This is a genomic window from Chryseobacterium sp. JJR-5R (genome assembly GCF_034047335.1).
Lineage (GTDB): Bacteria > Bacteroidota > Bacteroidia > Flavobacteriales > Weeksellaceae > Chryseobacterium.
Window position 1 is genome coordinate 3,690,126 of the sequence record NZ_CP139137.1, and the last position, 57,671, is coordinate 3,747,796.

Annotated in this window: 52 protein-coding genes (2 of these 52 cut by a window edge); 26 read left to right on the plus strand and 26 right to left on the minus strand. The window is 39.7% G+C overall.

Features of this window, described 5'->3' with window-relative positions; all coding sequences use genetic code 11:
- Positions 1-68, plus strand: partial view of a hypothetical protein gene (locus SD427_RS16285; protein WP_320558837.1) — the 3' end only. 433 nt of this gene lie to the left of the window's left edge; only the last 68 of its 501 coding nucleotides appear in the window; the start codon falls outside the window, past its left edge; its stop codon occupies positions 66-68.
- Between the two features lie 285 nt (positions 69-353).
- Here the strand turns inward: SD427_RS16285 and SD427_RS16290 are convergent, their stop codons facing one another.
- From SD427_RS16290 to SD427_RS16300, 4 genes are all read right to left on the minus strand, one after another.
- The gene (locus SD427_RS16290; RefSeq protein ID WP_320558838.1) at positions 354-641 is read right to left on the minus strand and encodes a hypothetical protein; all 288 of its coding nucleotides are present in this window, start codon (positions 639-641) and stop codon (positions 354-356) included.
- A 187-nt stretch (positions 642-828) separates the two neighbouring features.
- Positions 829-1,275: a YcxB family protein gene (locus SD427_RS19115; protein WP_414017694.1), complete on the minus strand. Its 447-nt coding sequence runs from the start codon at positions 1,273-1,275 to the stop codon at positions 829-831.
- Between the two features lie 690 nt (positions 1,276-1,965).
- Positions 1,966-2,742, minus strand: coding sequence for a GLPGLI family protein (locus tag SD427_RS16295; RefSeq protein WP_320558839.1), 777 nt, complete (start codon positions 2,740-2,742; stop codon positions 1,966-1,968).
- A 49-nt stretch (positions 2,743-2,791) separates the two neighbouring features.
- Positions 2,792-2,998, minus strand: a complete 207-nt coding sequence (locus SD427_RS16300) for a bacteriocin-like protein (RefSeq protein WP_320558840.1) — start codon at positions 2,996-2,998, stop codon at positions 2,792-2,794.
- Positions 2,999-3,323: 325 nt separating this feature from the next.
- On the opposite strand from SD427_RS16300, the gene SD427_RS16305 reads away from it, so the two are divergent.
- The 4 genes from SD427_RS16305 to SD427_RS16320 all read left to right on the plus strand — a co-directional run bounded on the left by SD427_RS16305 (position 3,324) and on the right by SD427_RS16320 (position 7,205).
- A complete protein-coding gene (locus SD427_RS16305; RefSeq protein ID WP_320558841.1) occupies positions 3,324-4,442 on the plus strand; it encodes a hypothetical protein in 1,119 nt (372 codons plus the stop codon).
- 234 nt (positions 4,443-4,676) lie between these two features.
- Positions 4,677-5,630: a manganese catalase family protein gene (locus tag SD427_RS16310; protein WP_320558842.1), complete on the plus strand. Its 954-nt coding sequence runs from the start codon at positions 4,677-4,679 to the stop codon at positions 5,628-5,630.
- Between the two features lie 480 nt (positions 5,631-6,110).
- Positions 6,111-6,545 (plus strand): hypothetical protein, encoded by a 435-nt coding sequence (locus tag SD427_RS16315; protein WP_320558843.1) that lies wholly within the window; start codon positions 6,111-6,113, stop codon positions 6,543-6,545.
- Positions 6,546-6,905: 360 nt separating this feature from the next.
- On the plus strand, positions 6,906-7,205 hold the full coding sequence (locus tag SD427_RS16320) for a helix-turn-helix domain-containing protein (protein ID WP_320558844.1): 300 nt from the start codon (positions 6,906-6,908) through the stop codon (positions 7,203-7,205).
- A gap of 368 nt (positions 7,206-7,573) precedes the next feature.
- On the opposite strand, the gene SD427_RS16325 is transcribed toward SD427_RS16320, so the two are convergent.
- On the minus strand, positions 7,574-8,092 hold the full coding sequence (locus SD427_RS16325) for a thermonuclease family protein (RefSeq protein WP_320558845.1): 519 nt from the start codon (positions 8,090-8,092) through the stop codon (positions 7,574-7,576).
- Between the two features lie 383 nt (positions 8,093-8,475).
- On the opposite strand from SD427_RS16325, the gene SD427_RS16330 reads away from it, so the two are divergent.
- The 5 genes from SD427_RS16330 to pyk are packed head-to-tail and all read left to right on the plus strand — an operon-like array spanning position 8,476 to position 12,653.
- A complete protein-coding gene (locus SD427_RS16330; protein WP_002976354.1) occupies positions 8,476-8,715 on the plus strand; it encodes an acyl carrier protein in 240 nt (79 codons plus the stop codon).
- Between the two features lie 33 nt (positions 8,716-8,748).
- Complete coding sequence (gene fabF, locus SD427_RS16335; RefSeq protein WP_320558846.1) at positions 8,749-9,993, plus strand: beta-ketoacyl-ACP synthase II; 1,245 nt, start codon at positions 8,749-8,751, stop codon at positions 9,991-9,993.
- A 9-nt stretch (positions 9,994-10,002) separates the two neighbouring features.
- A complete protein-coding gene (gene rnc, locus SD427_RS16340) occupies positions 10,003-10,764 on the plus strand; it encodes a ribonuclease III (protein WP_320558847.1) in 762 nt (253 codons plus the stop codon).
- Positions 10,742-11,215 carry an IPExxxVDY family protein gene (locus SD427_RS16345; RefSeq protein WP_320558848.1) on the plus strand — a complete coding sequence of 158 codons (474 nt, stop codon included), beginning with the start codon at positions 10,742-10,744 and terminating at the stop codon, positions 11,213-11,215. The genes rnc and SD427_RS16345 overlap by 23 nt, the downstream gene beginning before the upstream one ends.
- The gene (gene pyk, locus SD427_RS16350) at positions 11,208-12,653 is read left to right on the plus strand and encodes a pyruvate kinase (protein ID WP_056221094.1); all 1,446 of its coding nucleotides are present in this window, start codon (positions 11,208-11,210) and stop codon (positions 12,651-12,653) included. The genes SD427_RS16345 and pyk overlap by 8 nt, the downstream gene beginning before the upstream one ends.
- Before the next feature lie 55 nt (positions 12,654-12,708).
- Here pyk and SD427_RS16355 read toward each other — a convergent pair whose 3' ends face one another.
- From SD427_RS16355 to hutI, 6 genes are all read right to left on the minus strand, one after another.
- Positions 12,709-13,299: a WG repeat-containing protein gene (locus SD427_RS16355; protein WP_320558849.1), complete on the minus strand. Its 591-nt coding sequence runs from the start codon at positions 13,297-13,299 to the stop codon at positions 12,709-12,711.
- Positions 13,300-13,312: 13 nt separating this feature from the next.
- Positions 13,313-13,465: a WG repeat-containing protein gene (locus SD427_RS19120; RefSeq protein ID WP_414017729.1), complete on the minus strand. Its 153-nt coding sequence runs from the start codon at positions 13,463-13,465 to the stop codon at positions 13,313-13,315.
- A gap of 173 nt (positions 13,466-13,638) precedes the next feature.
- Positions 13,639-14,100: a WG repeat-containing protein gene (locus tag SD427_RS16360; protein WP_320558850.1), complete on the minus strand. Its 462-nt coding sequence runs from the start codon at positions 14,098-14,100 to the stop codon at positions 13,639-13,641.
- 210 nt (positions 14,101-14,310) lie between these two features.
- On the minus strand, positions 14,311-15,603 hold the full coding sequence (locus SD427_RS16365; RefSeq protein WP_320558851.1) for an NAD-dependent succinate-semialdehyde dehydrogenase: 1,293 nt from the start codon (positions 15,601-15,603) through the stop codon (positions 14,311-14,313).
- A 128-nt stretch (positions 15,604-15,731) separates the two neighbouring features.
- Positions 15,732-16,649: a formimidoylglutamase gene (hutG, locus tag SD427_RS16370; protein WP_320558852.1), complete on the minus strand. Its 918-nt coding sequence runs from the start codon at positions 16,647-16,649 to the stop codon at positions 15,732-15,734.
- Between the two features lie 35 nt (positions 16,650-16,684).
- Positions 16,685-17,908 carry an imidazolonepropionase gene (hutI, locus tag SD427_RS16375; RefSeq protein ID WP_320558854.1) on the minus strand — a complete coding sequence of 408 codons (1,224 nt, stop codon included), beginning with the start codon at positions 17,906-17,908 and terminating at the stop codon, positions 16,685-16,687.
- A 232-nt stretch (positions 17,909-18,140) separates the two neighbouring features.
- On the opposite strand from hutI, the gene ruvB reads away from it, so the two are divergent.
- The 4 genes from ruvB (at position 18,141) to coaE (ending at position 21,389) form a co-directional block, all read left to right on the plus strand.
- Positions 18,141-19,163: a Holliday junction branch migration DNA helicase RuvB gene (gene ruvB / locus SD427_RS16380; RefSeq protein ID WP_320558855.1), complete on the plus strand. Its 1,023-nt coding sequence runs from the start codon at positions 18,141-18,143 to the stop codon at positions 19,161-19,163.
- 78 nt (positions 19,164-19,241) lie between these two features.
- Positions 19,242-19,853, plus strand: coding sequence for an FMN-binding negative transcriptional regulator (locus SD427_RS16385; RefSeq protein ID WP_320558856.1), 612 nt, complete (start codon positions 19,242-19,244; stop codon positions 19,851-19,853).
- A 24-nt stretch (positions 19,854-19,877) separates the two neighbouring features.
- A complete protein-coding gene (locus SD427_RS16390; protein ID WP_320558857.1) occupies positions 19,878-20,744 on the plus strand; it encodes an MBL fold metallo-hydrolase in 867 nt (288 codons plus the stop codon).
- Positions 20,745-20,753: 9 nt separating this feature from the next.
- Positions 20,754-21,389, plus strand: coding sequence for a dephospho-CoA kinase (coaE, locus tag SD427_RS16395; RefSeq protein ID WP_320558858.1), 636 nt, complete (start codon positions 20,754-20,756; stop codon positions 21,387-21,389).
- A 196-nt stretch (positions 21,390-21,585) separates the two neighbouring features.
- Here coaE and SD427_RS16400 read toward each other — a convergent pair whose 3' ends face one another.
- The 4 genes from SD427_RS16400 to SD427_RS16415 all read right to left on the minus strand — a co-directional run bounded on the left by SD427_RS16400 (position 21,586) and on the right by SD427_RS16415 (position 35,880).
- Positions 21,586-28,047, minus strand: a complete 6,462-nt coding sequence (locus SD427_RS16400) for a GEVED domain-containing protein (protein ID WP_320558859.1) — start codon at positions 28,045-28,047, stop codon at positions 21,586-21,588.
- Positions 28,048-28,335: 288 nt separating this feature from the next.
- A complete protein-coding gene (locus SD427_RS16405) occupies positions 28,336-31,323 on the minus strand; it encodes a reprolysin-like metallopeptidase (protein ID WP_320558860.1) in 2,988 nt (995 codons plus the stop codon).
- A 326-nt stretch (positions 31,324-31,649) separates the two neighbouring features.
- Positions 31,650-33,683, minus strand: a complete 2,034-nt coding sequence (locus SD427_RS16410) for a M43 family zinc metalloprotease (protein ID WP_320558861.1) — start codon at positions 33,681-33,683, stop codon at positions 31,650-31,652.
- Between the two features lie 187 nt (positions 33,684-33,870).
- Positions 33,871-35,880, minus strand: a complete 2,010-nt coding sequence (locus SD427_RS16415; RefSeq protein WP_320558862.1) for a M43 family zinc metalloprotease — start codon at positions 35,878-35,880, stop codon at positions 33,871-33,873.
- 100 nt (positions 35,881-35,980) lie between these two features.
- Here SD427_RS16415 and SD427_RS16420 point away from each other — a divergent pair, with 100 nt between their 5' ends.
- The gene (locus tag SD427_RS16420) at positions 35,981-36,466 is read left to right on the plus strand and encodes a hypothetical protein (RefSeq protein WP_320558863.1); all 486 of its coding nucleotides are present in this window, start codon (positions 35,981-35,983) and stop codon (positions 36,464-36,466) included.
- Here SD427_RS16420 and SD427_RS16425 read toward each other — a convergent pair.
- From SD427_RS16425 to lpxB, 10 genes are all read right to left on the minus strand, one after another.
- Entirely contained in the window at positions 36,463-37,131 is a 669-nt protein-coding gene (locus SD427_RS16425) for a DUF6048 family protein (RefSeq protein ID WP_320558864.1), read from the minus strand. The two genes, SD427_RS16420 and SD427_RS16425, sit on opposite strands and share 4 nt — an antisense overlap.
- Positions 37,097-37,579, minus strand: a complete 483-nt coding sequence (locus SD427_RS16430; RefSeq protein WP_320558865.1) for a DUF6452 family protein — start codon at positions 37,577-37,579, stop codon at positions 37,097-37,099. Before SD427_RS16430 ends, SD427_RS16425 begins: the two co-directional genes overlap by 35 nt.
- A 32-nt stretch (positions 37,580-37,611) precedes the next feature.
- The gene (gene rlmD, locus SD427_RS16435; RefSeq protein WP_320558866.1) at positions 37,612-39,018 is read right to left on the minus strand and encodes a 23S rRNA (uracil(1939)-C(5))-methyltransferase RlmD; all 1,407 of its coding nucleotides are present in this window, start codon (positions 39,016-39,018) and stop codon (positions 37,612-37,614) included.
- Between the two features lie 146 nt (positions 39,019-39,164).
- Positions 39,165-40,715 (minus strand): TlpA disulfide reductase family protein, encoded by a 1,551-nt coding sequence (locus tag SD427_RS16440; RefSeq protein WP_320558867.1) that lies wholly within the window; start codon positions 40,713-40,715, stop codon positions 39,165-39,167.
- Positions 40,716-40,849: 134 nt separating this feature from the next.
- Entirely contained in the window at positions 40,850-41,617 is a 768-nt protein-coding gene (locus SD427_RS16445) for a succinate dehydrogenase/fumarate reductase iron-sulfur subunit (protein WP_320558868.1), read from the minus strand.
- Positions 41,618-41,641: 24 nt separating this feature from the next.
- Positions 41,642-42,217 (minus strand): hypothetical protein, encoded by a 576-nt coding sequence (locus SD427_RS16450; protein WP_320558869.1) that lies wholly within the window; start codon positions 42,215-42,217, stop codon positions 41,642-41,644.
- Positions 42,218-42,222: 5 nt separating this feature from the next.
- Positions 42,223-44,235, minus strand: coding sequence for a fumarate reductase/succinate dehydrogenase flavoprotein subunit (locus SD427_RS16455; protein WP_320558870.1), 2,013 nt, complete (start codon positions 44,233-44,235; stop codon positions 42,223-42,225).
- A gap of 16 nt (positions 44,236-44,251) precedes the next feature.
- Positions 44,252-44,914, minus strand: coding sequence for a succinate dehydrogenase cytochrome b subunit (locus tag SD427_RS16460; protein WP_320558871.1), 663 nt, complete (start codon positions 44,912-44,914; stop codon positions 44,252-44,254).
- Positions 44,915-45,056: 142 nt separating this feature from the next.
- Positions 45,057-46,835 (minus strand): ComEC/Rec2 family competence protein, encoded by a 1,779-nt coding sequence (locus SD427_RS16465; RefSeq protein ID WP_320558872.1) that lies wholly within the window; start codon positions 46,833-46,835, stop codon positions 45,057-45,059.
- Positions 46,836-46,976: 141 nt separating this feature from the next.
- Complete coding sequence (lpxB, locus tag SD427_RS16470; protein WP_320558873.1) at positions 46,977-48,080, minus strand: lipid-A-disaccharide synthase; 1,104 nt, start codon at positions 48,078-48,080, stop codon at positions 46,977-46,979.
- 157 nt (positions 48,081-48,237) lie between these two features.
- On the opposite strand from lpxB, the gene SD427_RS16475 reads away from it, so the two are divergent.
- Positions 48,238-48,747 (plus strand): DUF2480 family protein, encoded by a 510-nt coding sequence (locus tag SD427_RS16475; RefSeq protein ID WP_320558874.1) that lies wholly within the window; start codon positions 48,238-48,240, stop codon positions 48,745-48,747.
- A gap of 89 nt (positions 48,748-48,836) precedes the next feature.
- Entirely contained in the window at positions 48,837-49,499 is a 663-nt protein-coding gene (locus tag SD427_RS16480) for a DUF937 domain-containing protein (protein ID WP_320558875.1), read from the plus strand.
- 62 nt (positions 49,500-49,561) lie between these two features.
- Here the strand turns inward: SD427_RS16480 and SD427_RS16485 are convergent, their stop codons facing one another.
- Entirely contained in the window at positions 49,562-49,687 is a 126-nt protein-coding gene (locus SD427_RS16485) for a 30S ribosomal protein THX (protein WP_320558876.1), read from the minus strand.
- 427 nt (positions 49,688-50,114) lie between these two features.
- Between SD427_RS16485 and SD427_RS16490 the strand changes: the two genes are divergently transcribed.
- From SD427_RS16490 to ligD, 9 genes are all read left to right on the plus strand, one after another.
- Positions 50,115-50,453, plus strand: a complete 339-nt coding sequence (locus tag SD427_RS16490; protein WP_320558877.1) for a DUF2975 domain-containing protein — start codon at positions 50,115-50,117, stop codon at positions 50,451-50,453.
- Positions 50,454-50,456: 3 nt separating this feature from the next.
- The gene (locus tag SD427_RS16495; protein WP_320558878.1) at positions 50,457-50,660 is read left to right on the plus strand and encodes a helix-turn-helix transcriptional regulator; all 204 of its coding nucleotides are present in this window, start codon (positions 50,457-50,459) and stop codon (positions 50,658-50,660) included.
- Between the two features lie 19 nt (positions 50,661-50,679).
- Positions 50,680-51,105, plus strand: a complete 426-nt coding sequence (locus SD427_RS16500) for an ankyrin repeat domain-containing protein (protein WP_320558879.1) — start codon at positions 50,680-50,682, stop codon at positions 51,103-51,105.
- A gap of 234 nt (positions 51,106-51,339) precedes the next feature.
- Positions 51,340-53,526 (plus strand): S41 family peptidase, encoded by a 2,187-nt coding sequence (locus SD427_RS16505; RefSeq protein ID WP_320558880.1) that lies wholly within the window; start codon positions 51,340-51,342, stop codon positions 53,524-53,526.
- Between the two features lie 163 nt (positions 53,527-53,689).
- Entirely contained in the window at positions 53,690-55,444 is a 1,755-nt protein-coding gene (gene aspS / locus SD427_RS16510) for an aspartate--tRNA ligase (RefSeq protein ID WP_320558881.1), read from the plus strand.
- 41 nt (positions 55,445-55,485) lie between these two features.
- A complete protein-coding gene (locus SD427_RS16515) occupies positions 55,486-55,713 on the plus strand; it encodes a hypothetical protein (RefSeq protein ID WP_320558882.1) in 228 nt (75 codons plus the stop codon).
- Positions 55,714-55,821: 108 nt separating this feature from the next.
- Positions 55,822-56,607 carry a Ku protein gene (locus tag SD427_RS16520; RefSeq protein ID WP_320558883.1) on the plus strand — a complete coding sequence of 262 codons (786 nt, stop codon included), beginning with the start codon at positions 55,822-55,824 and terminating at the stop codon, positions 56,605-56,607.
- Positions 56,607-57,209 (plus strand): DNA polymerase ligase N-terminal domain-containing protein, encoded by a 603-nt coding sequence (locus SD427_RS16525; protein ID WP_320558884.1) that lies wholly within the window; start codon positions 56,607-56,609, stop codon positions 57,207-57,209. Before SD427_RS16520 ends, SD427_RS16525 begins: the two co-directional genes overlap by 1 nt.
- Before the next feature lie 71 nt (positions 57,210-57,280).
- On the plus strand, positions 57,281-57,671 hold the beginning of the coding sequence (ligD, locus tag SD427_RS16530; protein ID WP_320558885.1) for a DNA ligase D. The gene runs 1,490 nt beyond the window's last position; 391 of the gene's 1,881 nt are visible here — the first part of the coding sequence; the start codon lies at positions 57,281-57,283; its stop codon lies off the right edge, out of view.

Here is a 57,671-nt window from a genome sequence, read left to right on the forward strand (position 1 = left end):
TGCATCCTGATGATTTTGATCTAAGTGAGTTAGAAATAAATAATCTGCTATGGAAATCTGGATTTTAATTTGCATAACAATTGGGTTCTAATAAAAATTAGAGTAGTATGATACGTTATTTTTAGTCATAAATATGATAAGATCCAAAATCATAATATTATAATAAAAGTTGTTATACTGAGAGTTTTAAATAAACCAATCGGTGATAGCATTAGCGGTAGCAAAGTTTAAATTTAAACGTATCCACTGATATCAAAAAGAGAAAACGTTGTGTTTTCTCTTTTTTGTTTTTAGGATTTTTGTTCATTATTTTTATATGCTTTCACTGCTTACAATTTACTCAAATTAGATTATTACTCTTTAATATCTAAATAGCCATGAGGTGTAATAATATATAACAATTCTCCTGTTTCTGCATGAATTAAAACGGCCATACTTCTTTCTTCTATTCCCCAAATTTCTCCATAAGAAATGGCATAGTAATCTATTTTTTGTCCTTCATATTTTCCATGAGAAATAGGGTAATTCATTTCATCTTTTGAAGTAAATGCAATTTCGTTAATAGTATCAATACTTGAATATTTAATATTTCTATCCAAATAGCTTTTAATTTTATTATAGTCTTCTTCTTTTGCAATCATAATTATTAATTTTAAAAATTTCACTTGTCTTAATTTCTTTTCGAACAGTGTGTTTTTATTAATAATAGGAAATAAAGCCTCAACTCACTGAAAAACAATCTGATTTTTTAGCAGCTGTAGTGTACAGATTGTAATTAGCCTTGTTATTTAATCGTTTTTACGGATCTCAAAATTTCCTGAATTTGCTTTATCTGCTCCGGCGATAGATTTTTTTAGGAATCAAAATCGCAGATAAATTGTTTTGATAGATGAGAAACCAATTTTTCTTTTCAACGATCTTATAGATTTTCGGCCAGAGAATTTCCATGTAGAAGGATTCGCCTCTGATTTTTATCTCGTTTTCGGCCAAATCCATATCCAGCGTTTCCCTTAAATGATTGCTTGAGTAATAATTTCTTAGAATGGTAGTAAATATCACGACCGGCTGAATCACCGAAATTAAGAGTAAAGTAATATACTGATAAATTACAGGTTTCGGAAGATTCAAAATATGTAAGTGGTAAAGCGTAATCCAAAGCACCATTAACGATGCGAAACAAATAAGGAATATCATTATGGGCTTTGAATAGGTTAAACTGAATAATATTTTTAAATATTGCCGGATAGTCACTTTTGCTTTTGCCTTTAACTTCATTCTGTCGTTTCCTGAAAAGGGTTAGCTTTAAATATATGAATACTTTTGGTTATATCATTTTTTTAATCAATAATAAATTAATCATTCCTGCTATAAAATACTTCAAATATTTGAAGACTTCACCTCTACTTTAATAATTGATAGTTCTATAGTTAACATTAACCGTTACCATACTTTGATAACTTCCTGCTGATGCAAGCGCAACATTCATGACCCATAAGAAGAACCTGCTTTATTAGTTCTGTTAATTCCCGAGATATAGGAATGCAGGAATAATCTTGTTTTGCTTCATAACGGGATCGAAAACTTAGAAGTTAAGCTGGAAGTTCGATGCCTGCGCTCTGCCTCCAGCCGAAAACCAACAGCAGGATAAGCAGGTAGAAATCTTATGCATGGCGTGTTTGAACGAGGATTCGAATCCCTCCAACCCCAATCACAAAAAGAGAAAAATGTTACATTTTCTCTTTTTTGTTTTTTAGAATTCTTTCAGCTATTATATTCAGCTTATCTGCCGGCGCGAACATTCTGCTAGTGACTGATCAATACGGACCTGCTTCATTAGTTTATTTTTTATTTGTCTTGATGTGCACGAGCGGGACGCTCGCGCCAGCGAGGGCAATTTATAGCTGCAGTAATATAATTGGCAGCGGAACCGGCAGGAGCTCTCTAAACAGTCTATCGTGTAAATATCTAATTTTTTAAATTAATAAAATTGTTATTTTTTTTATTTTTTCTCCTATAATATTCTTTCATTTTATTTTTGAATTCTTCATTACTTAAACCGTCTTCAGTAGAAGTGATTTCTATATTCATCAATTCTTTTTGAGAATTATTTCTATAGTCACTTAATAATTTTCTATACTTTACTTCACTAATAATAATGGACTTTTGTGGAAAAATAATTAATTCCTTTTGAAGAGGCTCTATTGCTATTAAATTAAAAATATGTGTACCGGTTATATCAGATGCTTTTATTATTAAGCCTGGAAGCTTATTAAATTTATACGGCCCATCTTGAAAAGGTAGATCTGTAGTAAACCAAACTTCCCATTTTCGTCCTTCAAAATGACATTCTGCCTGTTGAGCATTGAAATTAAGAATTTTATCCAATCTACTATTTATAGACCATTGAAAATTTGTTCTACCTTCAATTGAATAAATAAATTCAGATAAATTATTATACTCGATTAAAACGTCATCAGATGTATTTTTTAATATCCTGTAATCAAAATCTGAATAAACATAATTGTCTTTTATAAATAGTGTATCATTAGATTTATGTTTAATATTATAAAACAGGGATTTATTATTAATAAAATCTAAAAAATAGGTTTCTTTAATTTTATTCTCAATTTTTGTAGAATCTGGTGAGTACGAATATTCATAAGTAAATCTAAATGCATTTTGTGCATTCAGAAAATTTGCGAAAATCAAGAATATTACTTTGAAAAAATATCGTTGTTTCATAATAGTAAAATAGCTAGAGTTATACTCTAGCTATTATTATTGTTATTATTTATCTTTCACATTTTGGTCCAGTTTGAGTATAACTATAACATCCTCTACCGGTTTTAGGACAAGGTCCATCGCCGACAGACGTAATTACCATATCTTCACCCCAAAGAGTTCCAGTGTAATTCATATGACACTGTTTTGAAGTTTCATCTCCACCTCCATGGATAACTGATAAATCTTTTCTAGAAAGTTTTTGTAAATTTTTCATGATATATAATTTAAAATTAAGTGATAAATATAATAAATTAATTCACATGTATAATGATATATTTAACGAATATTTTTATGTAACATGTTTTTAATTAAAATGATATAAAAAATTCTTTCTCTTTTTTTCTGCAATAGGCTTATAAACGGCAGCTGATCTCCTTGAAAGACCCGCAGCAAGCTCTCCAAATAGTCTGCATTATCTCCTGAGCAGATCTGCACCGATAATAATTAACATTAACCAGAGACGATGACCAGCTGGGCAGATCTGCACTAGCGACAAATACCGTCACTTAATCCCTAGAGGAATCAACAGCGATATAATAATGGCCTATCACCTCTACGCCAGCCTTTTCGAATACTATCTTTTCCATCTGGAGCTCCTCTGCCTGGGCAGGCATTTCCTTAAAGAAACGCTGAACGAGCGATTCCTGAGACTGGAAGGTTTCCTGCCTGAAATCAGAACCCTGATGCTGAAAAAAACACGGACGGATTATTTTATCATTGATGCGCTCCTCAGTGCCAAAGAAGCGGATGCACAGGAAGAAGGCCTGCGCCTGAAGGCAGAGTTTAAGGAAGCCATTGCCGGGACAGCACAACAACTGCATCACCTCGTAAAAAGGACTTTCCGGGAAATGAAGAAAGCGGTGAAACATCCTGAGCCGCCTTTAAAGGTGATGATTGAAAATAAAGAAGCCTTTCCTTACCAGCCCGTGATTGACCTCCTGACCCGCCATTTCCGTATTGAAGAGATTTACCTCTTTCATCAGGAAGAAGTGTATGCTGTCGGGCATAAAACCCGGGTCCTGTACCTTCTCCTGATCAGCAACACCATCGGTAACGGCCATCTTTTTAACATGATGCAGATGACGCAGCAGCAGACCGAAGGAAGGTTTACCATTGTTCCGGTTGCCCACTCCAAATCATGGATACAGGAGCATCTTTGGGAATCCCAGGCATTCTTCCGGAAAGTAATGGCTCCGGAAAATGCAGTCTATACCGCAGATTTCCCGTCCGTAATCCATTGGCATCCGGAAACAAACCTGTACACCGACATAGAGATTTACTGCCAGCATTGCACCGCACTATACGAACAATATAAAGTACTGCGCTCCCGGACAGGATCTGACTCCCATGAAGGGCTGGGATTGATGTTAAGCGGATTCTTTTACAGGGCCTGTGCTGTGTTCATTTATATGCGCCTTCGGTACCGCCCCAATGAAATTGATATCCGCATCCTGTGGAAACTGTGTGAATATGCCGATCCCAAGGTGAAAGACCTGGGTTACCTCATCGGGAAGCTGCCGTTTGATTTCTTTGAGTTCCTGAACCCATCAAAAAACTTATATAAAAATGCGTTTTATCTTGATGAACAAACCCTCTGTGTATTTGATGAACTGATAAAGGATTTTTTAATTCTGTTAAATGACCGGTCTGAAAATTAATACAAACCTATCTGTTTACTTCATGTGTATGATATCTGTAATTTCTGCATTTTCAATGTCTCCTTCTCCATTCATTTGCTGTAGAACAATAAAAATAACCAATCTATATATCTCAGAACAGTTCATCTCAGCTTCTTATTAAATTACTCCCATTCAGTACCTTATACATACCTCATTATCAGTACGTGGCATAATGTTAGGGGATTATAAAGCCAACACCTAAAAAATTAAGTTATGTTTTACCATTCACAAAATCTTATCAACCCGATTGTACCGGACGAACCGGATCCGTCAGCAGCCAATGCTTTACAGGAAGGCCTGGGCGGCCAGTTCGGGGAAATGCGTACGATGATGCAGTACCTTTTCCAGAGTTTTAATTTCCGCGGCAAGGCTACGCCGTACCTGGATCTGATCCAGGGCGTAGGTGTTGAGGAAATCTCCCACGTAGAGCTCATTACCAAAACCATTTCCCAGTTGCTGGACGGTTCGCCAAGGTATCAGGGAGACAAATACGAAGCACCCAGCAAAGGCGGAGGCGTTGCCCTGGAGATGGCCAAGGAACAGCAAAATCCGCATCATTACATTGTAGGTGCCCAATCTGCGCTGCCGGTAGACGCTGCCGGAAACCCGTGGAGCGGCAGTTATGTGCACAACCATGGGAACCTGGTTCTCGACCTGATGGACAACCTGGTGGTAGAAGCTACCGGAAGGATCCAGAAGTGCCGGATTTACCAGATGAGCAGCAATAAGACCCTGCGCGCCACAGTTGCCTTCCTTATTGTCCGGGACAAGGCTCACCAGGCTGCTTTTGCAAAAGCGCTGGAAACCCTCGGTATAGACTGGGCCAAAGCCCTGCCGGTGCCGAAATTCGATTCTTCACAGTTCCCGGAAGTAAAAAGATTACTTGATTTAGGCCTTCACAGGGAACAGTACACTTTCCGGATGGACGGATCCATGATGGAAAAGATTTTCAGCGGCCCTTCACCTTTTAATGACGGTACAGAGCTTACGACGCTTAAAGAGCCCCGTGAATCTTACCCAATCCCACAGGCACCGGAACGTCCGGAAGAATTTGCTCCGGGTCTGGATGAAGAGATGCAGGCGTTAGCGGATGCGTTTACCGAGTTTAAGGAATCGGGAGGAAAAGTAAAGAAAAGCGTTGCCGTTAAAGGCAGCAAAAAGAAATAACCTTTTCCTTATTTATTCTGTTTAGTACGCATATTATGATTTAATATGTATATGATAAAAATGTCCATATAACCCATGTGTTTTATGGGCATTTTATGTACAGTTGTCAAGCGCGTGTAATAGCGATCACCCATATCAAACTGAGTTTCCGCTGATGTTAAAATTTGTCCTGGTTGAAGAATAAACAGGCTTGCCTTACAATCATTTTCCGGGATAAGTACGTTTTATGCCTTTCCTAATACATAATTGAAGAAGATCACGGACCATATAATGATTAAAGGGATGAAAACCAAGTCAGCCTTATTGTATTTTCCCGGATAGTTCATATGATGCTATTTAGCAATATCTTATAGTCCTTAATTTCTGAAGCCGTGCCTATCGTATTTATACCTAAGACCAGAATTGGTTATTTCTACGCTATGCCGGATCTCTTTTTCTGCGTTACTTTGAATTACAAAATAACCCATAAAACCATATACCATGGATCAGACAGACACCAACACAAACTCAAACTACAATGCAAATTCTTCGGGACAAATCCAATTAGGCGGCGGCGCCCAGTTCTGGGTGTATATTTCACCGCAAAACGAAACGGCCAAAATGATTACTCAATGGAGGGTAGCTTTTTCACAAGGAAACTGGAAAGACACGATCTCCAGTGAAAACCCGACTAAGCAGCTGCAGACCCCGAACCTTTCTGGTATCTTTGACATTAAAGTAGAACTGTTAAGCGGTTCTACCGGAACATGGCGCGAGATCCCAGCTCAGCAGGGAAGCAAAAACCAGATTGGCTGCAACTCCAACTGTGCTTCCATGGTAGGTATTGTTGCAGACAGCACCAACCCTGCTCCGGGCGCTATCAACGCTCATTTCTGGACTACATGGGATGCATTCTGCAAGTCAGGTGCAGAGTAATCTGAGGAACTGACTGAAAAGTTTCAACAATGTATTGCCGCGGTATTTGTACCAGCCAGCTTCATGCCTGTCTGCTCTGCAAAGTACCGCGGCAATTGTTGTTTATAAAACCGCGCTTATTCTAAAATATCCTTCAAATACTGTAAAAAGGTATATTTTACCGGAGTTTTACTGTAATTTAGATTTGCCTGATGTACATCCAAACTCATTTATTAAATCCTTTTTTCGTAATTTTGTGTAGGTATTTGTACGAAATTAAAATCAAAGAATACAATTACATATTCAAAAATCAATAAATAATTGATTATTTTACAATTATTTATTGTTTTTCACTTTTTTATAACAACAAAACTGATTAAAATGAAAATTTACCAAAAGATCCGGGAGTACAGCAAGGGAAAAGGAGAGACGATGAAAGAGATTGCAGATGCCTACGGCGTTACGCCTCAGGCCATACAGCTTTATTTTTCAGGGAAGAATGCCATACCACTTACTTTCCTTGCCTGGTATATTGAGAAGCATCCGGATATCGACCTTTACGCCCTTTTCAGCAATGAACAACAAAGTATTGTTTCTGAACCCAAAGCTGAATATCAGACTAAATCTAAAAAGCAGGATGTTATCGATAAGATTGTTTCCATTCTGGAAAAAGAATTATAAGTCCGGAAAGCAATCTCGCCATTGGAGAAAGAGATGTAATCGAACGGTCCGGCAACAGTCAAATCCGGAAGAAATACAGCCATCTGCCAGTTTTCCGGCCCGTATGCCGTTCTTTCAAATTACAGCTTAAATTTCAGTCTGCCCGCAGAACCTTTGTTCTGATGCGACAAAGCGTGTCGTATTACAATAAATTTTTATAATTGAGGATGTAATGATCAACGTAAATTTTACATCATTTCATTTTACCATTATTTTTTATACGAAGCTCTTCTATTATCAGAGTGCACATTGAAGCTGGCAAAAAACAGAGCCGCTGGTCAGCTTATGGATAAAATAGTCCTGCTTTACAAATTTGACCCGGCAGGAAATCACTGAGCCGATTCAGAACTTTTATTTTTACTCTTTACTGTCGGCGTTTTCTTTTTATTTTTCCCCTTTCTGAAATCCCACGGTGATACCGGCTGCCGATCTGCCCACAGGCCGAGCCTCTTTTCCCTGGCTTCATCCTGCAGCTTCTGCAGTTCCGTATTTTTTGATGCTTTAAAATACCACCATCCGAATCCTGCCCTCACAATTTCCCTAGACAGATATTTACCGTTATCGTAAAAGACTCCGGCAACAGACCGCCCGTAACGGTCTTTTCCTACGCTGTAAAAGGTAACCGTTTTCCCGAAAACCTGTGAGCCGGTAAATGACTTTGCATTGTTCCCGAAAGCCTGGCTGTTTTCAGGACAGTCTACTTCCGCCAGCCTCAAAGTCTGATGTGTATTGCCGGCCAGCAGCACCACAACGGTATCCCCGTCTTTAATACTGATGACTTTTCCTTTGGTCTGTGAAAAAACTGAAGCGGAAATAAAAAACAAAGCAGCAGGGATAAACTTTTTCATTAAAATTCTAAGCAATAAATTAAGCATTAAACATCAAATCACATCAGGATAAACAGGCATCAGGCTTAAGAAATACAATTATTTTTAACTGAATCCTGTTTCTGGATGTGTGTCCCCTTTATCAACCCCGATAAACACCAAAGGTCTGTTAAAATTCCTTTCAGCGCAAATCTGTACACGGCATCTTCATCTAACGTTATGCCAAGAATAAAAGTTATTTCAGACCCCGTAAAGCTGTACAATATAAACCGTTGAAAACTAAAACACTAAAGTATCCGCCAATAAAATAAGTACCTATAGGCCACAAAAAAGACTAAAAAAATGTTTTATCGTAAAGAATTTTATATATTTGCACCATCTAACAATTAAAAAAATAATTTACTATGTCAGACATTGCATCAAGAGTAAAAGCTATCATCGCTGATAAGCTTGACGTTGAAGAAACTGAAGTGACTCCTGAAGCTAGCTTCACAAACGATTTGGGAGCAGATTCATTGGATACAGTTGAATTGATCATGGAATTTGAAAAAGAATTCAACATTCAAATCCCTGATGATCAGGCTGAAAAAATTACTACTGTAGGCCACGCTATCGCTTATATCGAAGAAGTAGTAAATAAATAATATTCTTCAACAAAAGAAAATTAAAGAAAGTTTATGGAATTGAAAAGAGTAGTTGTAACCGGTTTCGGAGCAATAACGCCGATTGGGAATAATGCAAAAGAATACTGGGAAAACCTTGTAAAAGGCGAGAGCGGTGCCGCTCCGATTACTCTTTTTGATGCCACAAACTTTAAAACAAAATTCGCCTGCGAAGTAAAGAATTTCGATCCGCTGCAGCATTTCGACAAGAAAGAAGCTAAGAAAATGGACAGAAATACACAGCTTGGCATGGTGGCTGCCAGAGAAGCAGTGGCACACTCAGGAATTATTGAAGACAGCGTAAACAAAGACAGGGTCGGCGTAATCTGGGGTTCAGGAATCGGAGGGCTGGAAACATTTGAAAATGAAGTCCTGGGATGGGCCAACACGGATATTCCGAGGTTCAACCCATTCTTTATCCCTAAAATGATTGCAGACATTACTCCGGGACATATTTCTATCGAATATGGCTTCCATGGACCTAATTACACAACGGTTTCTGCCTGTGCGTCTTCTGCCAATGCCCTGATTGATGCCAAAATGCTGATCCAGCTCGGAAAAGCAGACGTCATTGTATGCGGAGGCTCCGAAGCAGCCGTAACCGCAAGCGGTGTCGGCGGATTCAACGCCATGATGGCACTTTCTACAAGAAATGATGACCCTACGACAGCTTCAAGGCCATTTGACAAAGACAGAGACGGATTTGTACTGGGTGAAGGAGCAGGATGCATTATCCTTGAAGAGTATGAGCATGCGGTAAAACGTGGAGCAACAATTTATGCAGAATTAAAAGGCGGAGGCCTGAGTGCAGATGCACATCACATGACGGCACCTCATCCTGAAGGACTGGGCGCTTATCTGGTAATGAAGAACTGTCTGGAAGACGCAGGATTAACGGCTGATGAAGTAGACCATATCAACATGCATGGTACCTCTACTCCATTAGGAGACATTGCAGAATCCAATGCCATTTCCAAATTACTCGGCGAGCATGCCTTCAACATCCAGATTAATTCTACGAAATCAATGACCGGCCACCTTCTGGGTGCTGCAGGGGTTATTGAAGCAATTGCTGTGTTAGGGACTATTATTCATGGTATCGTTCCTCCTACTATCAATCATTTTACCGATGATGAAAATATCGACAGCAGACTGAACTTCACGTTCAACGAAGCTGCGAAAAAAGATGTAAAAGTAGCCATGAGCAATACTTTCGGGTTTGGCGGGCATAATGCCTGCGTTCTATTTACGAAAATCTAATTTTACTGAATGGAGTTACAGAAATACTTTTCTAAATTCCTTCCCAAACAAAGAAAAATAAAATTATCGGAGAGAGATTATTTTCTCAGTACCAGGCTCAGCAGGATCCTTGGAACTGAGGTACAGAATATCGCGCTCTACCGTGAAGCTTTCTCTGTGAAAAGTTCTTCTAAAAATAAAGACAGCAACTATGAGAGGCTGGAATTTTTAGGGGATTCTGTTTTGGGTACCGTTATTTCCTGCCATTTGTTTCATACCTATCCCCAGGCTAATGAAGGATACCTGACACAAATGAAATCCAAGATTGTCAACAGGAAAAACCTCAATAAATTAGGAGAAGACCTGAAACTTACTGACCTGCTGCAAAAGCAGAATTCCGTGGCTTTAGGGGAAAATATCGCCGGAAATTTATTTGAGGCTTTAATCGGTGCGGTTTACCTGGACTTTCAGTACGATACCTGTAAAAGAATTATCCTGGAAAGGCTTCTGACGGCCACCGAGATCAATAAGCTCGAAAATAAAATTGTAAGCTATAAAGGACTCCTGCTTGAATGGAGCCAGAAGAAAAAGCTGAATATAAAGTACGAAACCTGTGAAGAGATACAGGTAAACAAATCAATCGTTTTCCGCTGCCATGTCTGGCTGGGCGAAGAGAAAATAGCCAACGCTACAGAAACTTCCAAAAAGAAAGCAGAAGAAAAATCGGCACAGAGGGCATTTTATATTTTAAACAAAAAAGAAAACATCCTTGGAAATCCAAAAACTTTATGATCTTGATGATATAGAATCTGATGATATTACCGTAGGACTGGTAAGATTGGCAAAACATATCCCCGACCATGAGTTTTTCTTCACTGTAAACCAAAAAAACGGCCTTCATTTTAAACGTATTGATGACCTCATCTTTGAGGGTTCCCATTATGATTATCACTTTTCAAGGTTTGAGGCTTACGATAAGTTTACAAAGACCTGTTTCACGTTCATTTCCAACCGTTCTTTTGAAAGCAGGCAGAAACATACACATACAGAGCTCTTCTTACAGGAAGACAACATTAAATTTTTATTAAATAACCAGGTAGAAGTACAATATATTTTGTACAGTCCGGAACAGTTTACTGATTTTTCCGTAATTTTGCTACCTGAAAATCTTGTGTTTCCGATTCAAGATTATACATTAAGTTCTGAAGAAGAGCTTTATCAAATTATCCAGTATTATGAATAAGTATTTAAAGAAGACAAAAATTATCGCGACACTTGGTCCGGCTTCATCGTCGAAGGAAGTAATGTTAGGGTTAATGAAAGCAGGTGTTGATATTTTCAGAATCAACTTTTCGCATGCAGACTATGATTTAGTTCGATCCAATATTAACATCATCAGAGAACTCAATAAAGAATACGGTTTTTCTGTAGGGATCCTCGGTGACCTTCAGGGCCCGAAGCTGAGAGTAGGTGTCGTAAAGGAAGGTTCTTACCTTAATCCTGGAGATATTCTTACGTTTACGAATGAAAAAATAGAAGGTGATTCCACCAGAGTCTATATGACTTACCAGCAGTTTCCGCAGGATGTGAAAGTGGGTGAGAAAATCCTTATTGATGACGGGAAGCTGATGCTTGAAGTTATTGAAACCAACGAAATAGATACGGTAAAAGCCAAAACCATTCAGGGCGGGCCTTTAAGCTCTAAAAAAGGGGTTAACCTTCCGAATACGAATGTTTCCCTTCCTGCCCTAACGGAAAAAGACATCCAGGATGCCAATTTTATGCTTGACCATGACGTAGACTGGATCGCTCTTTCTTTCGTGCGCCATGCCCAAGACATCATTGACCTGAAAGAACTGATTTCAAAACATCCCAACGGAAAATTCAAAACGCCGATTATCGCGAAAATTGAAAAGCCTGAAGGGGTAAAGAATATTGAGGAAATCTTATTGGAGTGCGACGGCCTGATGGTAGCTCGTGGAGATTTAGGGGTTGAGGTTCCGATGGAAGAAGTTCCTGCAATCCAGAAAACACTGGTTGAAAAAGCAAGATTCTACTCCAAGCCGGTAATCATTGCCACCCAGATGATGGAAACGATGATCAACAGCTTAACACCAACGAGAGCGGAAGTAAATGACGTAGCCAACTCTGTACTTGACGGTGCCGATGCGGTAATGCTTTCCGGAGAAACTTCTGTAGGAAGATATCCTGTTCAGGTGGTTGAAAACATGACCAAAATCGTTAAGAATATTGAAACGACGCATTTTTACCAGCATAAAAACGAACCGATTGAAAAAGACTTCAACTGTATCGATGAAAGGTTTATTACCAACAGGGTATGCCTTGCCGCGGTAAGGATTGCCAAAACAACCAATGTAGCCGCTATCGTTACCCTGACAAGCTCAGGATATACCGCATTCCAGCTGGCTGCGCACCGACCGAATTCCCACATCATCGTGTTCAGCGGAAACAAAAGAGTAATTACCATGCTGAACCTGCTTTGGGGCGTTCACGCCTTCTATTACGACATGAAGAAATCCACAGATGAAACGATTATCCAGGTCAATATGCTGACGCATAACTACGGATATATCGAAGCGGGAGATTTCGTTATCAACATTAACGCTACTCCATCTTACGAAGGCGGAAAAACAAATACGTTAAGATTGACTACGGTTTAATGTAAACCTCAACTTTATCAATAAAAAACTCCCGGAAATCTTTCCGGGAGTTTTTTTATTCGTAATCGGTTTTATCAAGATATTCCTGCTCAGCTTCATAAATATTTACTTGATTCTTATAAATATCATACAAAATTTTATTATCAAAGATTGTAATCCCTTCTTTCATTTTTGGAGGTTCATACTCAAAATCATATGGATAAAACATTTTTCCGTCCTTCTGCACCAGAGTGTAGCCGAATCTTTTTTTGAAAACAAAAAACTTTTCAGCATAGAAATCATCCATTACTTCATCCACATTTTCAAATTCAAAAGGAATTACTACTTGGTTATTCTCGTCTACTGCTCCTAATTTACCTTCTTTCTTAACAAAGTAAAAGCTATTCTTTTCACCGTCAGCCATCACATGATAATCATACTCTGCAGGAATACGCTTCTTACTTTTAGTAATTAATCCTAATTTCCCGTTTTCAGAAACTGCTATTACGGAAAAACAGGTCATTATGTTATGCTCAAAAGGGATAATGATGTCACCTTTATAATTTAATATCCCAAATGTATCATCTTTTTTAAAGCACAGCCAATATTTAGAAATAGTATTGATCTCGTTTTCATTTTTCGGAGCGATAAAATTATAAGTCAGCATATGATATGGTATATCATAAATAAAAGGAATTGTATTCAAAAGGTACAACAATTCTTCCTTTCTTATCAATCAGTCCTGTAAATTTGCCGTTAAACGCTGCAAAAAGGTCTCGTGTTTTCCGAATATTTTTATATTTTTCTGAAATAATTTTCCCTTTATCATTTATTAAAAAGGAACCCCTCTTTTTGTTCCAGTGTTATAACATCTTTACTGAAATTATAGTCAAGCATTTCTGTTTCAGTATAAAAGTCTTCTCCATAAGGCTTTAAATCTTTATTTAGTAATACCATGTATATACGTTGTCTTCCTTTACCAATCCAAAGCAGAAATCATTATAGGCTAAACATCTTCATAAAGAAAGTTCGTAAGATGATGTCCCTTTATATCAACCAGATCTTTTTTACCATTATTTCTGGATTCTTTAATAAAATAATCAGATGATTTATAACGGTTTGCATCAATCGAAAGTCTTGTATTACCTTTAGACTGATAGATCACATGCATATCTTTTTTTCTGACAATTTCATCTCTTTTATTGATTTCATCGATAAAATAATCTTCATTATCATCCCAATCGTTAATGTTTTCAAAGTAATTGCTTCTTTGAACTCCATTTTTATCTATAAAATAATAAAAAGGTAAATTTTCTTTTTCGATACAGGGATTTGACTGTCCACAATTTACTTTTCGGTTTATTGAGATGTTTTCCCTTACTTTTGCATATCCAAATATATTGAAAACACCAACTGACAGATACTTAGCAGGAATAACTTCTTTACCTGTCTGATCTACAACCCCCACTGATTGTTTTCTCTTTTTAAAACTTTGGCTCTCCTTGTTTCAGATTTATCATGACTTTTTTGAAATGTCCCTATAATCATATATTTTTCCTTAAGATTATTAATATCTGCAGAATCTGTCATTACTCCATATCTATCAATAGAGATCAATTTCTGAGAAAAGTATAAGCAACAGGTGAAGAGAAAGAATAAAATATACAGTTTTTGCATATTAATTCCCCACAATTGTCCTTGCCGTCACAAATTCTTTCAAGGCCAGTAAAGAGAGTTCCGTACCGTAGCCTGAAGTCTTGGTACCGCCAAAAGGGAAACGCGGATCAGAACTGGTCATCCTGTTGATATTTACGGTTCCCGATTCGAGGTTTTCAATAAAGAACAGCTGACGGCCCGTGTCTTTTGTCCAGACCGAATTGGAAAGTCCGAAAGGGATATCATTAGCCATCTGTAGGGCTTCATCATCATTTTTTGCAATCATGACCATTCCCAGCGGCCCGAAAAGTTCTTCCTGTAAAATCGGGTTGCCTTCCTGTATCCTGATCAGTCCGGGCATGAATTCGTTATCAGAAATCCTTTCCAAAGGAAGAATAATTTCAGCACCATGTTCCAGAGCCTTTTCAAACTGCTTTTCCAGGTCGTCCGCAAGGTCCGGGCGGGCCATTCCTGCGATTTTCGTTTCCTTATCCATCGGGTCGGCAGGAACGTATTTCTTATATTCTTCAATGAATTTAGGGAGAAAGGTATCCTCTATTTTCTCATCAATGATAAATCTTTTAGCGGCCACACAGGTTTGTCCGCAGTTCTGAAGCCTTGCCTGTGCTCCCACTTTGGCCGCTTCATCCAGGTCTGCATCATCCAGAACGATAAAAGCATCGCTCCCTCCCAGTTCCAGCAGGGATTTTTTGATATTCTGCCCTGCAATGGAAGCCACTTCAGCGCCGGCCTTTTCACTTCCCGTTAAGCTTACGCCAGCAATAACTGTATGTTCCAGTACTTCTTTTACATCTTTATGGCCTATTTCGAGATTCTGGAAAACACCTTCCGGGAAACCGGCTTCCAACAGTACATCTTCAATAGCATTCCCGCTCCCGAAACAGATCGAAGCATGTTTAAGGACTACCGTATTGCCCGCTAAAATGGCAGGAACTGCAAACCTCAGCACCTGCCAGAAAGGAAAATTCCACGGCATAACGCCTAAAATAACACCTTTCGGGATGTACTGAATTTCAGAATAGCTGTATTCCGAATCCACTTTTTCAGGCTTTAAAATATTTTCTGCATCTGCATAATAGTTCATCATCAGGGCACATTTCTCAACCTCAGCAATGGACTGTGAAATCGGTTTGTTCATTTCTGAGGTAATGATCCTGCCGAACTTTTCAGCATTGGTTTTTAATAATTCAGCTGCTTTGGCGATATATTTCTGGCGGTCTTCAAACGGTACGTTTTTCCATTCTTTGAATGTTTTTCCTGCCCTGATCAGTTTATTTTCAATTGATTGTTCCATAATGTAAGATCTGTTTAATTCAGATAATAATGAATGTATTGGTTTTAAAGCACCGGAAAACAATCAAATTTTATTCCCTGAAGCGATTGGATGTAATGATTCTATCTATAAAAACCATAACTATACATTTATATCATGAACCATTCGTTAACGAGTGTGGCTGCAAGCCTGGCAGTATGGTCCTGGATATCAAAGGCAGGATTAACTTCCGCTATGTCCAGAGCCAACAGTTTTTGGCTCTTTAAAATATGCCTGTAAAAATGCATGAAAGCAGCATCGGCGAAGATGCCGTTGTATGCCGAAGCCGAAACTCCGGGTGCTATGGAAGCATTAAAAACATCCATACAGACAGTAAGGTAAAGATAATCCACGCTGTTCAGCAGGTCGTCAATACGCTGATAAACAGACGGAAGGTTTTCAAAGAAAATTTCATCAGCCAGAATATACTTCATCTTATACTGGTGTGCGGTATCAAAAAGTTTTAAGGTATTTGAATTCCTCTGGATCCCGATGTGCAGTGAATTCATCTCGCCTTCCTGGGCAATCTGCCAGAAACCTGTCCCTGAACTTGCACCTGCACTTTCAGGCTGTCGGTTGTCAAAGTGCGCATCAATATTAATAATTCCGATCTTCTGCTCCGGAAATGCGGTTTTTACGCCTAAATAATGGGCATAGGTAACCTCATGCCCGCCTCCGAGGACTATTGATTTCCCCCCTTTCAGCAAGACTTTAGAAACCCTTTTGGCAAGGTCCTGCTGGGTATTTTCCAGATTTCCGTCGGGGCATACGATGTTGCCGAAATCCAGCAGTGAAAAATCAGGAAGGATAACCGGAAAGTTAGCCATATTTTTCCGGATGATATCCGGAGCCTCTTTTGCTCCCTGCCTGCCTTTATTCCTTTGGACGCCTTCATCTACGGCAAATCCGTGCAGCACAAAGTCATCTGCCGAAATTGTATCATAGTTATCTTCTTCTCTTACCCTCTGAAATATTCTGTGGAAAAGAAGTTCTTCTCCGTCTAATCTTCCCTGCCAAATATTTTTCATTATTAATATGTGTGTGATAAAGTGTGTTGGATAGTTTAAATTATATTTCCGTTAATATAGACATTTTCAGCCTTTAAACTTCCCTGATGATAAAGAATATTCTGGAAATTATCAGTTTTGAAAGTAATGAAATCCGCTTTCATCCCTTCTTCCAGTTTCCCCCTGTCTTCCAGACCCAATGCAAAGGCAGAACGGAAGGTAATTCCCGCTAAAACCTCAGCGGTGGTGAGCTTTTCAAATGTGGCTAAAACTGAAGCCTGGGTAATCAGGTTCCCCATGGGTGCAGACCCGGGGTTCCAGTCACTGGCAATAGCCAAAATAGCACCTGCATCCAGTAATTTTCTGGCCGGCGTAAACTTCTCGCCCAATCCCAGGCTTGCGCCCGGCAAAGCGGTGGCTACCGTATCAGATTCTGCCAGAAATGCAATATCTTCATCTATGGTGGCCTCCAGGTGATCAGCAGATTTCGCGCCAACCTCCACTGCAATTCTTGAGCTCCCTGGTGTAAACTGATCAGCATGAACCGTAATCTCAAAACCTAAATCTTTAGTTTTAAGCAGAAAATCACGGCTTTCTTCCGGTTGGAAGGCAGATTTCTCAATAAATATATCGACACGTTCTGCAAGATTTTCCTCTTTTACCTTAGGCAGAATTTCAGTCAGGATATATTGTAAATAGGCAGCGTTACCGCCTTCAAAATCCTTTGGCTTCAGGTGTGCTGAGAGACAGGTAGGCACTAAGGTTGCCTGGGTCTGTGCCTGGGCTTTCTGAATGGTACGGAGCATTTTCAGCTCGTTGTCAACATCCAGGCCGTACCCGCTTTTAACTTCAATGGTCGTAATCCCGAGGGAAATTAAAAAATTGATTCTTTCCAGAAGCGTGGCCAACAGTTCTTCTTCCGGTGCATTCCTGGTATGCTGAACCGAACTCCAGATCCCGCCTCCGCTTTCGGCAATTTCCAGATAGGTCTTCCCTGCATTACGCATGGCAAAATCATTGGCCCGGTTACCGCCGAAACAGATGTGGGTATGTGAATCTGTAAACGCGGGAAGAATGATGTGTTCGCCTTGTACAGATTCGGTTTCGATATCCGTGTATTCAGATTTCAAAGTTTCAAAAGTTCCGGTTCTGTGAATTTTACCGTTGTTGACAACAATTCCGCCATCAGGGATGATCTCTATCTGTTCATCAGAAAGCTTTCCTCTTAACGGGAGATGGGCAAGGGTTATGACCTGCCTGAAAGGACCTATAAGTTTCATGTATCGGGTTTAGTTATAGTTCAGATAAAATATGCAGGATGCTTCAGTAGGCCGGATTATATTTTTATATGCATTTCTGCATTAATCCTGACAAGGGCAGAAGCTCAATACATTCTCATCTTTACATTTTCTCTCTCAAAAATACTCAAAATATCTCTTGTTCTCAAATCTTAATTTTTCCGTAATCTCAACCTCAATTTTTCCTATCTTTACGGTAAATGAAATTGAATTAATGCCTGATTTTTTACATCCTGATAAAGACAATTTTTCCCGCGATGAACTGATGCAGGAAGAACAGATCCGTCCGCAGAGCTTTAAAGATTTTGCCGGACAGAGAAAGACTTTGGAAAACCTCGAAGTTTTTGTAAACGCTGCCAAAAGACGTGGCGGAGCTTTGGATCATGTGCTGCTGCACGGCCCTCCCGGCCTGGGTAAGACCACCCTGGCCAATATTATTGCAAATGAACTTGGGGTTGGCTGTAAGATTACTTCCGGCCCCATACTGGATAAGCCGGGCAGCCTTGCGGGCCTGCTCACCAACCTGGAAGAGAACGATGTTCTCTTTATTGACGAGATCCACCGCCTGTCTCCTGTGGTGGAAGAATACCTGTATTCTGCTATGGAGGATTATAAAATTGATATTATGCTGGAAACGGGCCCGAATGCAAGAAGTGTCCAGATCAGCTTAAACCCTTTTACCCTGGTAGGCGCAACAACCAGAAGCGGGATGCTGACGAAGCCGATGCTGGCCAGGTTCGGGATCCAGAGCAGGCTGGAATATTATACGATTGAACTTTTGTCCATGATCATTATCCGGAGTGCCCGGGTCCTGGGCGTGAGAATTTATGAAGATGCAGCCATTGAAATTGCCAGAAGAAGCCGCGGAACCCCAAGGATTGCGAATGCCCTCTTGAGAAGGGTCCGGGATTTTGCCGAAATAAAAGGAAACGGCGAAATTGAAATCAACATCACCAAATATGCACTGGATTCCCTGCATGTAGATGAATTCGGACTGGATGAAATGGACAATAAGATCATGCGCGTCATGATTGAGAACTTCAAAGGCAAACCGGTGGGAATTTCCGCCCTGGCCACTTCAATTGCAGAAAATCCGGAAACGCTGGAGGAAGTGTATGAACCTTTCCTGATCCAGGAAGGATTCATCATCAGAACCCCGAGAGGCCGCGAAGTAACAGAAAAAGCTTATAAACATTTAAATATTCCTATACCGAGAAACCCGGGAGAACTTTTTTAAATACACCTTTTTATTATAACTGTATTTCAATCTTAAAAACTATTTTCAGATTTGCGGTTAAAGAAAGTAATTGGATTTATGTATGTACCTAAATTATACAGAAGCGAAGATAATAACGTGATGAAGGAAATCATCAGGGAAAATGCATTTGCTTTACTGGTTTCTTCCGGTAACAGGATAAGGGCCACCCACTCCATGATGGTGCTGAATGAAGATGATCCTGAAAACATCTATATAGAAACCCACATTTCACGGGCTAATTCACAGGCAAAAACATTTAAAAACGGAGATGAGGTCTTGTGCGATTTTTTAGGAGCCCACAGCTATATTTCGAGCAGCTGGTATGACCATATCAATGTTTCGACCTGGAATTACGAAGCCGTGCAGATCTACGGAAAGGTACAGCTGATGGATCAGGAAGAACTGTACAGGCATCTTGAAAAGTTAACTTCCCGGTTTGAAAAAAAACAGCAGTGCCCGGTTATGGTAGAAGATATGGGGAAAGCATTTGTAGAGAAAGAGATGAAAGGTGCTTTTGGTATCAAGATAATCCCGGATGAGATTTTCATCCAGCAGAAACTTTCCCAGAACAGAAAAGAGCATGATTTCCGGAACATCATTTCAAATCTCGAAAACGGAAGCGTCAATGAACAAAAAATAGCTAATCAAATGAAAAAGCTAAAAAGATAAGACACGATAAAAACTTAATATTATATGAAATTATATCCAATACAATGCGGAAAATTTAAACTGGACGGCGGCGCCATGTTCGGAGTCGTCCCGAAGAGTCTGTGGGAAAAGACAAACCCGGCAGACGAAAGAAACCTGATTGAACTGGGAACCCGTTCCCTTCTTGTAGAAGACGGAAAAAAACTGATCCTGATCGACTGCGGCCTCGGCAATAAGCAGGACGAAAAATTCTTCGGCCACTACTCGCTTTGGGGAGATGACAATTTAGACAAAAACTTAAAAAAATACGGTTTTGTAAAAGAAGATATCACTGACGTTTTCCTGACCCACCTTCATTTCGACCACTGTGGCGGTGCCATTGAATGGAATGATGACAAGACAGGCTATCGGCCGGCTTTCAAAAACGCACAGTTCTGGTCAAATGAAAACCACTGGAAATGGGCGACAGAACCTAATCCAAGAGAAAAGGCAAGTTTTCTGAAGGAAAATATCATTCCGATCCAGGAAAGCGGACAGCTTAATTTCGTATCCCTTCCCAATACGGGAAATTACGGCTTCATGCCTGATCTGAAAATGGATGTTATCTTTGTTGACGGCCACACGGAGAAACAGATGCTCCCTGTGATCCAATACCAAGAAAAAACGATTGTATTTGCCGCAGACCTGATCCCTACAGCCGGACATATCAACCAGGTCTATGTAATGGGATATGATACAAGACCTCTTTTAACGGTAGAAGAAAAAGGAAAATTCCTGAAAAAGTGTGTGGATAATGAATATCTGCTGTTCTTCGAGCACGATGCCCATCATGAACTGGCCAGTCTTAAAATGACTGAAAAAGGAGTAAGGCTTGATGAGACGTTCAGCTTTAATGATGTTTTCGGATATTAATTTTTGACAATGGAAGAATTACATTCAGAAAACCTTACTACAGATCCGGATCCGTTATCGGTCCCGAAAGTCATTGGCCTTACAGGCGGTATCGGATCAGGAAAAACTACTGTTGCACATTTTATTGAGGAATTCGGGTTTCCGGTATATTATTCGGATGACCGCGCAAAGACTATTGTGAATGAGGACAATGGTTTAAAGCTGAAAATAAAAGAACTTTTAGGAAATGAAGCTTACGATACAAACGGTCTTTACGACCGGAAGACAGTAGCCGGAAAAGTTTTTAATGATAAGGACCTGCTTTACCAGTTGAACGAAATCATCCATCCCGCTGTCCGGACTGATTTTGAAAAATGGCTGCAACGCCAGACCAAATACCTTGTTTTTAAAGAAACTGCTTTACTGTTTGAATTAAAACTCAACCGCGAATGCTACAAATCTCTTTTAATTACTGCTGAAGACAATATCAGGATTAAAAGGGTAATGGACCGGGACGGCAAGACTTACCGCGAAGTGCAGGCCGTTATGGAAAAGCAGATGCCTGAAAAAGATAAAATAAAACTGGCAGACTGCGTAATCCACAACAATACAAATTTAGACGATTTAAAGGACCAGACTGAAAAAATCATCTTCGATATAGAATAAACATAAAACCCGTCAGAAAATATCTGACGGGTTTTTTTATTGAATGTTCTCAAAAAAATGAATTTACCAACAGACCAGGAAATCAGATCCGGTATGTTTAAATCCTGTTTTCCCATAGAAGTTTAAAAGGTATTATATAAAAATAGGCTCCCGTAAACAGGAGCCTATTACAAATGATTAATAATTAAATGTATACTTATTCTTTGATAAATTTCTTCTGGGCAGAAATTTCGTTTCCGTCCTGAATGTCTATTACATAAACACCATTTATCAGATTATGTACATCTATGCTGTTGTTTAGGATGATACCGTTGGCTACAAGTTGCCCTGCAGCGTTATAGATCTTATAATTCGCTTTTTTGCTGATATTTTTCACATACAACACTGTTCTAACCGGATTAGGATAAATTAATATATCCGTTTGATTTACCGGGTTAGGAATAGGGAACTTAGAAATCCGTACTGTATAATCTTCTACTTCGCCAACAGGGAAATTAGCACAGTTTACCGGGATTGCATCTTTTGCCATCGCTACTCTCATCACTACGTATTTATAGTCTGTCAAGCTGATAAATGCATCTGCAGGCACTGTGAATGTCGTGCTGGCCGTAGCATCTGTATTCGGGGCAGCAGCCATGATTCTTTCGTTGATATCGAAATATCCGTTTCTGTTGAAATCAATCCAGACAGCTACGCCTGCTTTCGCACCTCCTGTCAGTTTCTTATCAATGGTAATCTGGTTTCCAGTAGATCCCTGTATTAACTCAATAAACTTGAGAGGGTTACCTGTAAAGTCTGAATAACTGGAAGCTGCTGAAGTATTTTCCATTTTCGGTTTACCGTTTGGTGTAACGGTAACTTTTGAAATATACTCCGTACTTGCCGCAGAACTCATCTGGCAGTATACAATCGTAGGCGTTGTAAAGAAATATGGCAGTGTGTAAGTAGCCGGCGTACCGTTACATACATTCGCAACCTGCATTTCATACTGTGTAAGCTCAATCAGTCCGGTTAAGGTAACCGTATTGGTTGCAACCGCTACCGTTGTCCAGCTTGGAATACCCACTTTTCTATATCTTAATACATATGTTGCTCCAGGGAAAGGATCCCAAACTACAACTGCAGTAGTCGGCGTAAGATTGGTAATCGTTAATCCCGGAGGAGGCAGCTCGCAAATCCTCTCTGTAATAAATACTTTAGGATTAGACCAAGGGTTAACCGTTGTTTCACCGTTACAGATATTGGCTACCTGCACTTCATATGTTGTATACGGACTTAAACCTGTAAGGGTATACGTATTTAAAGGTGGTGTTGTAACGTTTACCGTTGTCCATGGCGTAGTTCCTACCACCCTGTATCTGATCTGATAAGTTGAGCTTGCTGCTACAGGAGCCCAGTTGACTACTGCTGAGGTTGCTGTTACCGTACCGATCGTTACATTCGGAGGTGTAGGATCACATCTCGTTGTAAATGTTTTTACAGGTGCAAATGTACCAGGGCTTGTTCCGCAGCTTGATGCAATCTGTACTTCATATGTTGTTGCAGGAGTAAGTCCTGTTAAACTCAAAGGAGGGTTTCCTGTTAATGTAGAAGCTGTAACTTCTGTCCATGGTGCTGTACTTCCGGCTACCCTGTATCTTACGATAAAGGTAAGACTGCCTGTAGGAACCGTCCATGTAACATTAGCAGAAATATGCGTGATGGTATTGAACGCTAGATTAGTCGGTGCCGTTGTAGAACAAGGCCTTAACCTTACCGAATAATCTTCTACTTCTCCATTGACAGCATTCTGACACATTACAGGTGCACTTGAACGTTTCAGAACCACTCTCATGGTTGTGGTCAACGGACCGTTATATGCTGTTGCAGGTACATTAAACAGTGCTGTTACCGGAGTTGTAGCACTTGCTGCAGAAGCCATGATCTGTTCTGAAGTTTCAAATATACCGTTTCTGTTAAAATCGATCCATGCAGATACTGCATCACTCTGTGCAGCTCCGGACCATCCTTTAGATACGGAAATCTTATTTCCTGTAGAACCGATTTCCAAATTAACCAGCGTAGCCGGAGCTGTATAACTGATATAATTGGTCTGAACGGATGTATTGCTCATCGGAGGGATTCCCGGGTTAACAGAAGTCATGGTCACATTGGAAATGAAATCAGTAGTTCCGGTACCGGTCATGTTACAATACGTAATCGGTGTTGTATTAAACGGTGTGGAAGTAGACCAAGGCCCCTGGGTTCCGCCACAAATTGTAGCTACCTGTACTTCATATGCCGTCTGCTCTGTCAATCCTGTGATATTATAACTGTTTCCTGTAATAGGCGCAGGAGATACATTCCATGCCCCTACCGGGTTGGTCGTTCTCCATCTTACCAGGTAAGTAGCACCTGTAGAAGATATCCATGAAACCGTAGCCGTCGTAGCCCCAATATTAGTTAATACGATACCTGTTGGTGCCGCCGTGGTACATGGCTGGATATCGATGAACTTAATCTGATAGTCCTCAACTTCTCCGTCACTTGTAAGTGGTGAACACGCATCAGTTGGTGTAAGGAAATACACGATAACACGCATTTTCAGCTTATTGTTTCCGATGTAAGCTCCTGCCGGAACAGCAAATGTAGCAGTAACAGGTGTTGTAGAAGAATATCCTAAGTTCATGATTCTCTCTCCTCCTGCAACCGTCGTCGGATTGTTATTGAACACGCCGTCTCCGTTGAAGTCGATCCATGCATACGTGGAATAAGTCCCTGATGTTATGGTTCTTCCTACAGAAAGTACATTATTCGCAGAGTTGCGGGCTAATGTGATAATCTTGTTAACATCATTAGAATAGTCCGTGTAAGTACTAGGCCCGGAGTTATTGGACATAGCCGGTGTATTGGTACCTGATACTGTAATATTACTGATATAAGCATTATTAACAGTGGCTGTACCTGATGTACAGTATGAAATGGCAGGTGTCGTAAAGTTTACAGAACCTGACCATGCTCCGGTAGTACCGCCGCATATCGTTGCTACCTGTACTTCATAGGTAGTGGAACCGTTAAGGTTACTGATGGTATAAGGATTGGTTGCTGCCGCAACAGTTGTCCATGCTCCCGTTCCCGTTCTGTATCTCAATGTATAAGTAGCTCCTGTTGCATTGATCCAGGAAACCAAAGCGGTAGAGGCCGTTATGTTGGAAACAATAATAGGAGATGGCGGAGCTGTAGTACAAGGTGCAAGATCAATGATCTTAACTGCATAGTCTTCAATTTCACCGTTCGCTACTGTAGCACAAGGGTCTGCAATGGTGCTGGTAGCGAAGATCACTCTCATTCTAAGGGTCAGCGGACCGTTGTAAGAAGTAGTCGGAACCGTAAACGTTGCCGTGATCGGCGTTGTTGTATTGGCTGTGGTACTAACTACTCTTTCACTTGTCTCAAAAATACCGTTTCTGTTAAAATCAATCCATGCTCCTACGGCTAATGAAGATGTAGTAGTGGTTAACCATGATTTGGAAACAGAAATACTGTTATTGGTTGAAGTACGAACCAGTGTGATCAGCTTGGCAGGATCAGCAGAATAGTTTGTATAGGTATTCGCGCCTGAGTTGTTACTCATCACATAAGAATTCGTAGGGGCAATTGTTACATTTGAAATATAACCGTTTGTATTATTGCTTGAAGTAATCGGACAATAAGTAACCGCAGGAGTTGTAAAAGGCATTGGTGCCGTATAGGTTCCTGTAGTTCCTGAACATACATACGCTACCTGAACTTCATATTGGGTCTGTTCCGTTAAACCGGTAATGGTATAAGCACTGGTGGTTAAAGGAACGGTAGTCCATGTTGTAGAACCCAAAGGTCTGTACTGCAATATATAGGTAGCACCTACAGCAGGATCCCACATTACATAGGCAGAAGTAGCTGTAATATTACTTACAGAAAGATTCAGAGGAGCATTGCTCGTACAAGGAATCGGCTGGATCAGCTTTACAGCATAATCTTCCACTTCCCCATCCCCGAAGCTCTGGCACATTACCGGAGAACTTGAGTATCGCATCGCTACTCTCATTCTTGTTGTCGCCGGGCCGTTATAGGCCGTTGCCGGAACGTTGAAGGTAGCGGTAACAGGAGTTGTTGCACTGGCAGGGGAATTCATTACCTGCTCGGTTGCTTCAAACACTCCGTTTCTGTTAAAGTCAATCCAGACACCTACAGCTTCACTGTAACTAAAACCGCCAGGGTAAAACTTAGATACAGAAACCGTATTCCCTATAGATCCGATAACCAGGTTTACCAAGGCACTAGGTGTCGTTGAATAATCCGTATAAGTAGATCCTACAGAGTTGTTGCTCATTACAGGCGCGCCTACCGGAGTTACCGTAACATTAGAAATATATTCCGATGCAAAGTTACTTGAGGTCATTGTACAATAAGTCAGACCTAAAGTAGTAAAAGTTGTAATCGCCGAGAAAGGTCCCTGAACGCCTGAACAAACAGTAGATACCTGTACCTGGTACTGGATACCGTCTGTTAATCCTGTAAGGTTTATAGAATTTCCTGTGGAAGGAACCGTAATCCACGTTGTGCTGCCTAACGGGCGGTACTGAACCACATAGGTTGAGTTTGCCGTAGCAACCCATGAAACTGTTGCCGTAGTCTGCGTAATTGCTGAAACGACAATACCTGTAGGAGCCGCTCCCGTACAACTTGCCAATGAGGCTACTGTAGAACTTCCGATGGCGTAGAATACATTTCCGATAGCACTTACTCTGATTTTCACATTGCCTCCCAACGTAAGACCGGTCAAGTTAATAGACTCGTTACCGTCATTCGCTGTAGAAGCTGAAGCTACCGTCCACGTTACCCCGTTATCTGTGGTATAGTCAATTTTTACATTGGCTACGTTATAAGGAGCAGCCGTTGTATTTACAACATCCCAGGTAATACCGGTAGGGCCGTTGTTATACGCAGTGGTAGTGGTCACTTTAAAAGGACCATCATTTCCCACAATAATCTGCTGGTTGGCAAACTGGGTTTGCTGCTGAGTAGCTACGGGATTGTTATCCCTTACCGTTACCCGGAAATTAGTAGTCCTGGCAACTGTGGAAACAGATTCCCAGCCATTATTAGAATTATTTAAAACTCCGGCCAATACTGAAGATAATTTTGGGAAATATCTTACAGGGTTGGTTGTAGGATTAAATGATCGGAACGATGCACCGGTAAGTGTGGTTCCTAAATTATTTTTATTTATGGTGGCAGATGCGTTATCCACTTCTTCCCAGGTATAGGTCATTGGGTCATTCTCAGCATCCGTTGCAGACGCTGTCAACACAAATGCAGTACCTTTAGGAATATTGTAGGTAGGCAAAGCCGTAATAACAGGCGGGTTGTTTGTGGTCGTGGTTTCCACGTCACAAGTTTTGCTGTTAAGGTTATTCTGAACCTGCGTGATGCTTACTGCATGAAAGTAAGGGTCAGAATGCGGCTGAACATCGGTATTGGCACCAGTAATTCCTGCATAGCCCATAATGGTGGAACCGGAACCCGGCTCAACATTTACGCCTGTTCCTTCCAATGCATGAGAGAATGTATGATTGGCTCCCAGCTGATGCCCGATTTCATGGGCAACATAGTCAATATCAAAATTATCTCCCTGCGGGATACCGTCTGCCGGTGATGTATATCCTGAACCTTTACCATTTGGTACTGAAGTTGTTGGATTTATACAAACACAGCCTATACAGCCTGCATTACCGCCACCGCCTGAAGCACCAAACAAGTGACCGATGTCATAGTTGGCATTTCCTACATTGGCAGTAAGTGCCTGTTGTAATTCACCGTTCCATGCACCTCCGGCACCTGTGGCTGCAGGCGAATAAGGGTCAGTTGCAGGGTTCGTGTAAATAACGCCCGGATAGTTCTGCAAATCCAGATGGAGGGCAAAATCTTTTTCAAATACGCCGTTTACTCTGGTTAAGCTGGCATTGATGGCAACAAGTGCATTCGCAACCGTTCCCCCAAAAAACTGGGTATATTCCCCTGTTACCGACATAGCCAATCTCATCGTTCTGTATTTTTTGTCAGAAGATTTTGCAAAATTGGTAGTCTGGTTGGAAAAAGCCTTACCGGTTGTATACAGTTTTTCTATCTCTTGTTTGGATAGCCTGTCTTCGTTCATGGAACAAAGGAAACCTTCATTGCTTTTGTCAGTTTTTGGATGCACACCGTAAACTGTTTTAGACTTGTCAGCAGGCTCTATGAATTCGTACTGACCTTCTTTGACGATCATCGACTGAAAATCATCCGGTGCCAGGCTGAATCTAAGGTATTTACCGGGATCATCGATCCCGACACCCACATAGGAGCCCAGTTGATACTGGTCTGCCAGTTCTTTCACTACCACAGGGAAGCTGTAAACGGCAAACCTTTCGATTTTTCCTTCTAAAGTCGGCAAAGAAATGGTAACGGGTTTTGCATTTTTACCCGTTTGCTGTGCTTTTGCCAATTGAGACTTTAGTAAAGAAATGTCTAGAGAATAATAGTTCTTAATATCAGAACCTGCTCTGGATTTTTCCCCTCTGAATGTTGCCGGACTCCATTGTGCACTGGTAATCGCAAACAAAAAGAGGAAAAAGAAAGAAGTAAAATTTTTCTTCATAACTTTCTCAATATATTAATTAGACAAATCTAATCATTTTTTATTACTAATTTATAAATGTAACTATTTTTTTTATATAAATTCCACAAGGATTCAAACCATGTATTTGGAATAAACAAACCAAAAATCAGCTGTGGGATTTGGACATATCTTCTTATTCCAAGTTATGAGATAAGCATATTATTCAATTTTTATTAAATCAGGAAATATTTTACTCTGGTACTGAAAAACAAAAATCCCCGGCAGTAGATTGGCCGGGGATTCTTGTATTGATTTTAAAAATTTTAATTATTTTTTGATGAATTTAGAAGTGAATGCGTCTCTTCCTTTTTCTTCAATGGTAATAACATATCCGCCTTTGATCAATTCAGACACATTAATCTGTCCGTTGCTGATATTTCCTTGTCTTACTAACTGGCCGGCTGCACTGTAAATTTTATAAGCTGCCTTATCAGAAACTTTAGTAATGTTAAGGATATCTGATACCGGATTCGGATATAACTGGATATCATTTTTAGGACCGGCTACGTCATGTGTTGCCAATGATGTTGCAGTGACAATCACATTATAGTCTTCAACCTCTCCGTCATTAAAATTATTTCCGCAAACCCATGCTGCAGGTGCAGATAATCCGATATTACTGGATCCGGCAAAGCCTAAAAGCACTCTCATTCTTAAGGTCTGTCCTTCAACAACACCTGTAGTAGGAACAGTGAATGAACCTGTAAATGATGATGAATTGGCCACCGGGAAATTAAGAACTCTTTCAGTCGCATCAAAAACACCGTCTCTGTTGTAATCTATAAACACCATCGCAAAGTTGGCGGCAGTTAAAGATCCTGTAACAGTTGTCGGATAACTCGTTCCTTTTACAAGATTAATCTGGAGAGCAGGATTTGTTGTAAAGTTTGTATACGTGTTTCCGGTTGAGGTATTATTGATATTGGCTACTTGTACTTTAGAAATATAAAGTACCGCCGCCGTAGTGGATGCTGCTGAACAGTATGGTAGTCCGGAAGTTGTAAAGGTCGTAGTTGCAGAGTAGGCTCCGGTTGTTCCTGAACAAACAGTGGCTACCTGAACTTCATAATTGGTTGTATCTGTCAGCGATGCAATTGTTACCGAAGCTGATGTAGAAGTCGTCTGCTGCCAGGTTGCTGAACCTACCGGTCTGTAACGGATGATATAAGTAGCATTTAAAACCGGTGTCCACGTCAAAGTAACACTATTATTTGTAATGTTACTTGTTGTTACCCCTGTCACTGCAGATCCGTCGCAAGGAGCAAATGCCGTTACCGTGATCCTTCCGATAGCATAAAATACATTAGCGATGGAAGATACTCTTAATTTAATAACCTGACCATTCAGCGTTGAAGGGAAAGTGAAATTTTCAGTACCGTCATTGGGAGTAGAAGCGACCAGCGTAGTCCAGCTGGTTCCGTTATTTGTGGTATAGTCAATTTTGACATTGGCCACATTATAAGGTGCTGCAGTTGTATTGGCTACGTCCCAGTTGATAGGTGTCGGCGCATTTACGTTCGCAAATAAAGTAGTTACCTTAAACGGTCCGTCATTTCCAACGGTGATTGCCTGTACATTATAATCAGACTGTTGCTGATTGGCGTTAGGGTTGTTATCCCTTGCCGTAATAGCAAAATTCATAGAACGTGCTACCATTGGAACAGACTCCCAGGTATTGTTGCTGTTATCCAAATATCCGTTCAGCACAGATTCCAGCTTAGGGAAATAACGGGTAGGCACTGTAGTCGGAGCAACAGATCTGAACGATGCCCCTGTAGTAGTGGTTCCGATATTATTTTTATTAATAACAACGTTTGCATTATCTATTTGTTCCCATGTAAAAGTCATCGGGTCATTTTCAGGATCCGTCACATCAGCCGTTAGCATAAATGCAGTTCCTTTAGGAATTGTATATGGTGTCAGGTTAGGTATTACCGGCGGGTTGTTGGCAATAGGTGTTTCTACGTCACATGTTTTGGCTATCAGATTATCATTGATCTGATCAATGCTTACTACATGAAAATAAGGGTCCGAATGTGCCTGAACATCTGTCGTAGCTCCCGTGATACCGGCATACCCCATAATAGTTGATCCTGAACCCGGTTCCATATTGGTACCTGAACCTTCCAAACTCTGTGCAAATGTATGATTACCCCCAAGTTGATGGCCCATTTCGTGGGCAACATAATCAATATCAAAATTATCTCCTGAAGGAGGGTTTGCCGCAGAAGGATTCACACTTCCCGTAGCCGGCGAAGTAATCCCAGATCCTTTACCGTAACCTACTACCGGATCATACGTAGTACCTACAGGACTCATACAAACACACCCAATACATCCTGCATTTCCGCCACCGCCGGAAGCTCCGAATAAGTGACCGATATCATAATTAGCCTGGCCTACAGTAGACGCCAGTATATCCCTGAGAGAAGTATTCCATGAAGCAGGAGGCGCTGAAGCGTTGGTAACGGTTGCATAAGGATCGGTTGTGGCATTGGTATAGATAAGCGATGGATAACTTAACACATTTAAATGCAATGCAAAGTCTTTTTCAAACACTCCGTTTACCCTTGTCATGGTTGCATTTATTTGAGCCAATGCCCCTGCTACCCCTCCGAAGAAGTTAGTGTATTCAGCTGTTGTTGACATGGCTAACCTCATTGTTCTGTACTTCTTGTCGTAACTTTTACTGAAGTTGGTCAGCTGATTTGTAAAAGATGCCCCTTTTTTAAGCAATGCATCAATTTGTTTTACCGCAGCAGGATCTTCCCCTGTAGAACATAAGAATCCATTTTCATTCTTTTGAGATTTAGGATGAACACCATAAACTGTTTTAGCAGTATTAGCAGGCTCAATAAATTCATATTCTCCGTTAGTGATAATCATAGACTGAAAATCATTCGGAGCAAGAGAAAACCTTACATACTTTGAAGGATCATCAATCCCTACACCTACATATGAGCCTAACTGATATTGATCTGCAATATCTTTTGCAAAAACAGGAAAACTGTATACTGCAAACTTTTCAACTTTACCATCCATTGTAGGCAAAGAGATTTCAACGGCTTTAGCTCCTCTGCCCGTTTCCTGTGCATTTGCCAGCTGAGATCTTAACGCTGAAATATCCAATGAATAATAGGCTTTCATATCAGCCTCTTTTCTTACTTTCTCTCCTTTAAATGCTGTAGGCGACCATTGTGCGGTTGCAGCACCCAGCATAAAAAGAGAAAAGAAAGAAGTAAAAAATTTCTTCATAGCTTTTCAATTAAATTTACTGCCAAATATAACTATTTTGATTTACCAATATTATATTTTGATCATAATTAACAGAAAAAAGTGTATTCAATATTACAATACCCTAAAAAAAATATAATCCTCAGAAGGGTCTGAGGATTATATTTTTTCTGTAAAAGAGGTTAATTCAGTTTTATTTTTTAATGGATTTAAAAGTCAGTGTTTATTTTCCTTTTGATCAATTATAATTATTTAGAGCTGGCTTAAGATAATTTTAAGAAATTAAACTCGACTAAAAATAAAAGCTCCGGGTATCCCGGAGCTTCTGTATCTATGAAAAATATGATTTATTTTTTAATAAACTTGATACTTTCAGAAATCTTGTTGTCTTTGATGGTAATAATATAAGTACCTTTTACCAGTTCCGCTACTCTTACCTGATTATTATCAATATTACCGGCTTTTACTAACTGACCGACAGCATTGTGAATTTCAAATTTAGCTTTGTTTGAAATTTTGGTAATATTCAATACATCACTGGCAGGATTTGGATATACCGCAAATGTATCTTTATCTTTAACTTCACCTGTTGCCAAAACCAGAGATTTTAAAGTTCTTGTCTGAATAGTTGGAAAGTAAGATCCTGTTAACAAAGTTGCCCCAGACTGGGATTTGATGTTATAATATCCGCCATAAGGATAGAAACCATCTCCAAAAGAATCCTCAATTGTAAATGTATAACACTCATTTGGGTTCAATGTCCAGTTCTGACTAATTACAGGAGGCAGAGAAGTATTAGTATCCGTATATCCGCCACCGCTGTAAACAGTAGTTCCAGCACTATTTTTCAGGTTCCAGCTTGTCTCGCTTCCATATTGATCCAGCTGAAGATTAAATACAACATTTGTATCTACTCTTGTAGGTGCACCTAAATAGTTCACATTGATACTGCTGTTTGAAACCCTCTGATCTGTACCTCCGTTTACAGAAGTTACATTGATATTCATCCATCCTCCTAAAGTGTTTGCATTCATAGGAAGTGTTACAATGGCAAATTTATCCTGTGCTAAATTTCCTGTCCAGTTGAAAGTCTGTGAACTTCCGTTTAGAGTATAAGTTATTACTGCGGAAGTCATTGTGCTTGTTCCTCTGTTATACAGAGAAACTTTTACATTCTGTGCTGCCGTTGTAGAGCAGCTTACTGTAGTACAGTCTCTCTCCAGCTTAACCTCTGCATCATTAGGAAACAATGCAATAGGAATATCTGCAACTGATGTTTTAAGTTCAAGTCTTCTTGGAGAATTATTCATAACCGCTGTAATCCGATCCTTCTGGTTAACAGTGAAGATATTCATACAGGTATCATTTGTATAATCCATATAGTTTTCAACCATATCATTTCCGGGACTTGCAGGACAAGAATCAATTGTTACACAATTGTAGTTTGCGGCGGCGGCGGCGGGTGTATCAAGACAATAATCATTATTACTGTCTGTTGCATTCACTACGCAGGAAGAGGTATCACCCCAGATGTGTCTTAATCCTAAATAATGACCAACTTCGTGAGTCATTGTTCTTCCTTTATCATAAATATTAATAAGAATGAAACTGTTATTGGTATCATAATCACGGCTTCCGAATGCAGAGAATCGCGCTACTACGCCATCTGTATAAGCTTCACCGCCATTAGTGTTAAGTCCGCCGATACCTGATCCTGAAGGAAACTGCGCATATCCTAACAGGTCAGAATTTGATGGGAAATTGACACTCCACATATTCATATATTTTGTAGGATCCCAGATTGTTTCCGGTTTTACAAAAGAATTTATCTGTGCCTGAGTCCAGGAAGACTGACAAAGATTTACCCTGTCAATACCGTTAGTAGGATTTCCATTTGGATCTACTTTAGCCAATGCAAACTGAATTTGCGTATCAGCTCCTACTGTATTTGAATTGAAACCGGGAGTTCCCGCCAGTCTGCGGAAATCATTATTCATAACTGTGATCTGAGAAATTACCTGCTCATCAACAATATTAGGAGCTGCGCCAACAGCCTGACCGCTGTGAATAACATGAACAACCACCGGAATTGTAATAATAGTCCCGTTTTGCGATTTTTCAACTTTTGCATTTTTAATCAACGGAGCCAACCAGGATTCAAATTGGCTGTCATTCATTCTTGCAGGATTTTTTGCCTGAAGATAATTTTCGTACTCTACTGTAGCACATCTGTCGAAACCGTTTGATTTCGCAAGCTCACTTTGAGGCTTGTTAACAATAAATTCAGCAGCTTTATTCCCTTTTCCATTTTGCGCATTTATTCCTGCAGCAAAAAATGAAAATAAAAACAAGAATACCTTTAAATTAGTAGATTTGTTCATTTCATATACATTTATCGCAAATATATTCTTTTTTATTCGATTACAACAAAAAAACCACTTTCTAAAATTGAATTAATAAAATGAAATCTGTACAGCCCAGTAAATTGGCACCACAATCATTTAACCGATAAATAAAAAAAGCCTTGAGAATTACCCAAGGCTTTGATTATCATTACATTAAAATATATTATTTCTTAATGAATTTTACACTTTGAGAAACTGCACCATCTTTAATGGTAATAATATAAGTACCTTTTACCAATTCAGCCACTCTTACCTGATTATTCTCAATGGTTCCGCCTTTTACCAATTGGCCAACTGCATTGTAAATTTCAAATTTAGCTTTGTTTGAAACTTTGGTAATGTTCAGGACATCACTGGCAGGATTCGGATATACTGCAAATGTATCTTTATCCTTTACTTCTCCTGTTGCCAAAACCAAAGCAGGAATAACTTTGAAAGTTCTGGTCTGAGAATCTTCGTAATTATTTCCGGAAACCACTACAGCTCCTGTTGAATTTAATATTCTGTAAGATCCGCCTTCTTCATAAATACCATCTCCGAATTCATCATAGATTGTGAAAGTATAGCAATCGTTAACCGGAAGTGTCCAGTTTTGAGAAATCAAAGCAGGCCATGATACCGTTGCATCCGGATACCCTCCTCCGCTATATAAAGTAGTACCTGCACTGTTTTTCAAATCCCAGGAAACTTCTGATCCGTACTGATCAAGTTGTAATTGGAAAGTAAAGCTTGTGTTTGATACAGGAACGGAATTCCCGATAATTACAGTTGATGAATTATTTCCTGCTCTCTGATCTGCTGCTCCATTTACAGAAATGATCTGAGCAGCGATACTTCCCTGGGAAGCACCTGTAGGAATACTGATCATCGCATATTTATCCTGCGCTAAGTTTCCTGTCCAGTTCATTGTCTGAGAAGCGCCTCCATTTGCAGAATAAGAAATCACAGCTGATGTTAATGCACTTGTCCCTCTGTTATACAGCATATACTGTACAGTAACGTTTGATACAGCACCACATGATGTCTCGCTGCAGCTTCTTTCTCCTTTTAATTCTGCATCATTGGCAAATAAAGGAATTGCCTGGTCAGCTGTTGAGGTCTTCAGCTCCATTCTTCTTGGAGAATTATTCATAACCGCTGTAATCCTGTCTTTTTGATTAATGGTAAAGATATTCATACATGTATCATTGGTATAGTCCATATAGTTTTGAACCATTTCGAAAACTGCAGGGTTATCACAGCTTGGTATCGTAGTATTACAAGTATAGTTGTCTTCATGAGCGGTAGGCGTATCGGCACAATAATCGTTCCCGCACGCAGCATCTCCCCAGATATGTCTTAACCCCAGGAAATGACCGACTTCATGGGTCATCGTCCTGCCTTTGTCATAAGGAGCACTTAAGAAGAAACCAGTACCATAATCACTGCTTCCGAACGTTGAAAAGTTTGCTACCACTCCATCAGTATCAGCATATCCCCCATTAGCATCCAAGCCCGGCAATCCAGAACTTGAAGGGAACTGAGCATATCCTAATAAGCTGGAATCAGCAAAGTTTACGCTCCACATATTCATGTATTTTGTAGGGTCCCAGATCGTAACTGGTTTTACATAATCATCAATAGCTGTCATAGCCCATGATGTCTGGCAAAGATTTACACGATCAATACCATCTGTAGGGTTGCCTTTAGGATCTACTTTTGCCAATGCAAACTGGATCATGGTATCTGCACCTACAGGATTTGAGTTGAAGCCCGGAGTTGATGCCATTCTTCTAAAATCATTATTCATCACGCTAATCTGTGACTTCACCTGATTATCCGTGATATTCGGGGCTGAACCTAATACTTGGCCGCTATGGATCACGTGAACCACAACAGGAATGGTGATAATACCTCCGTTTTGAGATTTATTAGCTTTCGCATTGGCAATTAGGGGAGCGATCCACGCTTCAAACTGAGCATCATTCATTCTTCTTGGATCATTTTTCTGTAACAATGCCTCATATTCAGTAGAAGCACATCTAATGACCCCGTTCATCTTTTTTAAATCCTCTATCGTATATTTTTTGCCAAAGACAATTTTGTCCTGAGCACCTTTCTTCTGTGCAAAAACAGAGCAGAAAAGCATCACAAAAAACAAAAGAGTTAATTTAAAAGTAATTTTACAATTCATAAAGCGTATCTTTAAATTATTTTTGCAAATATATTAGTTATTTGCATATTCTTTGAATGTAATTTCAATAAAATCAGAATTTTTATTAAAAAAAACCAAAATGAAAACAAACCTTATCGTATTAATATTATTAAGTATAGCAAATACCAACTGCACTTCTCAACAAAAAACACAAAAAATTGAAAATAACTTAACCAATTATCAAAAAATAAATCAAATCGATAAGATAGAACTAAAAGAACAGACCAGAGGTACAAACAGGTCTGTTATCTTCAATGCCGGCTCAGTAATGACTTCTTTAAATGAAAATATTTCACAATCCGATCTTTCATCCTCAGAATGGGGAAATATAGTAAAACAGGCAGGCTTAATTGACCTTTCCAAAATAGCATCTTACGAATCTTCTACAACCGGAAGGTTTTCAGACAGGGCATTAGCATCTACTATCATTATTACATCCAACGGAAAAACTTATCAGTCAGCTGCTTTCGATGCAGGAATTCCCCCGAAAGAACTGGAGGGATTATACCGGTTATTAAAAAGCAAAACAGGAAGTACGAGAAGAGGCGAAACTAAAATCCGTTAAAACTTGTATGCAATATTCCACGCGAACCCCATATTGAATTTGGAAGAGCTTTTGCCGAATCCAGGAACAATCATGGGCTGAATTTCATCCTGTTTTGTTGTCGCAACCATGTATCTCGGCTGGAGATTGACATCGATGAAAAAGTCGGACTCAAATAACTGAACCCGTCCCCCGATGGTGCCTTCCAGCCAGTAAGAAGACTGCGTGGATGAAGGAAATGCTATGGAAGAACTGCTTCCGCCAAACCCGCGGACCGGCACAGCCCTGTATTCCTGTGTATAAAACGAACCTCCGATTTTTCCGCCTCCGTAAAAGCCATTGAACTCATTTTCAGGATCTTTTGCCAGCATATAAAATGCACCCAGCTTCACGAAAGGGCCGCTGGCTTTTGCATCATAGCTGTTTTTCTGATAAACATTAGACTCAAAACCGGCTTCAACAATACCGTGGAGGTTGTCTTTGATTTTTGAAGATATAAATGCCTGGTACAGTTTGCGGTCCGAAAAAAAAGAAACACCTGCATTGAGAATGTCCCCGCCCACCATAAAATTAGGCTCATACTTCCATTTTTCTTTTTTTGCCCCCTTGTTGTTATTGTTATCCTGAGCAAAGCTCAGTATAAATACCGTACTAAAAAAGAAGGTAAAAATTCGTTTTGTCTTCATTCTCTATAAAATTTTGTCCGGGTTCTATGCTTCTTACCGGTGTAGCAGTTGCGGGATCCAGCACGGGATCTAAATTTTCATATGTTTTCTTGATGCCGCATCCCGGGGAAACATAAATGGATTTAGTTGTATAATTGACCCTGATTTTTGATTCAGTTCCGTTGTTTGAAGTCCTGAAATAAATATCCGTAAAAGGAGAATCGTCTACCCGTAAAGGAATCACCCTTGATTTAATAGCAGTCTGTTTTCCGAGCTGCACTTTTCCGGAGCCATAGTCTACGGCTACATAAAGTGAATCCAGTGTTCTTTCTTTCCCCGTTTCAAAATTCCTGAAAGATACTTTCATGCGGGGCGTCCCTTCTCCGCTTTCACAGATATCATCATCGCCGCCACATGAAAAAAGGAGGCTTAAGAAACAGACTGCAAGGAGAAATTTAAAATATTTCATAATAAAATCTGATGAATTCAAATGTATATAAATTATTTTTTAATCAGTAAAGCAATGTTTTCCACATGATGCGTCTGCGGAAACATGTCTACCGGTAGGATTTTCACTACTGTGTAATGTTCCTTCATTAATGCCAGATCCCTAGCCTGGGTTGCCGAATTGCAGCTTACGTAAACCACTTTTTCCGGGGCCAGTTTCAGGATCTGCTCCACCACCTTCTGATGCATCCCGTCTCTTGGCGGATCCGTAATCAGAACATCTGCTTTGGGATGGTTGGCAAGGAATTCATCATTGAAAATATCCTTCATATCTCCGCAGTAGAAAGTAGTATTCTTAAGGCCGTTCAGTTCTGCATGTTCTATTGCCGCATCAATGGCTTCCTGCACGGATTCAATCCCGATGACCTGTTTTGCATTTCTCGCCACATATTGCGCAATCGTACCGGTACCTGTATATAAATCATACACTACTTCTTCACCTTTCAGATCAGCAAATTCCAGTGTCTTCCTGTATAATTCAAGAGCCTGCCTGTAATTCGTCTGGAAAAATGATTTCGGCCCGATTTTAAATTTCAGTCCATCCATTTCCTCCATCAGAAAGCCTTCCCCGAAATATACATTGATATTCAGATCGTAAATTGAATCATTCGGTTTGGAATTGATGGCATATACCAGTGTTTTGATTTGCGGAAACGTCTCCAACAGGAACTCGAAAAGTTTTTCCCTGTTTTCCTTTTCTTCCCTGTACAGCTGGAAAAGCACCATCCACTCCCCTTTTGAATTCTGTCTCATCATTAAAGTCCTTAAAAAACCTTCATGATTTCTGACATCAAAAAATTCCAGTCCGTTTTTTACAGCATATTCTTTTACTGCCAGACGGATGGTATTTGAAGGCTCTTCCTGAAGAAAACATTCTTTAAGATCGAGAATTTTGCTCCACATACCCGGAATATGGAAACCCAGCGCATCCCGGTTACCGAAATTTTCTTCAGAACTTATTTCATACTGGGTAAGCCATCTTGCGTTGGAAAAGGAAAATTCCATCTTGTTTCTGTAGAAGTACTGCTCTTCGGATCCCAAAATAGGAACAGTCTCAAAATTATCAATTCCGCCGATTCTTTTGATGTTGTTATATACTTCTTCCTGTTTGAAATCCAGCTGCTTCTCATAGCTCATATTCTGCCATTTGCAGCCTCCGCACACACCGAAATGAATACATTTTGGGTCTACCCGGTAAGGTGATTTCTCAAGCAGGTCAACCGCTTCCCCTTCATAGTATTTGGATTTTGCTTTTTTAACCCTTACGTTGACAACATCTCCCGGAATGGCTCCTGAAACCATAACAGTTTTTCCTTCCTCCGTACGCCCTATGGCAACTCCCTTTGAACCCGCGTTCAAAAGTTTTATATTTTCAAGAATGAGATTCTTTTTCTTTTTCATCCGTAATCTTCTGTTTGCATGATGGTTTTTTAAATCCCATCAATAGTTCTGTTTTTATCAGCGAAAAACCAGCTGATTTATTTTGCAAAAATACAATAAAAAAAACCTTATCCGAAGACAAGGTTTTTATATGTACTCAATTTAAATTAGTTTGTCTGGGCCGGTTGAGCATTTGCAGGTGCCGTTGCCTGCTGCTGCGCGGCTGCAGGATCCATTTCCATCATACCCGGTTGCTGTAACTGGACATTAGGATTTACTTTAGGAGCAGAAAGTCCTGTCTGCTTATCCAGAACGGTCACCAATTCAGGATCTCCAAGGTTAAAGAATGGCTTGCTTGCAATTTTTCCGTCTTTATCTACGATCACGAAACATGGCAATTTGAAACCGTAAATACCATATTTCTTAGCAATATCGGAATTTAACCCACCGTCAGCATATACATTTGCTCCGTTTATCCCTTTTAGTAAAGAATTGCTTGTTTTGGTAAACTGCTCTTTGGTATCATCAACATTAACAAAAACGAAGTTCATTTTAGACTTATAAAAATTAACTATTTCTTTCAATACAGGAATGGTAGCTTCCCCGATATAAGGATTCCACGAAGCATAGAAAGTTAACAGATAAGGTTTTCCTTTGTTATCAGAAAGATTATAAGATTTTCCGTCTGCCTTTACCAATGCAGCTTCAGGAGCCTGTTCCCCTATTTTGAAACCGTTGATGGCAAACTGGATTTTTTTCAAGTCTTCCTTGATCTCAGCATCCTTAATATCCGTATCGATAATTTTCTTAATTTTCTCACTCGTCTTTTCAGGAGAACCCGGATGGATATCCGACTGTGCCATTACAAAGGCCAGTAAATAATCTTTAGCAGTCTGCGAAAGGTCTTTCTGGTTCTTCTTCAGGTATTCTGAAAATAATTCTGATGTGGTGATGTCTTTTTTCCCTGCGCTGTTGGCCTGGGCATATTTCTGGAAATCAGGACTCATCTTCGCTAAAAGATATTGTCTGTAGTAAGGGTTTTCCTTTACCATTACTTCTTTGTTTTCCTGAAGTTTGTTTTCAAAATCAGTAAAAGCTTTTGTTACTTTAAAAGAAGGATTGCCCATTTGCTTATGGCTCATGTCATACTGATTCATGATGGTGAGTAAAGTACTGGCAAGGTCATTTTTCTTCCATTTTACAATTTCATCATCCGGATTGAATTTTTTAACATTTTCTTCGATGTTTTTATCAACATCAGCCTGAACTTTTTCTATTCCTTTTAAAAATGTTTTTTCATCCTTCATCAGAAGCTCATTCATGTTAACCGTCTGAGCATAGTTGGTAAGGTACTTTTGGGTAGCCGTAAAGAAATCATTATTATTTTTGGCATCGCCAGTAATCACGTATTCAGAAGGAAACGTCATTCCGTTACCTGAGATTTCAAGCTTCTGCCCTCCTTTCAAATAAATTAGGTTTTGTTTTCCGCCATAAGACATTACGTACATTCCGCTTTTGGGAGCTTCAAAACTTCCTGCAAAGGTTCCGTCTTTGTTGACACCGATATTGATTAATGGTAAAGTGGCTACTCCTGAAGCCTCAATAAACTCAATTCTCTCCAGTGGAGAACCGCCTGTAATTTTTCCTTTTACTTCAACTTTTTTAGAGCAAGACATCGCAAAAACAGCGATGATAAACAATAAAAGATATTTTTTCATTTTAGATTTTATAATTACGCAAAAATAAGTTTTTCAATAAACTTAATACAATTAAATACGGTTTTTATGAAAGATTTAACTAAAAAAATCGCCATCCGGTAAGGAGACGATTTTTATTTATATCAAATCAATTTTTATGCTTTGTCAGCCAGCGCCACGATATACTCACGGTTCATTCTGGCGATGTTTTCAAGGGAAATGCCTTTCGGACATTCCACTTCACAGGCACCGGTATTGGAACAGTTTCCGAAACCTTCTTCGTCCATAGCCGTTACCATATTCAGCACTCTTCGCTTTGCCTCTACCCTTCCCTGAGGTAAAAGGGCAAACTGGGAAACTTTAGCTCCTACAAACAGCATGGCAGATCCGTTTTTACACGATGCTACGCATGCACCGCAGCTGATACATGCCGCAGCATCCATTGCTTTGTCTGCATCTTCTTTGGGAACCGGAATAGCATTGGCATCCAGTGTATTTCCTGAAGTATTTACGGAAATAAATCCGCCGGCAGCCATAATCCTGTCAAATGCGCTTCTGTCTACGATCAAGTCTTTGATTACCGGGAACGCAGCACTTCTCCAAGGTTCAATAACGATGGTTTCACCGTCTTTGAACATTCTCATGTGAAGCTGGCAGGTTGTAATCCCTGTATCAGGGCCATGAGCCCTACCGTTGATATAAAGTGAACACATCCCGCAGATCCCTTCACGACAGTCATGGTCGAAAGCGATCGGCTCCTTTCCTTCGTTGATAAGATTTTCGTTAAGGACGTCCAACATTTCCAAGAATGAAGAATCTGTAGAAACATCCGATATTTTATAAGTCTCAAACTGACCTTTAGATTTATTATTTTTTTGTCTCCAAATTTTCAGCGTAAGATGTAAGCCTTTTTTTGCACTCATAATATTGTATTTATAGGTTGGAGATTATTTTGTTGGTTTGTCCGCATTTTCAAATTTCATATCTGAACTTAAAACCGTAATTTTATTAGCATTTCTGCTTTTCAACTCATTATACTTCTCCATTGCTTTCGCAATATTTTCAGTTTTTGTATCCTGTGATGGCTGATATAGTATTTTGGTATCATTTTTAATCACCTGATAAAAAGTTTTTTTATCTCTGAATTCTGTTGGCTTTAAAGCTTTCAGGCTGACACTGGCAATGAAAGCTCCCATTTGCCCTTCTGCGTTCAGTACATATACAGAATTAGGTTCTAAATTAGCTTCAACATAATCTCTGTTTTCCGAAACTGCCCAGAATAAATGTTCGCCCGGTTCGCATTCATAGACTAGGTATTTTCCGCTTGGAATAGCTCCTAAAAATTTATCTTTATCATAAACTCTGAAGTTAAGCAGCATACCCGCCCCTGTTTTCAGGATATATACTAAAGATTTTCCTTCAGTGGGTTTATCAATCGATTGAGTAGTTACCTTTTGAGCGAAAATGGTAGAAAATCCTGAGAAAACTACAAAAAACAACAGTACTTTTTTTAAATACTCCATATCTATTATTTGTAGCTTCTCGTTTTCACCTCAATGTTGTCATAGATCAGGTCTTCTTTATGCAACACTTCCGTATTTATATCATTCCCTTGGTATTCCCAGATTCCAACATATTTGAAGTTCACGTCGTCTCTTTCAGCTTCACCGTCCGGAGTAGAATGGTCTTCACGGAAATGGCCTCCGCAGGATTCATTCCTGTGCAAGGCATCAATTGCCATCAATTGGCCCAATTCCAGGAAGTCTGCTACCCTGAAGGCTTTTTCAAGCTCCGTATTCATGCCGTCATTATCACCGGGCACTTTTACATTTTTCCAGAAGTCGGTTCTTACGGCTTCAATTTCTCTGATGGCTTCTCTCAGTCCTTCAGGCGTTCTTCCCATCCCTACTTTATTCCACATAATGTGTCCTAACTGCTTATGGAAATGGTCTACTGAATGGGTACCTTTATTATTTAAGAAGAAATCAACTTTTTCTTTAATTGCTTTTTCAGCTTCATCAAATGATGCCGAAGTGGTAGGAACCGTTCCTGTTCTGATATCTGCAGAAAGGTAATCTGCAATGGTATAAGGAAGCACGAAATATCCGTCAGCAAGACCCTGCATCAAAGCAGAAGCTCCGAGTCGGTTCGCACCGTGATCTGAGAAATTGGCTTCCCCGATCACAAAACATCCCGGAATGGTAGACTGAAGGTTATAATCCACCCAAACGCCACCCATTGTGTAGTGAACCGCAGGATAAATTTTCATCGGTGTTTTGTAAGGATCATCCGCCGTAATCTTCTCATACATTACGAACAGGTTACCGTACTTTTCTTCTACCCAGCTTTTACCAAGATCATAAAGCTGTTGGTCTGTAGGGTTAGTGATATGTTTTTCAATAGCGGATTCTCTACCTTTTTTCATGATCTCCGTTGAGAAATCAAGGTAAACCCCTTCCTGGGTATCATTACTTTCAATTCCGAAACCAGAGTCGCATCTTTCCTTGGCTGCTCTTGAAGCAACGTCCCTGGGAACAAGGTTACCGAATGCAGGATATCTTCTCTCCAGATAATAATCCCTGTCTTCTTCTTTGATATTTTCAGGTCTCAGCTTGCCTTCTCTGATTGCTACAGAATCTTCAACTTTCTTAGGAACCCAGATTCTTCCGGAGTTTCTTAAAGATTCGGACATCAGCGTCAGTTTGGACTGCTGTGTTCCGTGAACCGGAATACACGTCGGGTGAATCTGTACGTAACAAGGATTTGCAAAGTAAGCTCCTTTTTTATGGATTTTCCATGCTGCGGAAACATTGGATCCCATGGCATTGGTAGAAAGGAAATATACGTTTCCATATCCTCCGGAAGCAATAACGACAGCGTGTGCGGAATGTCTTTCAATTTCACCCGTCACCAGGTTCCTTGCGATAATTCCTCTTGCTTTTCCGTCAACGATAACAAGATCCATCATTTCATGACGGTTGTACATTTTGATCCTTCCTTTACCGATCTGGCGGCTCATGGCAGAATAAGCACCTAACAGTAACTGCTGTCCGGTCTGCCCTTTTGCGTAGAACGTTCTTTTTACCTGAACCCCACCGAATGAACGGTTATCCAGCTGACCTCCGTATTCTCTTCCGAAAGGAACACCCTGAGCGACACACTGGTCAATAATATTGGCAGAAACTTCAGCCAGTCTGTATACGTTGGCCTCTCTTGCCCTGTAATCTCCCCCTTTGATCGTATCGTAAAACAATCTGTAAGTAGAGTCACCGTCTCCCTGATAATTCTTGGCGGCATTAATACCTCCCTGAGCGGCAATAGAATGTGCTCTTCTCGGAGAATCCTGATAACAGAATGCCTTTACATTATATCCCTGCTCAGCCAGGGTAGCTGCTGCAGAACCTCCTGCCAAGCCTGTACCCACAACAATAATATCAATCTTGTCTCTGTTGTTAGGGGCAACAAGGTTCATATGGTCTTTATGATTTTTCCACTTATCCTTTAAAGGACCTGCCGGAATTTTTGAATCTAATTTACTCATAATTATTATAGTGATATTATTGAGTTACAAAATGATAAACCGCGATAAAAATAAAACCTGCCGGAATCAGGATAGAATACCATTTTCCAAATGCTTTGATTACCGGAGTATATTTCGGATGCCTCGCCCCGATTGACTGGAATGAAGACTGGAAACCGTGAGCTAAGTGCAATCCTAAAAGAATAAAAGAAATTACATAGATAATCACCCTCCAGGCATCTTCAAACTTTGCATGAAGGTCTCCCCAGAAACGTGATTCCTCAACCGGCAATCCGTCTACATATTTGTAATTCATCTCGTGAAACCAGAAGTCATACATATGAAGAAAAATAAAAGCCAGGACCACACCGCCGGAAATAATCATGTTTCTTGACATCCAGCTGGAATTGTGAGAAGGATTGTTTGACTCATATTTAACAGGACGCGCTTTTTGGTTTTTAATTTCCAAAACAAACCCCATCACGAAATGGAAAATAACAGCAAATACCAGAACCGGCTGCATTACAAATTGAATAAGTGGGTTATACCCCATAAACTGCGAAGCATTATTGTAAGCATCCTCACCAACAACCGACAAAAGGTTTACAGTAAGGTGCATCACCAGAAATATCAGCAAAAAAATTGCCGACAATGCCATAGCATACTTTCTACCTATCGTAGAACTTGTTAAACCTGCCATATAAGTTTAAATTTGATTTTCTACAAAATTAAGAAATGTTAACTACAACAAAAAGTGAGAAATCTCACATAAAGCCAGTTTGTAATGTTTCTAAATAAGAATACACAGTGTTTTAAATAAAGAAAAAATAAAAATCTGTACTTTAATTTAGAGAATATGTTTTGCCGTTATATACAACACCTTTTGCGGAGGCCGGAAGATATCTGACCTCAACATTTCTCAGCCTGCGTGAAGCTCTGTAAGGATTAATGATAAATTGTACTATTTTCTGCCGGTCGGTGCTTTCCGTAATCCAGAAACACGCTTTATCCCCTTTCTTTACGGACAGTATTTTGTTTTTTGAAAATTCGTGAACCAGGATTTCCGTTTTCTGGTTTTCATAGAGGGTGAAGCCGGTCCTCAAGATAAAAAAAGCAAGAACAGCCATCAGCAGCCTGGCAGAATTCCTGAAGTTTAAATGCAGAACTACAAACCTTAGCAGGTAAATAATGATCAGCAGGGATACAACCTCAGTCAGGTTCATTGAAATATTCTCGAAAAATACCGTATCAAAACCGGCAAACCAATGGATTACTTTCAGCAGCACCTGAATGATAAAATCGTAAACCGTATTGATTAAATGAAAATCAAGACCCACGGCTATGAGGGCTGTCATGGCAAAAGACAGGACAATAATTATTTCTGAAAACGGAACAATAAAAAAATTGGCAATAATTGATATCAGTGAAAACTGGTGGAAATAATACAGAACCAAAGGAAGCGTTGCCAGCTGTGCAGACAGTGAAATAGAAACGGTATTGAATACTATTTTCTTAAACCAGTGATCCTGTTTCGGGAAACATTTCAGTATCGGCCGGTTCAGCCAGAAGATTCCGAGAACAGCCAGAAAGCTCAATTGAAATCCCACATCAAAAACCTGCTGTGTATCAAAAATCAGAATAATAAATGCCGAAAGCGACAGAGAATGCAGCAGGTCAGGCTTGCGCTGAAGCATAACATACACAAAATAAACCGTAATCATGATGCCCGAACGTACAACTGAACTTCCAAAACCAATAAATGCCGTAAAAAGCCATATAAAAACCAGGCTTGAAATAATGGCATATTTCCTGAACCTTAAGGGTAAAATTTTAGTAAGCATCAAATAAAACAATCCGAAAATCACCACGATATGCGTTCCGGAGATTGCCAGGAAATGTACCAATCCGGACCTGTTGAAATCCTGAACAGTCTGGGCATCAATTTCCGTACGGTCCGCAAGGATAATGCCTTTTAAAAATTCCCGTGATACCGGAGATATTTCTGTTTTATCAATGTTCTGCAGCACCTCTGCCCTTCTCTGAGAAAATTTTTCATTCAGGCTTAAATCATTTCTTTTGGCGTATATCACGGTACCATTGATGTAACACTGATAATCAATATTTTTGCGTTTGAGATATTTTGCATAGTCGAACTGGAAATCATATCGGGGAGACCGTGGTTTCGACAGATAAGCCTGTGTTTTATAATAATAATTAAAGTCCAATGGCTTTTCGCTTTTCGGAACATACAAAACCGCATTGAAATATTCTTTCCCAGCCTGTACTGCCGCTTCATATTTCCTGTTCTTTTCATTTGAATTGAGCTTCCTGGAAATCCTGAAAACAATGGTTTTATCCTGAGCAGGAAGATCACCCTGAACAATAAAAGAAGAATTGTAAAAATGCAGGATAATCCCTATTCCGAAGAACATGCATCCCAGCAGATAAGGTTTTATCTTATAGACTGTGTAAGGCTTCAGGAAAGTAGAGATTAAAACAGCCAGGCAAAACCCGATAATGCAGAAAACATTATTTTTATCCAGGAAAAACCAGTCCTGAAATAAAATCCCGAGGATAAAACAAAAAACGAGAATAAGAAGCGGCTGTTTATTCAATTTCAAAATTTGTGGTATCCAAAAATATCTATTTGAATAATAATTCACAAATCAATGTTTTAAATTTTCAAAAACCACGTCACATTCATTCCCAAAAAGAAAAATCGCAGAAAAAATTCCTACGATTATTTATAAATGATTAAATTTTTAAGCTTTCAAAATGATCTCAGCTGCGTTTTCACTCGCTCCCTTACCGCCAAGCTTTTCCCTTAACCGTTCATAATCTTTTAAAACCTCGAAACGTCTTTCAGTTTCCAGAATCTTTTTTAATTCGCTTACCAGATTACTTGTATTCAATTCATTCTGAATAAGCTCTTTCACCACTTCACGGTCCATAATCAGGTTTACCAGGGAAATGTATTTGATATTTTTAACCAGACGTTTGGCGATGGCATAAGAAATCCTGCTTCCGCGGTAGCAGACCACTTCAGGGACATTCAGTAAAGCAGTTTCCAAAGTTGCCGTTCCGGACGTTACCAGGGCTGCTTTTGAACACCTCAGCAGATCATAGGTTTTATTGGATACAAAATGGACATTGTCATCAGTATATTTTTCATAGAAATCTTTCAGAAGGCCGGGTGCACCGGCAATAACAAACTGATATTCTTTAAAGTAAGGCCTTACAGACAGCATGATCTCCAGCATTTTTTCGACTTCCTGTTTCCGGGATCCCGGCAGCAAAGCGATAATTTCCTTCTCATTTAAATCATTGTCTGCTTTAAAATAATCGGTTTCAATATCTTCAAGGGTCGAAATAGCATCCAGCAGCGGATGGCCTACAAAATGCGAATGAACGCCGTGCTTATTGTAGAAATCTTTTTCAAAAGGAAGGATCACCATCATTTCATGCACATATTTCTTAATGATTTCCACCCTGCTCTCTTTCCAAGCCCAGAGCTGTGGAGAGATATAATACACTATTCTTATTCCCAGTTCCCTGGCAAATTTTGCAATTCTCAGGTTAAATCCGGGATAATCAACCAAAATCAAAACATCCGGCCGGTGGTTTCTTATGTCTTCCTTACAGAATTTAATATTATTCAGAATTGTCTTCAGGTTCATGGCTACTTCCAGAAACCCCATAAAGGCAAGATCCCGGTAATGCTTTACCAGAGTTCCGCCCTGTGCAGCCATAAGGTCGCCACCCCAGAACCTGAACTCAGCATTCGGATCTTTCTGCTTTAAAGCTTTCATTAAATTGCTCCCGTGAAGGTCTCCGGAAGCTTCTCCTGCAATAATATAATATTTCATTATTTTGAAATCTTTTATTTGTTTTCTGCCAACCTGAACTTCACTTATTCTCCTTGGAAATTATTAATTATGGGAGGTTTCTATGACAGGAATAGAGAACAAAATAAGACGCTTTACCATCTTAATTTGTAAATTTGTTCAAAGATAATGATAAAAAATGTCAGAAGAATTTGAAATACGGAATAAAATTGCAGAAAGCGGCCTTATCAATTTTGACCTCACCGACCTGGTTCCGAAAGGCATAAGAAAAGGTATTGACCTGAAGGATTTTCTTTTTATGGAAATGATTCTAAAAGAAAAGGATTTCCGTGAAAAAGTAGCGGTAATTGATGTGGAAGAGTACAGGGATGCTTATGTCTATATTTACAATTCCGCAGATGCCATCGTCCCGCTCTGGGCATATTTTTTAATCACGGCAAAACTTACGGGCGTCACGAAAAAGATTGTTTTCGGGAACCGTGAAGATCTGGAAGTACTTTTAATGCACAATGCCGTTCAGAACCATGACTTTGAAGAAATGAGAGGAAAACGGGTACTGGTAAAAGGCTGTTCAGACAAGGAAATCCCTGAGAATGCGTATATTGAACTCGTGGAACAGCTGCAGCCCATTGTTAAGTCACTGATGTTCGGTGAAGCATGTTCCAATGTCCCGATCCTTAAAAATTAGGCATCGGAAAGCAGTAAACATTATTGAAAAAATTTAGGGAATATTTTTTGCTTGGCTTAGTGTATTTTAAATCCAAATAAACACAGACTATGAGTTTAATCGATCTACTTACCGGAAATACAGGAAGCCAGGTGGCTGATAAAGCCGGACAGAAATTCGGGATCAGCAAAAACCAGATTATTGCTTTACTTGCAGTGGCAGCACCGCTGATCATCTCTTATTTACGTAAAAAATCACAGGATTCCAAAGAAGCAGAATCCCTGAATAATGCACTTGATAAAGATCATGACGGAAGTATTCTGGATGATGTTTCCCAGGCAGATGCGCGGCAGGATGAAGGCGGGTCTATTCTGAATCACATATTCGGAAGTGACAAACAGAATGTGGAAAATAAGCTTTCCCAGAATACAGGAATTTCCATTGATAAGATCGGGCCTGTTTTATCGATGCTTGCCCCAATCATTATGGGATACATCGGCCGGGAAAAACAGCAGAACAATGTAGGAGCGGGAGGTTTGGGAGACCTTCTGGGAGGAATTTTAGGAGGTGCACAAAATCAGGCGCAGCAACAGTCCAGTCCGTTAAATGACATTTTAGGAAGCGTCCTCGGTAAAAATGATTCTCAGTCATCAGGCAGCGGAAGTCCATTAAATGATATTCTGGGGAATATTTTAGGCAGAGGAGATCAGAAAAAACAGCAAAGCGGAGGCGGATTGGGGGATATTCTCGGAAGTTTTCTGGGTGGGAAATAATTTAATTTAATTTTGTTATATAAAAAAGGCCGGGTAAAATATTTTACCCGGCCTTTTTATGATCAGCTTTTTTCTTTCTCCTCTGAAGCCGAAGCCGTTACCGGTTTTGAAGCTTTTCTCAGTCTTCTTTTTCCATAGCTTCCGTTGTTGATCTTACCTCTTCTGGATTTTTTATCTCCTTTTCCCATAATAAAATATTTAGTTGGTTTCATACGAAATTAGAAAATATGAAGGAATAATAAAAACTGAAGCTGTTAAAATTTTTATAAAACTAAACCTTAACTGCCTGGCACAGGAAAAGCCTAAATTTTCTCTAAAAATTAATAACAACAAATATTTATTGTTTTACAATAAATATTTATATATTTGCAGTAATAAATAATTAAACAGATGAAACTCTTAGGAAAAAACGCTTTACTTTACTGGCTCAGATACCCTTTTGGAATATATACTTTCTGCTTTACGCTGATGTCAATCTGGATATTGGTTTTAATAGCAGTTTATTCATTTACGCATAAAACAAACCGGTTTATATCAGCCGGCCACTTGAAAATAGAAAACAACAATCATCTGAAAAATTCAGAAACAATACAGTTTCACTATCCGTTTTCAAAAATGGTATTAGAGACCGAAAATTCTACTGAAGGGATTTTATTGGCTTTCATGGGCCTGCTTTCGGTATGCTTTATACTGATTACCGTTTCAAAAATAATCATTGAGCTTTCACAGGATAATTTTTTCACAGAGAAGGCGGTTCAGAATTTCAAGGTTCTGGGATTCGGTTTGCTGGCTTTCGGAATTATTCATTTGACAATAGATTTACTGACTTCGTCATATACTTTTGATCTCACGCCTCCTTTTCTGTTTATCATTACCGGCTTTATCTTCATTTTTCTGAAAGAAATTTTCGCAAAAGGAAGAAAAATGCAGGAAGAAAACGATTTAACCATATAAATAATGCCAATAATAATCAATGTAGACGTCATGCTGGCGAAAAGGAAAATGCAGTCTCAGGAACTCGCGGAGAAAATAGGCATCACCCAGGCCAATCTTTCCATCCTTAAAACAGGAAAGGCAAAAGCGGTAAAACTCTCAACACTGGAAGCCATCTGCAAAGCGCTGGATTGCCAGCCGGGAGATATATTGGAATATAAACCTTAATTAAATTAAATAGTATACAATGAAAAAATTATTTTTAGCAGCATCAGTAATCGCATTCAGCCTTTTCTCTGCGCAGGAACTGACTAATGAGCAAAAACATATGGTGAAGTATGATGACTTAACACAATTTTCATCTCTTGTAAGCAAAGAAAACATAAACACCTGCTATCAGAATGAAAACAATTCCTACTCATTGCTGGCATTGTCGATTAAAATGAACAGTAAACAGGTTTTCCAGAAGTTAATTGCAGAGAAAGCCGATCTGGAAAAAATATGCGACGGAAAAACACCTTTAATGTTTGCCGCGAAATACGGAAATTTAGAATTTGCAAAAAAGCTTCTGGAAAACGGAGCGAAAAAAGAGACCAGAACGGATAAAGGGTACAGTGCATTAGACTACGCCAGAAAATATGAAAAAGCTGAGCTTGTCAAGCTTTTAGAATAAAATCCTGGTTTTAAAAACCGAGACGATAAAATGGATATCCGGTAATCAAATGTTTTTACAGACTGATTACCGGATATATTATTCATAATATCTAAAGGTATTTAAGATTTCTTAGGATTTAAAACTAAAATTTTCTGTTAAAATTCATTTTAACATTATAAAATCATATAAACATTCGCACTAATCATTAACAGTGCTGAATCTAATCCATAGATTTGGCAAAAATTTATAACCATGAAAAAATACCTCGTTATCCCCTTACTGGCAATGTATGTTGCCTCTTTTGCCCAGAATACTTCATACAATCTGAATTTCGAAAAGACCGATAATGACCTTCCGGTAAGCTGGGATATTTTTGGCGACGGAAAAGCAAAAGTTTTTGCCGATACTGCCGAAAAACAGGAAGGAAAATTCGCTGCTGCCATTGAGTCTGATGAAAGTGAAGGTTTCGAAGCCCTTAGTTTTACCCTTCCGGAAAATTATGCAGGTAAAAAAATTACCCTTTCAGGATACATCAAAACTGAAAATGTTACCGATGGCTTTGCCGGGCTTTGGATGCGCATCGATCCTCAGATTGCTTTCGACAATATGCAGAACAGAGGGATTAAGGGCACTACTCCATGGACGAAATATGAAATAACCCTTACGATGTCTCCCGAAAATTCCAAGAAAATTGTTTTGGGAGCTCTTTTAAGCGGGAAAGGAAAAATGTGGGTTGATAATTTAAAAGTAAGTATTGACGGAAAAGATATTAAGAATGCAAAAGTTTTCGAAAAGAAAGTAACCGTAATAGATACAGATAAAGAATTTGATAACAGTTCCAAAATCAATAACATTAATTTAGATCAAAACAACATCAGTAACCTGAAAAATCTCGGTCTGATCTGGGGATATTTAAAGTATTACCATCCTAATATTGCGGCAGGAAAATACAACTGGGATTATGAACTGTTCAGGATCCTGCCAAAAATCAATGGGGTATCTGCGACCGAAAGAGATCAGGTTCTGGCAAACTGGATTAATGGATTGGGAACTTTCCAGACCGAAAAAGCACCTTCTCAAAATGAGAAAGATATAAAAATGAAACCGGATCTGGATTGGATTACTAATTCAGGGTTCTCAAAAGACCTTGAAGAAAAACTGTTACAGCTTAAAGAGGCAAGGAGGCCGAAAGTAAACCATTATGTGGATTTTGTCAGCGGTGTTAAAAATCCTGACTTCAAAAATGAAAAAGCTTACGAAAATATGATATTTCCCGATGAAGGGTTTCGCCTGCTGGCCCTTTACAGATACTGGAATATGATTCAATATTATTTCCCTTATAAAAACCTCATCGATGAAGACTGGAAAGGTGTTTTACAAGAATTTATTCAGACATTTCTAAATGCAAAAAACGAAACGGAATATACGCTTGCATCACTTGAAATTATCGCAAGAATTCACGATACCCACGCCGGAATATGGGGAAACAACAAAGTACTGGAAAAGTATTTTGGCGAGAAATATCCTCCTGTAAAAGTGATTTTTGCTGAAAACCAACTAATTGTTAATGATTTTTATAATGATAGCCTGAGTAAGGAAGGCGGGCTTCAGAAGGGAGACGCAATCACCGGAATCAATGGTGAGAGTGTAGAAAACATAATTAAAAACAGATTGAAATATACGCCGGCTTCCAATTATCCGACCCAATTAAGAAATATAGCCTACAATATTTTAAAAAGTAATTCCGGCAAAATTGAACTTACTATCTCAAGAAACGGAAATACAGAAGCAAAAACAATAAAGACTTATACTTCCAAAGAGCTTAACTACAAAAAGCAGGAAAAAGAATTCTTCAAAATGCTGGACAACAACGTTGCGTATGTTTATATGGGAAGCGTAGATTCTAAAAAGCTTGATGAAGTTTTTGGCCAGATAAAAAACACAAAAGGTCTTGTAATTGATTTCAGAAATTACCCTTCTGATTTCGTGACCGTTAAAATGGGAAAACTGTTAAAACAAAATTCTACGGAATTTGTAAAATTTACCAACACCGACAACAGCCAGCCCGGACTTTTCACTTTTACATCCAGCCAGAAAATTCCGGGAAGCGGAAACAATTATTACAAAGGGAAAATTGCTATTTTAATTAATGAAATCACGCAGAGCAGTGCAGAATACCATACGATGGCTTTCAGGACCGCACCGAATTCTAAAGTTTTCGGTTCGATAACTGCAGGAGCCGACGGGAATGTTTCGGATATCGTGCTTCCCGGAAATATTTCAACCATGATCAGCGGAATCGGCGTGTATTACCCAGACGGCACAGAAACCCAGAGAATAGGAATTGTGCCCGACGTGGAGGTAAAACCAACTGTTGACGGAATTAAAAACAATAGGGATGAAGTGCTGGAAAAAGCGGTGGATTGGATTGAAGAATAATTTTAAACCCAATGAGGCACGTAATTTTAAACTCAGACCATCAAAAACTTCCTTCGGGGAGTTTTTTTGTTTCTAAAACTTTCAAAAAACCTATCTTTGCCAACGAAAAATCAGACCAATTAAAGTCTGGTACCTAAAGTCTAATATCTAACATCTAAAACAAATGTTTCGATCGCACACCAACGGAGAATTAACGCTCAAAAATCTTAATGAAGAAGTTACCCTTTCAGGATGGGTACAGACCATCCGGGATAAAGGATTTATGATTTGGATCGATCTCCGGGATCGTTACGGGATTACCCAGCTGGTTTTCGATCAGGACCGTTCTTCAGCGGAACTGATGGAAAATGCAAAAAAGTTAGGCCGTGAATTTGTGATTCAGGTGACAGGAAAAGTCATTGAAAGGGTAAGCAAAAACCCCAATATTCCTACAGGGGAAATTGAAATTTTAGTTGAAAACCTAACCGTTCTTAATGAATCCCAGCTTCCGCCTTTCACCATTGAAGACGAAACGGATGGCGGCGAAGAGTTAAGAATGAAATACCGCTACCTGGACATCAGAAGAGCTCCGGTACGGGATAAACTGATTTTCCGCCATAAAATGGCGCAGAAAGTCAGGAATTACCTTTCAGATGAAGGGTTTATCGAGGTTGAAACTCCGGTCCTGATTAAATCTACGCCGGAAGGCGCAAGGGACTTTGTGGTGCCGAGCAGAATGAACCCGGGCCAGTTTTACGCATTGCCGCAGTCTCCGCAGACTTTTAAGCAATTGCTGATGGTGGGCGGAATGGATAAATATTTCCAGATCGTAAAATGCTTCCGTGACGAAGATTTAAGAGCCGACAGACAGCCGGAATTTACTCAAATCGACTGTGAAATGGCTTTCGTGGAGCAGGAAGATGTGATGAATGTTTTTGAAGGCATGACTAAAACCCTGATTAAGGATATTACCGGCCAGGAATTCGGGGCTTTCCCGAGAATGACGTTCGCGGATGCCATGCAGAAATACGGAAACGACAAACCGGATATCCGTTTCGGGATGGAATTTGTGGAGCTGAATGATCTGGTAAAAGGAAAAGATTTCAAAATATTTGATGAAGCCGAACTGGTTGTCGGGATCAATGTGGAAGGCTGTGCTGAGTATACAAGAAAACAGATCGACGAGCTTGTTGACTGGGTTAAAAGGCCTCAGATCGGGGCTTCAGGAATGGTCTGGGCTAAATTCCAGAATGATGGTGTAAAAACTTCTTCAGTGAATAAATTCTACAACGAGGAAGACTTAGCAAAAATCATCGAAAAATTCGGAGCGAAAGAAGGCGATTTGATGCTGATCCTTTCCGGAAGCGAACACAAAGTAAGAACCCAGCTTTCTGCATTGAGAATGGAACTTGGAAACCGTCTGGGATTAAGAAAAGGAGATGTTTTCGCACCGCTTTGGGTCGTTGATTTCCCTCTGTTGGAATTTGATGAGGAAAGCGGGCGTTACCACGCGATGCACCACCCGTTTACTTCCCCAAAACCGGAAGATTTCCATTTACTGGAAACGGATCCCGGAAAAGCAAGGGCCAATGCCTATGACATGGTACTGAACGGAAATGAAATCGGCGGCGGTTCCATCAGGATTTTTGATAAAGATCTTCAGTCAAGAATGTTTGATTTATTAGGATTCACCAAAGAAGAAGCGGAAGCGCAGTTCGGATTCTTAATGAACGCATTCAAATACGGAGCTCCGCCTCACGGTGGATTAGCATTCGGATTTGACCGCCTGGTAGCGATCCTTGACGGAAATGAAGTGATCAGAGATTATATAGCGTTCCCAAAAAATAATTCAGGTCGTGATGTGATGATCGATGCGCCTGCAGCAATTGCTAACGAACAGCTCGATGAACTGGAATTGAAATTAAATTTAAAAGCATAAACCAGAAGCGGAGATTTTTTCTCCGCTTTTTTTATTTTCAAATGACTAAACAAGAATTTATCAGATTTATAGAACATCTTCGCAAAGATTTTATTCAAAATAAAGAACAGTGGGAGAATAAAACCATTGAAGATTACCTTGAAGCAATGTCCCGTTATACCGAAGGTATAGATGGATATTATAAAAACACAAATCAGGATCTTGATTTAGAAAAAGTTGACTGGAAAATTTTCTCTGACATTTTGAAGGGGAGTTCTGTGTATAAATAAAATTTCAATTCTTACAATTGACATTCAGGCTTCGCATTAAATACCACACACGCGGCGAACACATTTCCACGGCATAATCATTGTACGCTTTTACTGAAAATCAGAACAATGAAAGCAATCTGGAACGGCGCCATTGGCTTTGGCTTAGTGAATATTCCCGTTAAGATCTATTCCGCCACGGAAACGACCAAATTAGACCTGGACATGCTGGATAAATCCGACTATTCCAATATCAGGTTTAAAAGGGTCAATGAAAGTACGGGTAAAGAAGTGAAATGGGAAAACATTGTAAAGGGTTATCTTATGGATGATAAATACATCATTCTGGATGAAGATGATTATGAAGCGGCAAGCCCTGAGAAATCCAGGATCCTTTCTATTGACCAGTTTGTAAAAGAAGAAGAGGTTGATTCAGTCTATTTTGAAAATCCCTACTATTTAGAACCGCAGAAAAACGGTGAAAATGCTTACCGGCTGCTGCTGAAAGCGCTTTCCAAAACGGAAATGGCAGGCATAGGGACTTTTGTTCTCCGTGAAAGCGAAGCCATCGGCATGATCCGCCCTTACAATGATGATATTTTAGTCCTGAACCGGTTAAGGTTCGCCCAGGAGATACGGGATTACAGTGATCTTAAAATTCCGCCTAAAAAAGCACCTAAACCAACTGAACTGAAAATGGCCGTTAATCTTATCGAACAGCTTTCACAGGATTTTGACCCTACCATGTATAAAGATTCTTATTCTGATGAGCTGATGAAAATCATTAAGCAGAAAGCAAAAGGCAAGACCGTAAAATCAAAAAAGATTGAACCTGTGGAAGACGGCAAAGTGGTTGACTTAATGGCTCAGCTGAAAGCAAGTTTACAGAATTCCAAATCTAAAAATGCATCCTGATGCCCCTACAAGATTATAACAGCAAACGAAAATTTGATAAAACCAGTGAACCTGAAGGTACAGCTAAAAAAAGTAAGGATCAACTGATTTTTGTAATTCAGAGACATGCCGCTTCAAGGCTTCACTATGACTTCAGGCTGGAAATGGATGGTGTCCTGAAAAGCTGGGCCGTTCCGAAAGGCCCGTCATTAGACCCGAAAGACAAGCGCCTGGCCATGATGGTGGAAGACCACCCTTACGACTACAAAGATTTTGAAGGGAATATTCCGGAAGGAAATTACGGTGCTGGGCAGGTTGAAGTATGGGACAGCGGAACCTATGAACCTCTGGATGAAACCAGCAGGCTTTCTGACGAAAAAGAAATGCTTAAAGAATTAAAGACAGACTCGCTGAAGTTTGTCCTGCACGGCAAAAAACTGAAAGGCGAGTTTGCTTTGGTTAAAATGAAAAATTCCGAAGGCAATGCCTGGCTGCTCATCAAACATAAAGATGATTACGCAGAAGAACACTACAACGCAGAAGATCATACTTCCTCTAAATCTGAGGTATCTAAATTCCTCAAGGAAAAAAAAAGCCTGAAAACGGGCAAAAAACACATATAGCCCCTTATAAAAGATTCAAAGATCCCGGTGGTCTGAATGAAGAGAAAAAGCTCTCTTCTTTTATCCGTCCGATGCTTGCCAAACTTCATGATGAAGCATTTGACCATAAAGACTGGATCTTCGAAATCAAATGGGATGGTTACAGGGCCGTTGCCGACCTCAGTAAAGACAAACCACTGTTCTATTCACGCAACGGCGTTTCCTTCTTGTCCAAATTTAAAAAAATAGCTGACGATTTCAGCAAGCAGGAGCATAAGATGATCCTTGACGGTGAAATTGTGGCCTATGATGCAAACGGCAGGCCTAACTTCCAGCTGTTGCAGCAGGTTATGGATAATCCTGACCTAGCCTTAGTTTATCAGGTTTTTGATCTGCTCTGGCTGAACGGACATTCTACGGAAAGCCTTCCGCTGATTCAGCGCAAAGAACTTTTAAAAGAAGCGCTAACCGAAACGGAAGTCA

Excerpts from the sequence above, each read along its gene's own strand:
- SD427_RS16415 (WP_320558862.1), bottom strand. The coding sequence starts at position 35,880 with ATGAATTGTAAAATTACTTTTAAATTAACTCTTTTGTTTTTTGTGATG.
- SD427_RS16385 (WP_320558856.1), top strand. The coding sequence starts at position 19,242 with ATGTATGTACCTAAATTATACAGAAGCGAAGATAATAACGTGATGAAG.
- SD427_RS16365 (WP_320558851.1), bottom strand. The coding sequence starts at position 15,603 with ATGGAACAATCAATTGAAAATAAACTGATCAGGGCAGGAAAAACATTC.
- SD427_RS16520 (WP_320558883.1), top strand. The coding sequence starts at position 55,822 with ATGAAAGCAATCTGGAACGGCGCCATTGGCTTTGGCTTAGTGAATATT.
- SD427_RS16405 (WP_320558860.1), bottom strand. The coding sequence starts at position 31,323 with ATGAAGAAATTTTTTACTTCTTTCTTTTCTCTTTTTATGCTGGGTGCT.
- SD427_RS16505 (WP_320558880.1), top strand. The coding sequence starts at position 51,340 with ATGAAAAAATACCTCGTTATCCCCTTACTGGCAATGTATGTTGCCTCT.
- coaE (WP_320558858.1), top strand. The coding sequence starts at position 20,754 with ATGGAAGAATTACATTCAGAAAACCTTACTACAGATCCGGATCCGTTA.
- SD427_RS16475 (WP_320558874.1), top strand. The coding sequence starts at position 48,238 with ATGTCAGAAGAATTTGAAATACGGAATAAAATTGCAGAAAGCGGCCTT.
- rnc (WP_320558847.1), top strand. The coding sequence starts at position 10,003 with ATGGAGTTACAGAAATACTTTTCTAAATTCCTTCCCAAACAAAGAAAA.
- SD427_RS16325 (WP_320558845.1), bottom strand. The coding sequence starts at position 8,092 with ATGAAAAAGTTTATCCCTGCTGCTTTGTTTTTTATTTCCGCTTCAGTT.
- SD427_RS19115 (WP_414017694.1), bottom strand. The coding sequence starts at position 1,275 with ATGAAGTTAAAGGCAAAAGCAAAAGTGACTATCCGGCAATATTTAAAA.
- SD427_RS16460 (WP_320558871.1), bottom strand. The coding sequence starts at position 44,914 with ATGGCAGGTTTAACAAGTTCTACGATAGGTAGAAAGTATGCTATGGCA.
- aspS (WP_320558881.1), top strand. The coding sequence starts at position 53,690 with ATGTTTCGATCGCACACCAACGGAGAATTAACGCTCAAAAATCTTAAT.
- SD427_RS16400 (WP_320558859.1), bottom strand. The coding sequence starts at position 28,047 with ATGAAGAAAAATTTTACTTCTTTCTTTTTCCTCTTTTTGTTTGCGATT.
- SD427_RS16300 (WP_320558840.1), bottom strand. The coding sequence starts at position 2,998 with ATGAAAAATTTACAAAAACTTTCTAGAAAAGATTTATCAGTTATCCAT.
- SD427_RS16425 (WP_320558864.1), bottom strand. The coding sequence starts at position 37,131 with ATGAAGACAAAACGAATTTTTACCTTCTTTTTTAGTACGGTATTTATA.
- SD427_RS16305 (WP_320558841.1), top strand. The coding sequence starts at position 3,324 with ATGGCCTATCACCTCTACGCCAGCCTTTTCGAATACTATCTTTTCCAT.
- SD427_RS16485 (WP_320558876.1), bottom strand. The coding sequence starts at position 49,687 with ATGGGAAAAGGAGATAAAAAATCCAGAAGAGGTAAGATCAACAACGGA.
- SD427_RS16440 (WP_320558867.1), bottom strand. The coding sequence starts at position 40,715 with ATGAAAAAATATCTTTTATTGTTTATCATCGCTGTTTTTGCGATGTCT.
- SD427_RS16410 (WP_320558861.1), bottom strand. The coding sequence starts at position 33,683 with ATGAACAAATCTACTAATTTAAAGGTATTCTTGTTTTTATTTTCATTT.
- SD427_RS16390 (WP_320558857.1), top strand. The coding sequence starts at position 19,878 with ATGAAATTATATCCAATACAATGCGGAAAATTTAAACTGGACGGCGGC.
- SD427_RS16445 (WP_320558868.1), bottom strand. The coding sequence starts at position 41,617 with ATGAGTGCAAAAAAAGGCTTACATCTTACGCTGAAAATTTGGAGACAA.
- SD427_RS16515 (WP_320558882.1), top strand. The coding sequence starts at position 55,486 with ATGACTAAACAAGAATTTATCAGATTTATAGAACATCTTCGCAAAGAT.
- SD427_RS16500 (WP_320558879.1), top strand. The coding sequence starts at position 50,680 with ATGAAAAAATTATTTTTAGCAGCATCAGTAATCGCATTCAGCCTTTTC.
- ruvB (WP_320558855.1), top strand. The coding sequence starts at position 18,141 with ATGCCTGATTTTTTACATCCTGATAAAGACAATTTTTCCCGCGATGAA.
- SD427_RS16315 (WP_320558843.1), top strand. The coding sequence starts at position 6,111 with ATGGATCAGACAGACACCAACACAAACTCAAACTACAATGCAAATTCT.
- SD427_RS16480 (WP_320558875.1), top strand. The coding sequence starts at position 48,837 with ATGAGTTTAATCGATCTACTTACCGGAAATACAGGAAGCCAGGTGGCT.
- SD427_RS16490 (WP_320558877.1), top strand. The coding sequence starts at position 50,115 with ATGGTATTAGAGACCGAAAATTCTACTGAAGGGATTTTATTGGCTTTC.
- rlmD (WP_320558866.1), bottom strand. The coding sequence starts at position 39,018 with ATGAAAAAGAAAAAGAATCTCATTCTTGAAAATATAAAACTTTTGAAC.
- SD427_RS16310 (WP_320558842.1), top strand. The coding sequence starts at position 4,677 with ATGTTTTACCATTCACAAAATCTTATCAACCCGATTGTACCGGACGAA.
- fabF (WP_320558846.1), top strand. The coding sequence starts at position 8,749 with ATGGAATTGAAAAGAGTAGTTGTAACCGGTTTCGGAGCAATAACGCCG.
- SD427_RS16495 (WP_320558878.1), top strand. The coding sequence starts at position 50,457 with ATGCCAATAATAATCAATGTAGACGTCATGCTGGCGAAAAGGAAAATG.
- SD427_RS16355 (WP_320558849.1), bottom strand. The coding sequence starts at position 13,299 with ATGCTGACTTATAATTTTATCGCTCCGAAAAATGAAAACGAGATCAAT.
- SD427_RS16320 (WP_320558844.1), top strand. The coding sequence starts at position 6,906 with ATGAAAATTTACCAAAAGATCCGGGAGTACAGCAAGGGAAAAGGAGAG.
- SD427_RS16420 (WP_320558863.1), top strand. The coding sequence starts at position 35,981 with ATGAAAACAAACCTTATCGTATTAATATTATTAAGTATAGCAAATACC.
- pyk (WP_056221094.1), top strand. The coding sequence starts at position 11,208 with ATGAATAAGTATTTAAAGAAGACAAAAATTATCGCGACACTTGGTCCG.
- SD427_RS16525 (WP_320558884.1), top strand. The coding sequence starts at position 56,607 with ATGCCCCTACAAGATTATAACAGCAAACGAAAATTTGATAAAACCAGT.
- SD427_RS16450 (WP_320558869.1), bottom strand. The coding sequence starts at position 42,217 with ATGGAGTATTTAAAAAAAGTACTGTTGTTTTTTGTAGTTTTCTCAGGA.
- lpxB (WP_320558873.1), bottom strand. The coding sequence starts at position 48,080 with ATGAAATATTATATTATTGCAGGAGAAGCTTCCGGAGACCTTCACGGG.
- SD427_RS16455 (WP_320558870.1), bottom strand. The coding sequence starts at position 44,235 with ATGAGTAAATTAGATTCAAAAATTCCGGCAGGTCCTTTAAAGGATAAG.
- hutG (WP_320558852.1), bottom strand. The coding sequence starts at position 16,649 with ATGAAAAATATTTGGCAGGGAAGATTAGACGGAGAAGAACTTCTTTTC.
- SD427_RS16290 (WP_320558838.1), bottom strand. The coding sequence starts at position 641 with ATGATTGCAAAAGAAGAAGACTATAATAAAATTAAAAGCTATTTGGAT.
- SD427_RS16295 (WP_320558839.1), bottom strand. The coding sequence starts at position 2,742 with ATGAAACAACGATATTTTTTCAAAGTAATATTCTTGATTTTCGCAAAT.
- hutI (WP_320558854.1), bottom strand. The coding sequence starts at position 17,908 with ATGAAACTTATAGGTCCTTTCAGGCAGGTCATAACCCTTGCCCATCTC.
- SD427_RS16430 (WP_320558865.1), bottom strand. The coding sequence starts at position 37,579 with ATGAAATATTTTAAATTTCTCCTTGCAGTCTGTTTCTTAAGCCTCCTT.
- SD427_RS16330 (WP_002976354.1), top strand. The coding sequence starts at position 8,476 with ATGTCAGACATTGCATCAAGAGTAAAAGCTATCATCGCTGATAAGCTT.